Origin of the sequence: Paenibacillus sp. FSL R5-0923 (genome assembly GCF_038009145.1) — a bacterium.
Taxonomy (GTDB): domain Bacteria; phylum Bacillota; class Bacilli; order Paenibacillales; family Paenibacillaceae; genus Paenibacillus_AQ.
Genome location: NZ_JBBPAT010000001.1, coordinates 2882717 through 2940387 on the forward strand (window position 1 = coordinate 2882717; position 57671 = coordinate 2940387).

The following is a 57671-nucleotide window of genomic DNA, read 5'->3' on the forward strand; positions in this document are numbered from 1 at the left end:
AATTGTTCGCGGAATGCATCACTGGGGTGCCAGTCTTGTCATTGTTATGATGTTCCTTCATACGATGCGCGTCTTCTTTACAGGCTCTTATAAAGCTCCGCGTGAGATGAACTGGGTAGTTGGAATGCTCATCTTCTTCGTAATGTTGGGGCTTGGTTTAACGGGTTACTTATTGCCTTGGGACAATAAAGCTTACTTCGCGACTAAAGTAACACTCGAAATTGCTAACTCTGTTCCAGTGATGGGACCCGTATTGAAAGAACTTATGCAAGGCGGTACGATTGTTGGTGCAGAAACGTTGACTCGGTTCTTCGCACTTCATGTATTCTTCCTCCCAGCGGTGCTTCTTAGTCTGCTCGTAGGACACTTTATTATGATCCGCAGACAAGGGATTTCTGGACCGTTGTAAGTTAATCTAAGAGAGGAGGAATACGGATGGCACATGGAAACAATTCTAAGGAAAAGGTTGTATATGTCGGTGATACCAGAGTTCGTAAAGGCAATGGATTTATCACACCTCCAGACTATTCAGCCTATCCTGGTAAATCGGAAGCCTTTATCCCTAACTTTCTACTGAAAGAATGGATGGTTGGTGTCGTTGTACTTGTAGGAATATTAGTGCTTACTATTTCAGAGCCAGCGCCGCTAGGGTTTCCAGCGAATGCGAGTGCTACGGTTATCCCAATTCCTGACTGGTATTTCTTGTTTCTCTATCAGTATTTGAAGCTTCCTTATGCTTCAGGTGATTATATCGTTCTGGGTACATTAGGTGTAACCGGTGTAGCTTTTGGTTCACTTCTTTTAGCACCATTTCTTGACACGGGCAGAGAACGTCGCTTCTATCGTAGACCGATCGCTTCATCTTTGATGTTCTTATCGCTAGCGGCGATTGTGTACTTAACAAATACCGCTTGGACGGAATACAAACATGAAATGGCTGAAACTGGTCAAATTCCTGAAGATGTTCAACGGGAAGAGAAGGCGGCAGAGAATAGGGCGAAGGGGCTTCCAACCTCGAGTGCAGTTAAGGCAAAGGAAGTAGCGATTGTAGATAAGGATGATCCGGCTATGGGGCTGTTTAAGCAAGCTACTTGCATCTCTTGTCATGCGGCGGATTTGAAAGGGGCAGGCGGGCCTTCACTTCGCGGCGTTGGGGACACCCATGATAAAGAAGCAATCCTTACTATTATAAAAGAGGGTCAAGGACAGATGCCGAAGATGTATGATATTGCTCTGGGAGCGGGGCTTTCGGATCAAGACATTGATGCCTTGGCAGACTGGCTTGCCAAACAAAAAAGCGAACAGTAAAATAAAAATAACGCAAAACCTGATCGAAACTGCGGTCAGGTTTTTGTATGTCTAAATGTAAAGTTGCCACTACTTGGGAGGTTAATGATCTGTATGTCCGTTCTTGATAAACTGTTTAAGCACCGAGGAATCATTTGGTTGTTATTTATTGTGAATCTTCTCGGTACCATTTATGGCTACATATGGTATGGCAATCAATTGGAGTTCACGGCGGCTAACTTTCCGCTTTGGCTGCTCCCGTTTGTTCCAGATAGTCCAACCGCAAGCTTGTTCTTTACCTTGGCGCTGTTGCTAATGCTCTTTCCTCCAAAAAGCTATACGGGAAACAATGTAAGGGAGCTTATTGAGGCGTTAGCGGTTGTGACGTCTGTGAAGTATGGGATTTGGGCAGTAAGTATGATTTTTGCTGGAGGTTATCAAGGAGATATTCTAGTTTGGAAAGACTGGATGCTGGTGATCTCTCATTTGGGGATGGCGGTAGAAGCTTTGATCTATGCACGATTCTTTTCTTTCCGCAAAATGATTCCGCTAGCGCTGTTCTGGACCCTTGCTAACGATATGCTGGACTATTCCTATGGAATATACCCATGGTTACCTTCTGTACTGAATGATGATGTCACACAGGTGCAATATTTCACGATGGCGCTTACGGTGTTTAGTGTAATTGTTGCTTGGTTGTTTAGTAGTAGACAAAGACCCGTAGACTCTATCTATCAGTTTAAGAACAGGTTCTAGTAAGCGGTTCTAACCCTTGTCCGCCTGCCATACATTTAGAATTATAAGAAGTATAAGTTTTATACTATACTTTATCCTTATAATTTTACGAGAAACGAATATCGTCTAATAAAGACGACAACGTCGTTTCTTCTTAGGTAGGAGGGGGATGTCTCATGCTCCGAGGGAGATATTATGTGTTGGTTATTCTAGTGTTTTGCTGGTTACTGACCATCATGAATGTTGAAAAAGCTTCAGCAGCGCAAGGGAATGCTGGTGAAGGTTCTGGCAAGGTTTCGAAGCAAAGCGCCGACGTTAGTTCGGGCAACGGTTTGACAGTGATGAGCGGAAAGACTGGAGCACAGCAGCTAGAACAAGCCGCTGAGGCATTGTATGGGTATGTCTTGGAAGGGGATGTGATGAAGGTCCGACAAGAGACCGAAGAGATCTCTAGGATCATAGTGTCCTCTTCTTTTGAAGGAATGACCTCTGTAGAGGGCATTAATGCGTTGTCAGGGGTCATTATGGACCTGAAGGCTGCTGTGGCAAGTGCAAAAGTATCTCAGCAGCAATTGGAGGCTACAGCTACCAGGTTACGATTAGCTGCCAACAGTCTGAATCAACCCGGACAACCCATTTGGCTTCAGTATTATAAGCTAATTCGCGAGGATTTAAATGCGATGGAGCAAAGTGGTGCTACAAATGATCTGGCGGGATGGAAAACGGCTGTAGAGAGGCTACAGGGCAGGTATGAAAATATCCGGCCAGCGGTGATCGTCTCTCGGAAACCTGAAGTTGTAAATGCTTTTGATTCTTGGCTCTCTTATGCCGCAGGCATTCCTTCTTCCTCACAAAAAATCGAACGGGCCCGGTTGCTTGAAATCGTGTCTTATGGTCAGGATACTGTGCGGGTAATGTTCGGAAAAGAGAAGGATGAGCCGGCTTTGTCAGTACCCCTGGCCTCACAAGAATTTGGGATTTGGGGAGGACTAGCCGCAGGGTTTATTATCGCTGTATTAGCTTATGCGGGTTATCGTAAGTACCGTGGAGAGAATCAGAACTTCAAACCAATTTAGTGGAATGGTTATATAAATAAGTAAAAGGAGCGGGGAAGAATCCCCCGCTCCTTTTTTAACGAATCAAAACTTATATATTTGGGGCCCCGCAAAGTACCTGAGTACGTATCGAAGTAAGGCCCCACTTTGTGGGGATATTTTATGTTTCTCTGAATCCCTCGCCTTGTACGTCGTGCACATCGCTAATAATTACGAACGCGTGCGGATCAATCGATTTGACCAGTAAACTAAGACGGCGAATTTCCTGCCTTGAAACTACACAGTACACCATATGTTTGGCTTGCTTAGAATACGCACCGATTGCAGGGATGAGTGTTACACCTCGTTCTAGTTCAGCAGTTATTAGATCAGCAATTTGGGGTGCCTCATCACTAATGATTGTAAATGCTTTGGCGGCATAAGCGCCTTCCTGGATAAAATCGATGACACGCGATGCGATGAACACTGCAACGAGTGTGTATAGAATTTTTTCTTTGGGAATATAGAAGATGGAAGAGCCGATAATGAAAATGTCGATGGCCAGAATAATCTGCCCCATACTCCAGCCGAAATTCCGTCCCAGAATTCTTGCCACAATGTCTACGCCACCTGTAGTGCCACCAAAACGGAACACAATCCCAAGCCCGGTTCCAAGTGTTACCCCTGCGTATAGTGCAGCAAGAATAAAGTCATGTTCGGTACTGAAAGGAACAATCCATCCAGCAGAGATCAATCTTTCGAAGATCCACAAGAAAAGGGACAAAGATCCGATTCCTACCCCTGTGTATACAATTTGGCGGCCGCCTAGAACTTTCCAACCGAGCAGAAACAATGGGAGATTGATAAGGAGTGTTGTTAAAAAGATTGGAATGTCAAAGGCATAATTAAGCAGCAGTGTGATTCCCGTTACGCCGCCTTCCATTAGTTGACTGGGAATGATGAAATACAGTAGTCCGAATGCATATACTGCGGTTCCGAGCATGATAGGGGCAACTGTTTTGCTGATTGAAATTACCTTGTTTGAATTCATGGAATCCCTCGTTAGGCCTTGTTTAGGCAGTTTTTCTTTTCCTATAATAAGTATACCTTTTCTTGCGGGTGTTAAAATATTCAAAAAAGATTTGTCTTCAAAACGTCTTTACGATAACATAGGGGCAAACAGAAGGCAAGATATACAGAGGGGGCAAAGATACATTTTATGGACAAAAGTCTTGGTGACATTCAGCGTGAAGTAGACGCTTATATATCGCAATTTAAAGAAGGATACTTCAGTCCGCTGTCTATGTTAGCCCGCATGTCCGAGGAAGTCGGAGAGTTGGCGCGGGAAGTCAATCATGAATTCGGTGAGAAGCCGAAGAAATCTGATGAAGCAGAGAATTCTATAGAGCTTGAATTGGGAGATATTTTGTTTATTACTGTTTGTTTTGCAAATTCTCTTGGGATTGATTTGACTGAAGCACATAATAAGGTCATGCATAAGTTTAATACCCGAGACGCTGGTCGTTGGACACCAAAAGACACCGATTAGGCCTCTATAACATATGCTGTACCAAACGAACGGGATTTAGCCGTGAGGATGGTGAGGATATGGATCAAAGGGATTATGTAAGAGAAGCCTATCGCTCTATATTGCGTAGTGACTTTGCAGAAGCTATTGTTTGCTTTGAAGCCGCGATTGCAGCAAGTCCGGCTGATGCTGAAGTCAGATATCGTTGTTCCATAACGTATGCCCGCAGTGGTATGCTAGATAAAGCTTTAGTTCATGCTCAGGTGGCTATGAAGTTAGATGGCAGCAAACCTGAGTATAGTCTACATCTACAGCATCTTCAAGCTATGATGCATGTACAGGAAGCTAAGCGGTTGATAGAAGATGAAGATAACAGAACTCGTAACCCGTATCATCCGATTACGCTACTTAAAGAGGCCATCACCCTTGATCCATTATATGGGGATGCTTATGTATGGCTTGCCATCGCACATAGTCGGGTGAATGAACATATGCAGGCTATGGCCGCCTTGAAAGAAGTGATTTCTTTACATCCGGATGATTCTGGCTTGCGAGAATTGATGGTAGACCTTCAGAAATCCATACAATCGTATATGCAGTAACTATATAACTAGTGAAAGCGAGGATGAAAAGATATGAGCAACAAGATCAGAGTTATCGTATCCGGTGCAGGCGGGAGAATGGGTAAAGAGGTTGTTAAACTTGTGCTGCAGGACGAAGAGTTGGAACTAGCGGCTGCGGTAGATCGTTCAACAATGGATATAGATGCAGGCCGTCTAGTAGGTCTCGAAGACTCAGGAGTTATTGTAACTTCAGATCTTGAGGCTGCCCTCGCGGGAAGCAACGGAGATGTTGTGGTCGATTTCACTACACCACAATCAGCGTATATGAATACAGTGCTAGCCATTAAATATGGAGTGCGTCCGGTTATCGGTACAACCGGATTCACACCGGAGCAAATTGTGGAACTGGACAAGCAGTGTCAAGACCAGGGGATAGGTGGACTTATTGCTCCGAACTTCTCCATAGGGGCTATTCTGTTGATGAGATTTGCGGCTCAAGCTTCAAAATACTTTCCACATCTGGAGATTATCGAGTATCATGGTGACCAAAAACTGGATGCTCCATCCGGAACTGCAGTCAAAACAGCAGAGATGATTTCAGAAGTACGGGAAGAGCTTCGTCAAGGAAACCCTAAAGAAGAAGAAACGATTGAGGGTGCGCGTGGGGGTTACTATAATGGATTCCGGATACATAGTGTCCGTCTTCCTGGTGTGTTTGCCCAAGAAGAAGTGATTTTTGGTGGGTTCGGACAATCCTTAAAAATCCGGCATGATTCTTATGAGCGAGCAGGCTATATGCCAGGCGTTAAGATGGGTATTCAAAAGGTAATGGGATACACTGGCTTGATCTATGGATTTGAGCACTTTATAGAATAGACAGGGGAGAACACCATGTTAAAGATCGCATTTATTGCACATGATCGTAAAAAAGATGAAATCGTAAATTTTGTATTAGCCTATGAGCATGTATTTGTAGGTCATGAACTATTTTCTACGGGGACTACTGGCCAACGGATCATGGATGTGACTAGCTTGAAGATTCATCGCTATATGTCAGGACCATTGGGTGGAGATCAGCAAATTGGGGCAATGGTAGCCCAAGATGAATTGGATCTTATTATTTTCTTGCGCGACCCATTAATGGCACAGCCACATGAACCAGATATTACAGCTTTACTTCGTCTATGTGACGTATATGGTATCCCTGTAGCAACGAATATCGCAACAGCTGAGGTGCTTGTGAAGGCGATTGATCGTGGTGACTTTGCTTGGCGTGAACTCGTCCATAAATACAAACCAGGTGTTGATGAATGAAGCTGGACATTCTTGTATTTGGGGCTCATGCGGATGATGCGGAGATCGGAATGGCAGGTACGATTGCGAAGCATACCGCTGCAGGACTAAAAGTAGGTCTGTGCGATTTAACAGCTGCGGAAATGTCCTCGAACGGTACTGTTGAGCTACGCATGAAAGAGGCACAGCAAGCTGCTGATCTGCTTGGCGTGTCTGTGCGGACGAATTTGGGTTTATCTGACAGAGGGCTGTTTATAACAGAAGAGCATGTGGCCGCTGTGACAGCAGAAATTCGCCGGTTTGCTCCTGCGATTGTTTTTGCTCCTTATTGGGAAGATCGTCATCCGGATCATATTGCGTGCAGTAAGTTAGTAGAAGAGGCTGTTTTTAATGCTAAACTACGTAAATATATGCCGGACAAGCCGGCAGTTCCGGCTCCACAGCTGTTTTTTTATTTTATAAATGATCTAGGACGTACGGATCTTATTGTAGATGTTACTAAACAATATGGGCTGAAGGAGCAGGCGTTGTCCTGCTATCGCTCCCAGTTCACCAAGCCGCTCGGTGCCGATGCTGTATCCACACCGCTAACGGAAGGTTATATTGAACGTGTTCGTTCCAGAGATATGTTGCTTGGACAGCGGAGACTTATTCCCTATGCGGAAGGGTTTGCAACAAAAGTTCCCTATGCAGTAGATCTGTTTACTGCAGGGGATCAAACTATATAAGGTATAGAAGGGGACGGAATATGGATCGTTTGAAAATAGGCATCACTTGTTATCCGTCTCTTGGCGGCTCAGGCGTAGTAGCGACTGAATTAGGAAAACTCTTGGCCGAGAAGGGACATGAAGTTCATTTTATTACACACAGCATTCCGTTTCGGTTAGGGAAATTCCAGAAAAATATATTTTACCATGAGGTAGAGGTTAATGATTATTATGTATTCAAATATCCTCCTTATGATTTAGCACTTGCTACGAAGATGGCTCAGGTTGCCAAAATGCAGAATTTAGATCTGTTTCATGTTCATTACGCCGTTCCGCATGCTGTTTGTGCTTTCCTTGCTAAGCAGATGCTTGGTAATGATATAAAAGTTGTAACGACTTTGCATGGCACTGATATTACGGTACTTGGACAGGATGAATCGCTAAAAGATCTAATCCGTCTTGGAATTAATGAAAGTGATGCCGTAACAGCCGTATCGAAGGATCTCATTAGAGAAACACGAGAAGTGCTGGATATTACGCGCGAGATCGACCTCACTTATAACTTCGTTGATCATCGTGTCTATTATCCACGGGATGTATCGAATCTGCGAGAAGATTTTGCTTCTCCTGAGGAGAAGATCTTGATGCACATCAGTAACTTCCGCCCAGTTAAAAGGGTAAGCGATGTTGTCGATATCTTTGCTAAAGTGAATCGTGAAATCCCTTCACGTCTGCTGCTTGTTGGCGAAGGGCCGGATCTTCCTAAGATTCAAGCTAAGATCAGTGAAATGGGTCTGGATGATAAAGTCCGCTTCTTAGGAAGACAGGATGAGATTGCTCAAGTTATTTCGTTGGCTGATCTTCTTCTGTTACCTTCTGAGAAGGAAAGCTTTGGTCTGGTCGCCCTGGAAGCGATGGCCTGTGGTGTTCCGACTATAGGTTCGCAAACCGGAGGCATTCCGGAGCTCATAGAACATGGCAAGACAGGATTCATTGCTCCAATTGGTGATACAGAAACTATGGCGAAATATGCAATCAAACTCCTATCGGATGATCGCATGGTGGAGCAGTTCAGACAAGCTTGTCTGGAAACGGCCTGCAAAGATTTCTGTAAGGATTCGATTACAAGTCAGTATGAGGATATATATTACCGTGTGCTCGGGCGCAAGGTACCTAGACTGGATACAGTCAGGGGGTAAGGAGTTCGTAATGAAATGGAAAATGGCGCCATCTGCTATGGCTCTTGCGGCGGAAAATGTAATTTCTGAGCTAACGCAAAACGGCCATGAGGCTTTTTGGGTTGGAGGCTGCATTCGCGATGAGCTATTGGGTAGGCCAGTGCATGATATGGATATTACAACTTCAGCAGTGCCGGAGGAAGTGATAGCCATCTTCGCACGCAGTATTCCGACAGGGCTAGCACATGGGACGGTCACTGTGCTTCAGGATCGGCATGGATTTGAGGTGACGACATACCGAACTGAAAGCGGCTATGTCGATCATCGTCGTCCGGACCATGTTGAATTTGTTAGTGATGTGAAGGAAGATCTTCGTCGTCGTGATTTTACGATTAACGCGATATGCTGCGGGCTGGGTGGAGATTTGATTGATCCCTTCGGAGGCGAGAAGGATCTAGCTCTCCGTGTGATCCGCTGTGTGGGTGATGCAGAGGAACGGTTCGATGAGGATGCGCTTCGCATGCTTCGCTGCGTTCGTTTCGCATCGGTGTTAGATTTCTCCATCGCTAAGAATACGTGGAGGGGGCTCCTGCGTCAGCGAGATAAGCTGGCGCATATTGCTGTGGAGCGTGTCCGCGCGGAGCTGGACCGCATCGTAGAGGGGCCGCATCCTCGGCGCGGCCTTGCTATGCTAGCGCGCTGTGAGCTGCTCGCGCGCGGCAAAGCCCCGTTCCCCTGGACCGGAACCGATCTGGCGGCTGCTGCCGCCTTAACGGCCGGGATAGGGGAACTGGAGAGCGCCCACCTGCGGTGGGCGCTTCTCCTCCATGCCCTGAAGCAGTCGGCCCAAGAGGCCGATGAGCTGCTGCGGGCATGGACGTTCTCTGGGACGACGCGTACCAGCGTCGTCCAGGTGCTGCGGGTCCGCGAAGCTTGGACCGCTGCCCTGGAGGCTGTGCCGCCGGGGGAACCGGGCGGCACAGATCTACTGCGGCGGCGCTGGATCGCCGCCGTGCTGACCTTCGGCGTGGAAGCCGCCGAAGGGTGGCTCTCGCTGCTGGCGATCCTGCCAGCAGCTGCCCTTCCCGCTGCGAACTCGCCAGCGGACTCGGAAGTCTCACCCGCTGTCAACACCCAAGCGGTCTCAAAAGACTCGCCCGCTATCACCGCCCCAGCGGTGCCTGCAAGAGAGTGGATCGCACAAATGCCATTGAAGAGTCTCTCGGAGCTTGCTGTTACAGGCAATGAGTTGGCGGAAGCGCTTGAGAAACGTCCAGGACCTTGGCTTGGCAATATGCTGAGTGCACTTCTGCAGGCGACTGCATCGGGAGATCTTCTTAACAATAAACAAGAATTGCTGCTTGAAGCAAAAAGGATGGATGGACATGAGCTATGAAAAAGCGCTGTCGCTAACCGGGTTGAAGCAGGAAGCTTCTGATTCGAATTGGCTAGACAGAGTTCAGCTCCTGGAGTCTGTCGTATCTACTCAGGAGGAAGCCAAACGATTGGCGGAAAACGGTGTACCAGAAGGAACAACCGTAATCGCTGAAGAACAGACCGGTGCTAGAGGGCGAATGGGTAGGAAATGGTTTTCTCCTCGTGGCAAAGGCATTTGGATGAGTATTGTATTGCGTCCGAAGTTACCTTTGTTACAGACTCCTCAGTTAACACTGCTTGCTGGGGTTGCAGTCTGTAAGGCAATTCGCCGTGTAACCGGAGTAGACGCCGGGATTAAATGGCCAAATGATTTACTTGCGGGCGGTCGAAAGATATGTGGAATTTTGCTCGAGTCTTCGCTAAGAGAAGGAGAGCTTCATTATTGCATCGCCGGGATTGGAATTTCTGCGAACTTGACTGAAGACGATTATCCTGATCATCTGAAGGAAGTAGCGACTTCTCTTCGGATTCAGCGGGGCGGTGTCCCTATTGACCGTTCGGAGCTGGTAAGAGCTGTATTGAATGAGTTAGAGCTGCATTTCAATCTATACATGGAACAAGGTTTTAAACCTATCAAAGAGCTGTGGGAGTCGATGTCAGTTACTTTGGGTCGCCAAATCGCTCTGAATAGCCCTCAGGGACGCTCTGAAAGTGTTGTGGTAGGTTTGGATGAGTTAGGTGGACTAATCCTTAAAAACAGCGCAGGAGAGATTTCTAGCGTATGCTCAGGTGAAATCGAGCTTTTATAAATCTTTTTTATATGACAGGGTGTCATCCCCTGTCATATTTTTTTCGTGTATTTCCGAGTCCTTTTTGTTATACTATGGGGCAGAGGCGGTATCGTTTTGCGAACTGTACTCTTGATCTGATGAACTTATAATGGTTTTATTATTGGAATCACCTTCATAACTGCGTTAGACGGTTACGTTGGATTCTGCTCTGAGCCGTAAGGACCGAGACAGAAGGGACGATCGCGAGTGACTCTTTTTTGCCCTTCGGACCTTTTTAGCAAATCGTTGCTAAAAGGTTTTTTTGTTGCGATTTTTACGGGGATGTAATTTCAAAAAGGAGGACGAAGAGAGAAATGGCAAACAAACAAGCACTTAATATTTTGAAAATGAAAAAAATGAAAGCAGATGGTGAGCGGTTAAGCATGCTGACTGCTTATGATTACCCATCGGCTCTACTTGCTGAAGAAGCCGGTATCGATCTTATTCTGGTGGGTGACTCCCTGGGAAATGTGGTACTTGGATATGATACAACTTTACCTGTTACGATTGACGATATGGTCTACCACACTCGTTCGGTAACTCGGGGCGCACAAAAAACATTCATTGTGGCAGATATGCCATTTATGACCTACCACGGAAGTATAGATGAAACCTTGCGGGGTGTGCGCAGACTGATGCAGGAAGGGCGGGCTCATGCCGTCAAAATGGAAGGCGGTCTCGAAATTTGTGAGACAGTTACTGCGGTTGTAGCTGCGGGAGTTCCTGTGCTGGGGCATATTGGACTTACACCGCAATCGGTAAATATGATTGGCGGCTACCGCATTCAAGGTAAGGACGCCAAAGATGCAAAACGTCTGATGGATGAAGCTAAGGCCCTTGAAGCAGCAGGTGCTTTTGCAGTGGTACTGGAGCTGGTGACAGAAGAAGTGGCACAAGCAATTTCTGAGGCACTGAGCATTCCGACCATTGGGATTGGTGCAGGTCGTTATTGTGATGGACAGGTATTGGTTTTCCATGATTTGTTGCGTTATGCCTCACCCTACCGTGAGAAACGTTTTGTCAAAACCTACGCGGATGTGGGTAGCCTGATTCGTGAGGGTATCAGCCAATATGTGCAAGAAGTGAAGAATCGCTCGTACCCAGATGAAGGTCATGTTTTTAAAGCAGATGAAACCGTTCTGGAATCTTTATACGGCGGTGCCGGAAAGGATGGGGAATAAGATGAGAGTCGTCAGAAGCATTAAGCAACTGCGCGAAGCTTTGGAATATATGAGACAAGGTGGGCATACCCCGATTGGGTTTGTTCCAACCATGGGATACCTGCATGAAGGACATGCCAGTCTGCTTCGGCGGGCAGGAGAAATGAGCAACACAGTCGTTATGAGCATATTTGTGAACCCGCTGCAGTTCGGACCGAATGAGGATTATGATTCCTATCCGCGCGATGAAGAGCGTGATTTGGAGCTTGCGGAACGCGAAGGTGTCGATATTGTATTTATCCCCAGTGTGGAAGAAATGTATCCGCAGCCTACCCGGACTACTGTCTCGGTATCAGAGCTTACCACTCGACTTTGTGGGGCTTCGCGTCCAGGGCATTTTAATGGCGTAACAACAGTTGTTAATAAACTATTCAATATCGTGCAGCCAGATTATGCTTTCTTCGGGCTAAAGGATGCTCAGCAAGTAGCTGTGCTCCGCAGAATGGTATCTGATTTGAATATGAATGTTGAAATTGTGCCTTGCCCTATCGTTCGTGAAGGAGATGGACTTGCACTTAGCTCGCGTAACGTATTCTTATCTCCAGAGGAACGTTCTCAAGCACTGGTGTTATCTCGTTCCTTGCGTGAAGCACGTCAGTCCATTGAAGAAGGAAAAGTAACAACCGTTGCTGAAGTGCGGGAATTGTTGACCTCGGTTATTTCCAACTCTCCTTTGGCGGTCATTGATTATGCGGAAATACTGACTTTCCCTAATCTGGAAGGCTTAGAGAACGAAGTTTTATTAACGGATGTAAATGGGGAGATTATTATAGCGCTTGCCGTGAAGTTTGGCAGAACGCGATTAATTGACAATAATGTATTTATTCCAAAGGAGGTTGCCGCTCTTGTTTAGACATATGATGAAATCCAAAATTCACCGCGCGACGGTGACAGAAGCGAATTTGAATTATGTGGGAAGTATTACTATTGATGAGAACTTAATGGAAGCGGCAGATATTCTTGAGAATGAAAAAGTGCAGATCGTGGACAACAATAATGGTTCACGGTTAGAAACCTATGTTATTCCAGGGCCTCGCGGCAGTGGTGTGATCTGCCTAAATGGTGCAGCTGCACGTCTTGTTCAACCGGGAGATACAGTAATTATTATTTCGTATGCGATGTTGTCTTCAGAAGAACTGGAGTCGCATAAGCCAACGGTGGTATTCGTGGATGAGAACAACAGACCAGTGAAGCTGGCTGATCATGAATTGCATGCTACAATCGCTTAATTTATGGACTTACGCCATGTAATGAATGGCAGGGATGAAAGACCCCGTTCTCGCAGAAAATGAAGTCAGGCAAGCTTAACTGATTTCATCTTCAGTAAGGGGGATAGCCCATGTTTCAACATTTGTTTGCTGAAATGAACAAGGTGCTTCAGGAGATCGTTACAGATTACCCTACAGCGGAGGGTGCCCGCCGGAATGAGCTTTTATGCAATTATAATATGCTGCATCGACTTAGTGATAAAGTGATGGATGAATGGCTGGCCTTTGCAGAGAAGCTAAGTCACTTTCGTGAAAGTGTAGATTTTACGACTGTGGTTGAAGAGGAAGTGCCAGAGCAGGAAGCACCCGAGCTGTGCATGGATACTTTTGTTAGAGGTCAAGGGTATTATAAGCTGCTGATGTATGGGAAATGTATTGAACAGTTTAAGGAAGTTATTGTGCAATATCCGGATAGCTTGGCTGCTCGATTATATTTAGCCATCTCTTACCTGCAGGAAGGGGAGGGGGAAGCTGCTTGGAGTCATCTGAACCATATGCTCGGTTTGATACGGGAAACCAAGCTGAAGGCAATGGTTTATAACGCTTTAGGTTGCATCAGGGCCTCTCAAGAACGGTTCAATGAAGCGCAGGAGCTGTTTGGCCTTTCTTTGCAACTTGACCCGGCACTTCCTGAACCAACCGTTAATTTGGAGGTTTGCCGCCGCCGAGGAGGTAAGCTTCATTTCGGAAATCAGCTTGTTTCATTATTGTAAATTATTACGTTTACGGTTTATTATTCCGCATTTTCATTCAAGCGATGCATCCCCTGAACCAGTGGTGTGCATCGCCTTTTTTCGCAACTTCTGTTATGCTGATTAAGAGTCTCAATTGAAAGGGAATAGAATTATAATGAAATTTGCCGTGCTTGATTTTGAAACAACGGGAACCCAATCCGTGGGTGAAATTATCCAGGTTGGCCTTGCAATTATAGAAGAAGACCGGTCCATCTCCCGGGTATATGGTTCCTACGTCAAGCCCGGAACGCCGATACCTCCTTTTATAACTGGTCTAACGGGGATTACCGACGATGATGTAAAGGATGCACCTGAGCTGGATGAGATGATGATGGAGCTTGTCCCACTCTTGGATGATGTTGTGCTTGTAGGGCATAATGTCGCATTCGACTTCCATTTTTTGCAAAATGCTTTAGACCGATGTGGGTATTTACCATTTCAAGGGCGGATTTTAGATACGATTGATTTTCTGAAAATCTGCTTTCCTTCCCTCACATCCTATCAACTAGGATCAGTTAGTGCACATTTTGGAGTGACGCATGATCGTCCGCATCAGGCAGACAGTGATGCACTCGCAACTGCTCTTGTATTGCTGAAATGTCTGGAGGAGCTCTACGATTTGCCTCTGCTGACGATTCAGAGACTCTGTGAGTTGTTTACGGAAGAGGATAGTGATTTGGGTTGGTATTTTGATGGTCTGCTGCGTGAACGGGAAGCGGAGACGCTTCAGCCCGAAGGTGATCTGACTTTCTATCGTCAATTAGCGCTTGCTGTAGGAGACTGGAATGAATTAGCTCCACCTCGAGACGAGCATGCTGAGAATCCACTACACAATTTATCTTTTACAGATTATATGGATGAAGTAACGAAACGACTTAAAGAAACTTTGCCACAGTATGAAAGCCGAGAAGCTCAGGATATTATGATCAATGAGGTGATGACGGCACTTGCCGAAGACAAGCATCTATTGATCGAAGCAGGGACAGGAACCGGTAAATCCCTTGGTTATTTATTGCCTGCCATATACCAAAGCGTACGCACTAATGAAAAAGTCATGGTCAGCACTCATACTATTAATCTGCAGGATCAATTGCGTGAGCGTGATATTCCTTTGTTAACGCAGGTAGTTCCTTTTCCATTTAAAGCTGCAATTTTTAAGGGCAGAGGGCATTATTTGTGTCTTCGTAAGTTCGAACATAAAATTAATAAAAAAGACTTTATAAGTCCGAGGGAAGATGCGCTTACTGCGGCTCAGATGATCGTTTGGCTGACACAAAGTGAATCAGGAGATGACGAAGAGCTCAATCTAAGTGGACGTGGCGGAGATTTTTGGGAGACGGTGGCAAGCGATACCGATTCTTGTCTGGGTCGCTCGTGTCCTTGGTTCCGTAAGTGTTATTATCATCGGGCTAAGCATGAAGCTGGTATTGCAGACGTGGTCATTACGAACCACTCTAAGCTTTTCGCTGATGTTAAGGCTGGGCATCAACTACTTCCCGCTTATGAACATCTTGTAATAGATGAGGCCCATCATCTGGAGGACGTGGCTGGCAAGCATTTAGGCATGCATATGAAGCATTTCACGGTGGCACATACATTATCGCGTCTTTATAAGGATAGTCGAAATGGCCAACTTCCTACACTTCGCCAAATGCTTCAGTCATCAGGCAGTGAGGAAGCTTCTGAATGGAGCGGAGTGATCGATAGAATCTATCCGGACCTGCTTACCGTAAAAGAAACCTGGGATCTGCTTAGTGATAAACTATTCAGCCTCTTGCCGGAACGTAGCGATGCAGCGGCGGGAGAAGCCGGCCAGTTAGTCATGCGGCTACTTCCTACCCGTAAACCGAAAGATTGGGATGAATTGGTTGCTTTAGAGAATACTATGAATCTGACATTAAGCGAAATTATCCGTAAAGGTGATAAAATGCTTAATGAGATGCGAGATCAAGAAGGTCAATCTTCCTCAGATAGTCTAGTTACCGATATTAGCGGCTTATTTAAGGATTTAGCTTCGATACGTGAGCAAGTACGGTTTTTTATGGGATTAAATGATGAGAATGTAGTATATTGGCTGGAGGCGAATGGAAATTATCGCAGTAAATCGCTACAGCTGTATGCCGTTCCTGTTGATGTTAGTACTCAGCTTAAGGAGCTGTTTTTCGACAAGAAGAAAAGTATCGTGCTAACTTCGGCGACACTCTCTGTCGATAAATCTTTCCAGTTTATGATTGATAATCTCGGACTTAATGAAGCTGCGGAAGAGGGGCGTCTGATGACGTCACTCCTGCCTTCTCCCTTTAAGTATCGGGAGCAGGCGCTGTTAGTTATTCCGCGGGATTTCCCTAGTGTGAAGGGGAGTGTAGGCGATGCCCGATTTGTCGATACACTCGTACAGTCACTAGCAGAAGCAGCTATTACAACACGTGGGCGGATGCTTGTCCTGTTTACTTCTTACAAGATGCTACGCCAGGTTTACGATCCTCTGAAAGAGGCTCTAGCCTCACAAGAGATCACGGTGCTAGGTCAAGGCGTGGAGGGGGGCAGCCGTAGCAAGCTGATCCGCCGTTTTCAGGACAGTGCAGCTTCTGTACTATTAGGAACAAGCAGCTTTTGGGAGGGTGTAGATATTCCAGGTGAAGCATTAACATGCTTGGCCATCGTGAGGCTCCCATTTCAACCGCCAAACCACCCTCTAGCGGAAGCGAAGTCTGAGTTATTACAAGCCCAGAAAAAGAATCCGTTCATGAAGTTGTCTGTTCCTCAGGCGGTTATTCGCTTCAAGCAAGGATTTGGGAGGCTGGTACGGACAGCGCAAGATCGGGGTATTGTTATTGTGTATGACACAAGGGTGATCGAATCTCACTATGGGAAGTATTTCCTCTATTCGTTGCCTGGCCCGAAAATGGAGCATATGCTTACGGATCAAATGGTTCCTCGTATAGCGGAGTGGTTGGAAGACGGAGGCGTTTCTTGAAAAGAACGTCATCGATCTTATTAATCACTCTACAAGGAAGGGCGGTATAAGAATACCGCTCTTCCTTGAGACGAGGTGCAGATATTTCGATAGGATTTGAACAGAATATCACTTAAATTAGGAGGTAAATTATGAAATCGGATAAAATATCAGAAGCCGTTGTTCGCAGACTTCCTGTGTACTTGCGTTTCTTGAATGATCTCCAGAAACGTGAAATATTAACCGTTTCCTCACAAGAACTAGGACAAAAACTTGATTTAAATCCTGCTCAAATTCGTAAAGATTTAGCTTATTTTGGAGACTTTGGTAGAAAAGGTATCGGGTATGACGTAACTTATCTTATTGAAAAAATCCGTCATATTCTGAAGCTGGATCAACAATTGAATGTGGCTTTAGTAGGTGCTGGTAACCTTGGACATGCATTATCTAATTACAATGCTTATCTGAAAGATACTATGAAGATTACCGCTATATTTGACTCCTATGCACCTAAGGTGGGGCGGAAAATCAACTCTCTTACCGTTCAACCGATGGAGGAGCTTGGTCAGACGGTTCGTGAGCAAGGTATTCGAATTGGGATAATTACTGTGCCTGATTCAGAAGCGCAGAATGTAGCAGATATTCTCATTGAGTCTGGCATTGAGGCGATTTTGAATTTTGCACCAGTGATTCTAAAAACACCATCGAATATCCGTGTTCATGCTGCCGATTTTACAACGGATTTGCAAAGCCTTGCTTATTATTTGAAAGACGGAAAGGAAGAAACCGGAAATGAAGAGCAGTAAAACGATTATTAAGGGCGGGCGTTTTCTTATTTCGGGAACAGATGAGCCGGTTCTGAGCGGATACATGACTATTGAAGATGATTTGATCACTTACATAGGAAAAGAAGAGCCTTTAATGGAAGATGATGTGCAAGTTGTTGATGGCAGTCGTCTGCTGTTTATGCCAGGTCTGGTAAACACACATGGCCATGCCGCAATGTCATTGCTTCGTGGTTATGGAGATGATTTAGCACTTCAGGTGTGGCTTCAAGAGAAGATGTGGCCGATGGAAGCGAAATTCACTGGAGAAGATGTATACTGGGGAACCTCCTTGTCGGTACTGGAAATGCTAAAAGGTGGTACTACAACCTTCTTGGATATGTATGATCATATGGATCGAGTAGCAGAGGTAGTCGAATTATCAGGCATCCGTTCCGTACTGATGAGAGGCGTAATCGGATTATGCCCAGAGGAAGTACAAAATCACAAGCTTGCGGAAGCGATTTCTTTTGCACGAAATTGGCATGGTAAGGCTGATGGTAGAATTACGACGATGATCTCGCCACACGCCCCATATACTTGCCCACCGGACTTCTTTGTTAAGTTTGTACAAGCGGCACATGATTTGGATTTACCGATGCATACCCATATGTCCGAGACCAAACGCGAAGTGGAGCAGAATGTGGTGGATTACGGACTTCGGCCTGTAGCGCATTTAGAGAAGCTTGGAATGTTCACACGTCCGTCTATTGTTGCACATGGCGTTCATTTGAATGATGAAGAGATCGAGATACTGGCTCGTCATGATGTAGGCGTGTCTCATAACCCAGGAAGTAATCTGAAACTGGCTAGTGGAGTGGCTCGGGTTACGGATCTTCTAAAGGCTGGTGTGAAGGTGTCACTGGGTACAGATGGTGCGGCAAGCAATAATAACCTGGATATGTTTGAAGAGATGCGTCTTGCAGCCCTCATCCATAAAGGTGTAAGTGGTGATCCGACGGCTGTCCCAGCTCCGGAAGCGCTGCGTATAGCTACAGAGTATGGCGCAAAGTCTATCTTTTTAAATGATGTGGGTAGACTCGCTGTTGGCATGAAAGCGGACTTTATCGCGATTGATATAGACCAGCCGCATTTGCTACCACACACAGATCTGTTGTCTCATGCTGTATACTCTGCCAGCGCCAAGGACGTTGAGCATGTATGGGTGAATGGTAAACAGGTTGTAAAACATGGAGAATGTATAACGCTAGATGAGGAAGCAATCCGTCGTAAGGCGCAAGAATCATTTGATGGACTGCTTAAACGATAGTCTAAGATCATAACGAATAACTGAAAGGCTGTGACTTTCTGCGATTGCAAAGTTACAGCCTTTTGTGTTTCTGATAATTAGATCATTGAATTGGATATGAAACTTTGGATAAACACACAGGTGTGTTATATAATCAAAAAAGATATATTACTAGAAAGGGAGCTGTACCTTGAAGAAAAGGAAAAAATGGATCCTCCTGGGGTCAGTTCTGATTCTGCTCCTTCTGTTCGGACTTATCCAGTTCTATGCTTATATTATGAAAGATCAATGGAACGAGCGAGATATCGCTAAGGATGTCGCTAAAACCAGTGCTGGTCTGACAGAGGTAACCAAAGCGCAGAAATCCGTGTGGGATGATAATGCGGTGTACTGGGTCTTAACAGGGAAGAATGAAGCCGGGACCGAGTTGATGGTTTGGGTACGTTTTACTGTAGACGGGAAGTTTGCTGAAGGAACCGACGCAGTATATGCTGAAGAACTAAGTAAAGGGACCTCTGAAGCGAAAATGCGTAGCCTTATAAAAGCCGATCTTCCGGACATCAGCATTGAGCGGTTGTTGCCAGGAGTATATAACGGGGAGTATGCTTGGCAGCTTTTTTATAAACAAAGCGGTCGATATTATTATCAATTTTATCGGTTCTCAGATGGGGCTCGAATGGGTGAAGGTTACAGTTTACCTAGCCGCTAAATTAAACAAAAGCATTATAGGAGAAACAAGCGGACCATTTATGGTTCGCTTGTTTTTTAAATGACATATTATTTGATATACTATAAGTACACGAATTGTGATATACTATAAGAGTAGTTTTTATGTATTGGTATTTAAAGATTCATACGAAAAAAGGTCTGTTAGTTAAGAGTAACAGCCCTTTTTTTGTCGAATTAAATCAATAAATTTAATAAAATGGAAAGAATTAAAAAATAAAATTTTAAATATCTTCACACTTTTTTTCAATATAGTATATACACCTGTGATATACTACTGTTTGTAATTAGAACAGTGTTAGTAGAACGTCAGGCTCTGATGAGCTCTTAGCAGCTATGACTTTGGATCATTCTGTTTACATTTTTTCATCTTTGAGAGGAGGACGTTTCTTGAAATTACGTCTTGTACCTGTACTGATAACGTCTCTACTGTCGGCTATGCTATTATTCGGAGGATTCTTTTTATATCGTCAGTTTGCTTTACAGGAACCGCTCCAAAAGATTGTAACCGGATTTGAGGGAGTAAATACTTCACATATTAGTATTAACCGCGATGAGGTCACTTTGAAACTTGATTTGCAGCCGGGCACGAATTTACGTGATCTAGTATCGTATGTATCCAAAGAAGGAAAATCAGTGATTGAAGGACGTAAACTTAAACTCGATGTGGAGCAAAATTCAAGTGAACTATTGGATGATTACTGGGATAAAGCGATGTTCTCTGTAGCTGAAGCCATGGAGAGCCGTAAATATACGATTATACCTACAGAACTTGATAGATTGAAACAGCAAAATACGGAATTTAAAGATGTGATAGCATCTACTGATATCGACGACAACAATGTGTACGTAAGCTTGAGTAATGGAAAAGAAAGCAAATTTATTATTTTGCCGCGAAAACCTGCGACCTTGGGGGTATGGAATAATGCCTAAGTACCTTAAAGAAATTTTACTCGGATTTATTCCTGTGCTGTTTATTTTCATGGCTTTTTTAGGTATTAATATATTCCCGATTGTTATAGCAGCTGGAATGCTTACTGCATTACTTATAATTGCTCATTTGCGTGGCGGGCTTACGGTGAACGCTGGTGCAGGGAAGAAACGCCAGAAGGAAGGGCCTTCAAAGCTCACTTTTGAAGAAATTGGTGGGCAAGACAATGCGAAGCAAGAGCTTCGTGAGGCACTCGATTTTTTGATCCGGCACGAGGAGATTAGTAAATTTGGGATTCGTCCTTTGAAAGGGATTCTGCTCACTGGCCCTCCAGGAACAGGTAAGACCCTTATGGCCAGAGCAGCAGCGCATTATACAAACTCCGTATTCGTAGCTGCATCAGGTAGTGAATTTGTAGAAATGTATGTTGGTGTCGGGGCTGGTCGGATCCGCGATTTATTCAAGGATGCTCGTAACCGTGCTGTTAAGGAGAACAAACAAAGTGCCATTATTTTTATTGATGAAATTGACGTAATTGGCGGTAAGCGCGAAGGCGGTCAGCAACGTGAATATGATCAGACCTTAAATCAGCTATTGACCGAGATGGATGGTATTTATAATAACGAAACTCCGCGTATTTTGCTGGTAGCTGCAACAAACCGGAAAGAAATGCTTGATTCAGCATTGTTACGTCCTGGACGCTTCGACCGTCATATTCAAGTGGACATGCCTGACAAAAAGGGCCGCAAATCGATTCTCGAATTGCATGCGAAGAATAAGCCTCTTCATACAGAGGTGAGTCTCGACAAAATCGCTGAAGAAGCCTATGGCTTTTCCGGTGCTCAGCTTGAAAGTGTCATGAATGAGGCTGCGATTTATATGATGCGTGAGGACTTGACGAAAGTTGAGCAGCGGCATCTGTCGATGGCGATTGACAAGGTAATGATGGGTGAAAAAACGGATAGAGAAACAAATCATGAAGAGAAAAAGAGAGTCGCCATTCATGAATTGGGACATGCCATCATGGCAGAGCTCCTTCGTCCCGGAAGCGTTAGTCAGGTTACGCTGACTCCGCGTGGGCAAGCCCTTGGTTATGTGCGACATAATCCTCAGCAAGAGCAGTATTTGTACACCAAAGATTATCTCGAAGATCAGATTATGATTGCACTTGGTGGAGCAGCTGCTGAAGAAATGTATTATGGTGGACGAAGCACAGGTTCACGCGGTGATTTCGATCAGGCGCTGAATATTGTGGAAACGATGATGAAGTCAGGTTTAACTTCGCTGGGTATCGCTAAGCTGGAAATGGTTACCACTGAAGAGCTTATGAAGGAAAATAGTAAGATATTGGATGAGCTGATGACACGCACTCGTGAGCACCTTGAAAAGCAACGAAATGTATTTGATTACTCTCTTGACATTTTAATGAAGGAAGAAGTACTCTCTGGAGAGCAATTTCGATGTCAATTTCGTGACAGCGTCCTTTTACCAGCATAAATATTTATGCTGGTTATTTTTTTTTACTTTTCAGGCATGCTAAGATATCATTATATGTCGGGCTTTATAAATTTTTGCGACAGACAAGGTACAATACAAAAGTATAGATACCTGAAAGGATGGAGACTTTTTTATGAATTTCAAAAAAATAGGTGTCATCGGCGGTGGCACAATGGGACAAGGTATTGCTGAAATGTTAGCAGCCAAAGGCCTGGATGTATTACTAGTGGAGAAAACCGTGGAGAAACTGGACTACTCTTACGAAATGATCGAGACAAGTCTAGATAAGCAACTGGAGAAATGGGCGATCACTCAAGCTGAGAAGAAGCTGATTCTTAGCCGCATTCAAAAAGTGACACATTTCGCGGAGCTCAGCTCTTGTGACATGGTTATCGAAACCATTGTTGAGGATTTGGAAGAAAAGAAAAAGATTTTGAATCAATTGGATCAAGTATGCCCGAACCACATTATTCTTGCCAGCAATACATCAACACTTAGCTTGACTGAACTTGCAAGTTCTACGATGTATCCGGAACGCGTGATCGGAATGCATTTCATATATCCTGTAGCTAAAGTGGATCTTGTAGAAATCGTACGTGGTCTGAAAACTTCAGATGCTACTTTTGAAGATACAAAATCCTTTGTTGATGAGATTGTTGAGAAAAAAGGTGTAATGATTTATGAATCCCCAGGATTTGTAACATCACGCCTCATTTGCTTGTTTATCAATGAAGCTATGCATGTGCTGCAAGAAGGCGTTGCCTCCGCACAGGATATTGACGATGCTATGCGTATTGGTTATCAATTCCAATATGGACCGCTTGAAATGGCTGACAGATTTGGCCTGGATTCGGTACTTGCGGCACTCGAAAATATGTTCCGTGAATACGGAGAACTGAAATACCGTCCTTCTACAATTCTTAAGAAGATGGTACGTGCAGGACAACTGGGTATGAAATCAGGAGAAGGCTTCTTCAAGTACGACAAGGATGGTGACCGTGTATGAATATTTTAGTTATTAACTCAGGTAGTTCTTCTTTGAAATATCAGCTGTATAACATGACCGATGAATCGGTTTTGGCTAAGGGTTTGGTTGAACGTATCGGGATGGATTCCTCCATTCTGAATCATAAACCTACTGGCAAAGCGGAAGTGACAGAAGTAAGCGAAATTCTGGAACATAATACTGCGATCCGCAAAGTCCTTGCTTGTCTTACAGACAAAGAGCATGGTGTAATTGAATCTATTAAAGAAATTGATGCTGTAGGTCACCGCGTAGTGCATGGTGGAGAGTTCTTCAAATCTTCCGCACTTGTGGATGCTGACGCAAAAACGAAAATTCGTCAATTGTTTGACCTTGCACCACTGCATAACCCAGCAGCAATGATGGGGATTACGGCTTCTGAAGTAAATATGCCAGGTGTACCGCAGGTTGTTGTATTCGATACTGCATTCCACCAAACCATGCCTGAAAAAGCTTATATGTACGCTATTCCTAGAGTATTGTACAATAAATATAAAGTTCGTCGTTATGGCGCACACGGTACATCACACGACTTCGTAAGCAAGGCTGCTGCGGAGTACTTGGAGCGTCCGCTGGAAGATCTGAAGATCATTACTTGTCATATCGGTAACGGCGGTAGTGTAACTGCAGTTCAAGGTGGAGTGTCCGTGGATACTTCCATGGGTATGACCCCTCTGGAAGGTTTGATGATGGGTACTCGCAGTGGTGATCTGGACCCAGCAATTGTCCCTTACGTGATGAACAAGGAAGAATTGTCCGTAGGCGAAGTTAACTCCATGTTGAATAAACATAGTGGCCTCTTAGCAATTTCGGGCGTAAGCAGTGACATGCGCGATATTATTGATGGTATGGAAAAAGGTGAGCCTAATTCCACACTAGCTTTTGAAATGTATGAGTACCGCTTGCGCAAGTATATCGGTTCATATACGGCTGCTATGAACGGTGTAGATGCGATCGTATTTACTGCCGGTGTTGGTGAAAATGCTTCATTGCTTCGTGAGAAACTGCTAAATAACCTTACGTTCCTGGGTATTGAGTTGGATGCTGAAGCTAACAAAGTTCGTTCCGGCGATCCACGTCGTATCTCTACGGAAGATTCCAAGGTACAAGTGCTAGTAGTTCCGACAAACGAAGAACTTGTCATTGCACGTGATACACACCGTATTGTGCAAGGAATTAACGGCTAAATTAGAGGAGAGATTGAAGGCATGGCTAACAAGAGTGTAATTAAGAACGTGAATGAACATGTTGGAGAGAGTGTTGTTATCGGTTGTTGGGTAAACAACAAGCGCTCCAGTGGTAAAATTCAGTTCCTCCAGCTTCGCGATGGTACAGGTTATATTCAGGGAGTTGTAGTGAAATCAGAAGTGCCTGAAGAGGTATGGGATGCAGCTAAGAGCCTCACACAGGAAAGCTCTTTGTATGTGACCGGAATTATCCGCGAGGAACCTCGCAGTCAATCTGGTTTTGAAATGACTGTAACTGGAATTGAAGTCCTGCATCTTACAGAGAATTATCCAATTACTCCGAAAGAGCATGGCGTAGATTTCTTGATGGATCACCGTCACCTCTGGCTGCGTGCCTCGAAGCAGCGGGCTGTTCTGGTAATTCGTGCGGAAATTATTCGTGCAATCCAACAGTTCTTCAACGAGAGTGGATTTACAAAGGTGGATCCTCCGATTCTGACGCCAACGTCAGCAGAAGGAACTACTAACTTGTTCCACACGAAGTACTTCGATGAGGACGCCTATCTAACACAAAGCGGACAGTTGTATATGGAAGCTGCAGCAATGGCACTAGGCCGTGTATATTCCTTTGGACCAACTTTCCGTGCAGAGAAATCTAAGACTCGTCGCCACTTAATTGAGTTCTGGATGATCGAACCAGAAATGGCCTTTACAGATCACGAAGAAAGCTTGAAGGTTCAGGAAGAATTTATTAGCTTCGTAGTGCAATCTGTATTGAAGAATTGCCGTGCGGAGTTGGAAGCGGTAGGTCGCGATATTTCCAAGCTGGAGAATATCAAAGCACCATTCCCACGCATTACTTATGACGATGCGATCAAGTTCTTGAACGATAAAGGCTTTGAAGATATTGCTTGGGGTGATGATTTCGGTGCACCTCATGAAACAGCAATCGCAGAAGCATACGATAAACCTGTATTTATTACTCATTATCCTGCTTCTTTCAAAGCGTTCTATATGAAGCCAGATCCAAACCGTCCGGAAGTCGTACTGTGTGCGGATATGATCGCTCCAGAAGGCTACGGAGAGATTATTGGTGGTTCACAGCGGATCGATGATCCTGCGCTGCTTGAAGAGCGTTACAAAGAGCATAATCTTTCGATGGACTCTTACAAATGGTACATGGATCTGCGTACTTACGGATCTGTACCTCACTCTGGTTTTGGACTTGGACTTGAGCGTACTGTAGCTTGGATCTGTGGCCTTGACCATGTACGTGAGACTATTCCATTCCCACGTACACTGTACCGTCTCTACCCATAAGTTCTTATATTTGAAGGGGGACGTTCATGGACGGCAAAGGATGGAGTACCTGGGGCGAAGGCGTCTCCTTCGGTCTGGAGAACGGAATGGCCGTCATACCTTACGCATTACTGAAGTATTACCGGAAGCTGAATTTAAGCGGAAGTGAAGCTATGCTGCTGATACATCTGCTTTCTTTCAGGCAGGTGGAAGGGATTGACTTCCCTTCTCTTGAGGAGCTTCAGGTTGTAACTGGCCGTAGCATATCTGTACTAGCAGGAGAGTTGCAGAAGCTTATGAAGGAAGGTTTTATTAGCATCGATGGAGACAACGATGAGCTAAGAGACATCCATTATGAACGCTACAATTTCTCAGGGTTATACGGAAAGCTTGGTGCTTATCTAGCGACAGTTGTACAAGAGCATGAGCAAGATAAGCACGTAGGTGGCTATGCAACGTCGGCACCTCGAGCTGCTTCAGGGGGTGGATTCGGCGGAAAGCCCCCCTCATCTCCTTCTCAACTTGGGGCTGAAGAGGAAAGCCGAAATCTATTCAGTATTTTCGAAAAGGAATTCGGACGTCCGCTATCTCCAATGGAGTGTGAGACGATATCCAGTTGGGTGGATCAAGACCGGTATCCCGAGGAGCTGATTCTGTTAGCGCTGAAGGAATCTGTATTTGCAGGAAAGGTTCATTTCCGTTATATTGATCGAATATTGCTGGAATGGGCCCGCAACCGGGTCAAGAACGCTCAGGATGTAAAGAACTATACACAAAAATTCCGCAATGGCGGAAGATAGATAGATTAGGAGAGAACCGCACTGCTTTAGCCCATCGCTAAAGTCAGTGCGGTTCTTTTTAATATTTATATAAAAAAATGCAGGGGTAGTTGTTATCGGGCGCGTCTATTGCTGTGGGAAGGAGGGGAGAGTCATTGAAGAAGAGGTATTAATCCAGCGGATTTGCCAAGGTAACGAGGATGCGTTCCGTCAATTTGTAAATACATACAGTCAGCAAATTTACAAAATTACTTATTCTGTATTACGCGATGTCAAAATGGCTGAAGATGCTGCTCAGGAAGCTTTTTTACAAATGTACAAATCTCTCCCTGACTACCGTTATCAAGGCTTAAAGTCATGGATTACACGGATCGCCTTAAATAAGGCAATTGATGCGAAACGTAAACGTGATCGACTTAGGGAACTTCCTGTTGACTATGAGCTTGTACTGAGCCAGACCGCTTCCAACGAAGAGGATGTGTTGTCAGGTGTTATACGCCGTGATCGGATGGATCGGCTGCTCGGTGAAATCAATAGCCTGCCTGAAACTCATCGTGAAATTATGGTGGCTTATTATCTGGAACATAAAAAATATGATCAGATTGCTGCAGAGCAGGGAATTTCCCTGAAGACGGTAGAGTCCAGATTGTATAGGGCGAGACAATGGATCCGAAATCATTGGAAGGAGGACGAATGGCTATGATGAAGCGTGGAGACGATCTAATCCAACGGGAACAAGCGAAATCTTATATTGAAGGTCACATGGACGAGGCGACCAGAGAAGATTGGGAACAGTTGCTGCTGGAAGATACGGAAAGTTTTACTTCATACATGGAAATGTTGGATGAGCTACAGGAGGATCTGCCTTCATTGGAGAATTCGTCTATTTTTACAGAGAGGGTTATGGCAGATTGGGCTAGTATGACGGAATCGTCAGCAGCATTGGAACAAGTGACGGTTGAAGAAGGGGTACGGCGATATCGCTGGTATGAAAAGACAATCTTTCATTATGCGGTTGCCGCGTCACTTACGCTGTTGATAATGACATCTGGTATGTTTGATAAGCTGCACACAGGTCAAATGGAGCTTATGATCCCTAAAAAAGATAATTCCCCATCATTTAGCGAGCAAGTCATACAGACAACTAGCGGATGGTTGGATCAGCTAATGGGCAGCAGAAAGTGATGAGAGGAGAAATGAAATATGCAACAGCAGCGTAGTAAATTAAAAGCTTTTTTTCTTAATTTGATTCCTGGAGCAGGTCATTATTATATGGGAAAACGCCCACAGGGAATTGTTTATCTTCTGTTAAGCTTTGGCATCTTATTTATGTCATTCTTAATAGCTGTGGCTGAAGGTGCCGAGGATATTCTATTAATGGGTGTGATAGGGTTCCTACTTATTGGGACGGTTTCGATGGTGCATCTGGTGGTTAAAATGCTCCAGATGCCTGCTCCGGCAATGACTCCAGATGGATCGAATTTTGATTTTTCTTCAATGCCCGTTAAGACAGACGATAATGAGCGTGTACATGTAATTTTATTATCGTTCATTCCAGGATTGGGTCATTTTCATATGGGGTTGATGCAGCGAGGATTGTCTTTCCTCATTTCTTTCTTCGGTTTTATGACCGTGATGTTATTCCTGGCAGGGATTACGTCAAGTGATGTTTTCCTTCTCCTGTTTGGCGTATTACCAGTGATTTGGTTATATTGTATGTTTGATGCGGTTCAGTTAATCCATCGTAAGCAAGCTGGAGAAGAAATGGTAGATCGTACTTTATTCGAAGAGATGGAGGCTGGTCGTGAGGAGGGGCGCCGTAGCAAAGTTTTGGCTACATTGCTTTCTGCTTTTCCGGGTGCCGGACAAATGTATCTAGGGCTGCAAAAAAGAGGATTACAGCTCATGCTGCTATTTCTAGGGAGTATTTATGTCATGGACCTACTGCGTTTAACGCTGCTATTCTTCCTCATTCCAGTCATTTGGTTTTACAGTTTGTTCGATGGCTTACAGCTTGTCAGCCGACATGGACGTGAACCTTTACAGGATAAGCCAGTCATAGAAGGATTTTTAAATCATCAAGGATGGCTTGGAGCTGCTCTGATATGTCTAGGACTGTATTACATTGTAGTTAATGTCGCAGTTCCTGCGCTTGATATCAGATTTCCTGGATGGCGTTTAGAGTATATAGTCAATGAATATTTCAGGACCTTTATCGTATCTGTGCTGTTGATTGGCGGTGGTTTGAAGCTGATGGCGGGAAGCAAGAACAATAAAGGGAGAAAAGGGACAGGTGGTCATTCTTGAATAATCCGACAGAATTACAGCAAGGAGTTAATGTTTCAAGTGAGCGTCCGGTTGCTGAAGATAAATCAAGACGCTGGCGTGTAGGAACGTTGTCGATGGGATTGAGCCTTTTATTTCTGGGAGCTCTAATTATGGTCTCGCAGTGGAGGGGCGCGGAGGTGTTCGAGACGACGTTAGCTTGGTGGCCGATCATTTTTATATTATTAGGCTTAGAAATTGTAATATACACTTTATGGTTTCGTGGAAAAGGAAAAATGTATTATGATGTGCTAAGCGTTCTGTTTGTTGGGTTTATAGCTGTATGTTGTCTAGTTTTTGCGGGATTTAGTTCTTTAGGATTAACACAGGAATTTCGCCGTACCGTTTCAGCTGTGCAAGAAAGTTACGCATTGCCAGATTGGAAGGGAGCCGTTCCAGAGGGCGTTAGTACCATCATTATCCAAGCTGCAGAACCTTATGGGATTAAAGTAGATCAAACGGGTGGAAACGAGCTGAATGTATTCGGGAGATATTCTTCAAATAAAGGGAAGCTACAAGAAGCACAAGAGCAACAGCTGCTTCAAACTAAGCATGTTGGGAATACGCTATACATCATTTTAGGGGAAACTCCTAGAGATCTGCTATTCGATAATTCTAGGAACACGCTGGACGTGACTGTTGGGGCTCCGGCTAATGTTAAAGTGATTGTTCGAGATACTTATGGAAATGTTGTAACGGGCTAATCATGGCCTTAAATTGAAAAAAAAGATCGCTTCCTGACCAATGTGGTATGGGAAGCGATCTTTTTATTTTACGAATGCAGCTCTTTCTCAAGCGCAGCGCCCATTTCACGGGAACGTTCGGCACAGCGATTTACTGCCGCGATGACAGTTTCAAAAAATTCTCCCTGCTCGAGTACTTCTATCGCTGCTTGTGTAGAGCCATTCGGGGATGTGACCTTCTTACGAAGTGCAGCTGGATCCTCGCCCGTCTGTTGTACCATTCTAGCAGCGCCTAGCACTGTTTGAACAGTTAGCTGTGTGCTTTGTTCAAGCGGCAATCCACCACGGATACCTGCGGCGATCATAGCTTCCATCATATAATAAATATAGGCAGGCCCACTGCCGGAGATACCCGTTAAGGTCTCCATGCGTTCTTCATCAATGACTGTTGTTAGTCCGACAGCTTCAAAGATGTTGAGTGCTAGGCGTCGTCCTTTCTCATCTACTTCTTTGGAAAAGGCTATGCCAGTGGCACCAAGACCTATGGAACTAGAAGTATTCGGCATAGTACGGACGATGGGTTGCTCTTTGCCAAGCAGACCTTGCATCGTTCGAATGGACAGCCCAGCAATTACAGAGACTATGATCTGATCAGGTGAGAGAAGTGGGCTGAGTCCCCGAAGTGCTTTTGCAGCGTCTTTTGGTTTCATAGCCAACACGATTACTGGTGAGTTCCGTAGGTAATCTGTTTTTTGTTCAGGATCATTTGTACCGATTACACCGTAACGACTTCTTAGTTCTGCCAGACGTTCACTACTGCTACGGTTAAGCATAATAACATTATCGGATTTTACGATACTACGGCTAATCATCCCGCGAACGATGGCTTCTGCCATAGAGCCTGCGCCATAAAATACAATATTATGATTCATAAGTGGAATGGAAGGTTGCTGACACATGGCTCAAAATCCTCCTAAAAGTGGTGTAATTAAAAACGGATGCATGGACACTAACCCCGAATTTGACCTGTTCCGTAAATCTTATATTTGGTTGAAGTAAGAGCAGGCAGACCCATCGGTCCACGGGCATGGAGTTTCTGTGTACTAATGCCGATCTCTGCACCAAATCCAAATTCAAAGCCGTCTGTGAAGCGGGTTGAAGCATTGTGGTAAACAGCTGCAGCATCAACCTCCTGTAAGAAGCGTGACGCGTTATCCGGATCTTCAGTTACGATACATTCCGAGTGCTTCGTGCCATACTGGGCGATATGCTGCATAGCTTCGTCTAAATCGCTGACGATTTTGATATTCAAGATATAATCATTATATTCAGTAGCATAGTCCTCTAATGTTGCAGGTAATGCCCATGGGACAAAGGATAATGTTTCCTGGCAGCCACGTAATTCAACGTTAACATCACGGAAAACTTCGGCCAAAGAAAGCAGATACTCGTTTGCGTAATCCTTATGAACGAGTAGCGTCTCCATGGAATTGCAAACTGAAGGGCGCTGTGCTTTGGCATTCAGACTAATGTTCTGAGCCATTTCTGGCAAAGCGCTTGCGTCGAGATAAGTATGGCAGATGCCTGCACCCGTTTCAATGACGGGCACGGTTGCGTTAAGCACAACATTTTGAATCAGAGAACTTCCTCCGCGAGGGATAATCACGTCAAGTAGTCCGTTGAGCTTAAGCATTTCATCAACGGAGGAACGGTTGGGATCTTCGATCAACTGTAGCGCATTTTTCGGCATTGAAGTATTTGCTAGAGCGTTGTGAAGAACCTCGACAATTTGTCGGTTGGAGGACAGGGCGGAGGAGCCACCACGCAACACAACAGCGTTACCAGTCTTTAGACACAGACCAGCGGCATCAACAGTTACGTTTGGACGTGCTTCATAGATGATGCCGATGACACCGAGTGGAACACGGAGTTTCTGGATGTTGAGACCATTTGGACGTTCAATAGTTTCTAGCGTGTCACCAATTGGATCAGGTAATACAGCGATTTGTTGAAGTCCTTCTGCGATACTGTTAATTCGGCCTACATCTAACGCTAGTCGATCAAGCATGGACTCGGGAGTACCACTTAAGCGTCCGCGTTCCAGATCTTCCCGGTTGGCAGCAATGATAGCTGGAGCTTCACGACGCAGCGCATCAGCCATAACTAAGAGTGCTTCATTTTTTTGGCCGGTAGTTAGACTCGCTAATACTCCGGTGGTTTCCTTGGCTAATTTTGCTTTATTGACAACTTCACTCATGACGATTCCTCCTTAATTTTGTATGGGGCAAAATTTTTACCTCAATGTAATCCATTCGTCACGGTGAATGACCTCCAGCCGGTGTACTTCTCCCAGCTTCGGTACAATCTGACGGCTGGGTAAACCTTGAATACTGCGCAGCTGAGTGTCATCGTAATTCACAATCCCGCGTCCCAGCAACTTGGAGTCTGGTCCAAGGACTTCTACAACATCCCCAGCGTGAAAGTTACCTTCGATCTGCTTGACGCCGACAGGCAGCAGACTATGACCGCCATGAAGCAGCGCTTCAACGGCGCCTTCGTCAACGTACAGGGAGCCGAGTGGGGTGGACATAAAGCCAAGCCATTGCTTTTTAACAGGTAAAGAAGATAACTTGGTTGCAAAATAAGTACCTCGGCCCGAGCCTGTCGCTGCGAGTTGTAAATCCCCTGGTTCGGTAGCTCTCCCAACAAAGACGGGCACACCGCCTCGTGTAGCGATCTTGGCAGCATCGATTTTTGAACGCATGCCACCTGTCCCCACACTAGAGCCAGCTCCACCAGCAATAGCATAAATCTCCGGCGTAATATCATCAACGAACTGATAGCGAACAGCGTCGGGATGTTTCCGAGGATCTCCACTATATAAGCCATCCATGTCAGTTAAGACGAGCAATCTGGTGGCTTTCAGCAGGTTAGCTACCAGCGCGGACAAAGTATCGTTATCACCGAATTTTAACTCATCAACGGAGACGGTGTCATTCTCGTTAAATACGGGTACCGCTCCTAGGCGAAGCAGCTCTTCTACCGTCATCATCGCGTTGTTCATAGCTCTGCGACTACAAAAGTCGGTACGGGTTAGTAGGATCTGTGCTGTGGTTATTCCATGCTCGGCAAAAGCTTCCTGATATGCCTGCATGAGCAGTACTTGGCCTACAGCAGCAGCTGCTTGCTTCTCATGCAGCAGCTTCGGACGTGTAGGATAACCGATACTGCGAAAGCCTGCGGCTACAGCACCGGAGGTTACTAATAACACCTCGCAGCCGTTTCTCTTCAATTCGGCAATCTCTGAAGCGAAGAAGGACACGGCTTCGCGATTCAATCCGCCTTCTGTTCCAGTCAGTGAGCTGCTGCCTATTTTGACTACGATTCGTGTCGTCATATCTGTTCACTTCCTCAGTATTTTTATAGATGCTGAAAACGACAAAAAGCCCCCATCCTTAGACTTAGCAAAGGACGAAAGCTTGTAAACTTCCGCGGTACCACCTTCATTGATGAGGGATCATCCGACTTCATTCTCGTAACGGGAGGATCCGTCCTGCTTAGCACAGGCCGCTCGGGGGTAGGATTCGGAACGAAAACCGCGGTAAATTCTTTCAGCCTGTCGGAATTTACTCTCTAGGCGCGGTTAGACTCATTCTTACTGGTCCCGTCTGCACGTTTCACTTATTTTCAATAGAATACCATGGAGATGGTTGCTTTGCAAAGGAAAAACGAAGGAACTATTTCTCGCATTAGAAAGCTTTGATTATTCTGTTTAACCTCTAAGTAAGGGTATAATCTGTTACCAAGAGGTGGATTGAATTGACTAAAGACAACAATCCTGAGCAGGCGCAGAATCAAGATCTAAACGAAAAAGCAGAGTTCCAGAATAGTGTAACTCGTGAATTTGTGGAAGATCATACAGGGACACCTAACGATAATGGGCCAGTTAATGAAAGTGTGGCTCGGTGTCAGATGATCAGAGCGGCCTTCCAAGGGTCTATTCTTCGGTTAATTCAGATACCGTAGATTTAAATGTTTCTACAAAAGCCTTAGCGGCTTTAGATAAATAACGTCCGCGTCGATAGGCTACGACAAGTGTTCGGCTAGGGGCAGGATCAGTGAGCGGTAAGTAGACAGGGACGAATTCACTCCGCGGTGCACGGGCAATAAAATGAGGCACAAGAGTTACACCCATTCCAGTGGCGACCAGTGACTGAACTGTTTCCATGTTATTGCTCTCAAAAACAATTTTTGGTTCGAAGCCAGCGTTTCGGCACAGATCCATAGTCATTTTACGGAAGCCTTGGCCTTCTTTAAGTACGATAAATGGCTCGTCCTTTAGTTCTTCCAAAGAGGTCTTAGTTCCATCTAAGCTACGTTTAGCTAGCGGGTGTTCGGGTGGGACTGCAAGATCGATCCTTTCCTCACCCAGTTCTTCGTAAGCAAGTGCCGGAATTTCGAGCGGCAATGAGAGCAGGCTTAAATCAGTCTGACCACTCGCAGTGAGCTTCTCTAGGTTCATGGAGGAGTCTTCGAGCAGAGTGATTTCTACTTCCGGGTAATTTTGTTTAAAAACCGGAAGCACATGCGGCAGTAAATGTGCACCAGTGATCGGCATACTGCCTACAACGACGCGCCCGGTACGCAGTTCAGAAATATCAGACATTTCTTGTCGCAGAAGTTCTACGCCATCAATGATGATTTGAGCTTGCTCTACGAATTTAGATCCAGCATAGGTCAGTTCAACAGAGCTGGTATTTCGCTGGAACAGCATTACACCGAGCTCTTTTTCCAGCTTGGAAAGCTGCTGACTGAGTGATGGTTGGGCAATGTGCAGCTTGTCCGCTGCACGGGAGAAGTTTTTTTCGGCTGCGATTTGCAGTACATATTGTAGTTGTCTCAGTTCCATGTATAAACTCCTTTGGGAGATTGTTTTTACTTATAAGTATAAACTATGAAACTGAAGTTTTATATAGGTTCACATGTAAGTTCGTGCACGAACGCACTGACCGGCAAATAGGAAGGGGTGGATTACCAGTATTCGCTGGAGTCCTTTATGTTTGCCGGTCTAATTTCGATGCTACGCTATTACGTCTTACTATACTTTGCGGGCTGGAGAGATGCTTTGAGGGTTGTTAAATATATTTCCCGGGTCATATTTAGCTTTGACTCTCCGTAATCTAGGATAGTTCGCTCCATAATATACTGGTCCGGAATTTTTAATTCCCTGGTCTGGAACGTTGATGTAGCTCCCCACGATAAATGGCTGCAGCTTCCGGCGTGTATTTCGTACTACGAATATATTTCTGGCAGCTTCCGATTTCTTGATCCATGAGCTATTCCACTCAACATAGAATTTCGTTTTACGCCAGTAAAAGGCTGTAGATTTGGGTGACTTACGGCTCACAGCTCCACCCCAGTTGAGGAAAAAGAAACCTGCGAATTCTCCCTCCACTTTCTCTAAGAATTCACGCATGGACTTAATTGCCTTGTCCGGGAAGGGTTTTCTTACGAAACCGCTGGAGAACTGGTTGCTGACTCTTTGAGTTAGCACTGGATCAGGCGCTAACATAAAACTCACTACTTTTGTATAGGGCAAAGAGCGGATGATTTGATTCGTAGGCGTTCCAACGCTCGTAACGGGCTTTAAGAGGCGGGAAGCCTCTGCCTTTGATCCGAGGAACAGCCCCGTCATAGTGACATTACCGCCTTTTTTCGGACCAATGGATAATTCACTGCCCAGTTTGGTATTAACGCAAGGAGCCCAGAGTTGCCAAGCTTTGAATACCTTCTCGAACTGATCCCAAGGCCAGGTGATACGAAAAACGGTAGCCGAAGCTGGAGCAGGACGTACTTTGAATTTGTAACTGGTGTAAACTCCGAAATTCCCCCCGCCACCTCCGCGGGAAGCCCAGAGGAGATCAGAGTTACTATTCTTATTGGCACGAATAATTTTCCCTTTGGCATCAACCATTTCGAGTTCGATTAGATTATCACTAACAAGGCCCACGGTTCGCTGGAGCGGTCCGATACCCCCGCCTAGGGTGATGCCTCCGATTCCAACCGTAGGGCTATCACCGAATGGAGCCATATATCCTTGCCCAGCAAGCGTGTGTGCAATTCTCCCCACTGTATTTCCGGTACCCACAACAACAGTTCCTGATTTTTTATTTAGTTTGATTTTCTTCATTTCACTTACATCGATGACAATTCCTCCGGTGACCTGTGAAAGATTAACCTCCAGAGAATGTCTACCGCTTCTTGCGCGGATGGGGACTTTATTCTCGTTAGCCCATTTTATGGCGTTCGCAACATCTTGTGTTTTTTGTGCGAAAACAAACACTTTCGGGAATTTGTCAGTATGCGGATCCCAATTCTTACGTGCCGTTTCATACCCTTGATCACCTTTGAAAATAACTCGCCCGGTAAGTCTCGTTCCTGACCTCAATTGTTCCAACTCCTTCTGCGCTAACAAATGCACTGCATTTCAACAACCAGGACCCGATATAGTATGAAGGGCATTCGTCTAAGGAGTGGGCTGACTAGGGTCTCAGCAAAAAAATCATCTTCGATTTATAGGTTAAACCTATCACTTCTATAGATATCATATCTTGGAATTATAAAGATGGTGATGTTATATTTAGATCATTCAAGAGAGACTCCACGCTCTCTTCCAATGAACGATTCTATTAATGAGGTGAAATTATGAGCAACAAGACAATGTTTGAAAAGATTTGGGATAATCATGTTATTCATCAAGAGGAAGGTAAACCTAGCATTATTTATATCGATCTGCATTTGGTTCATGAAGTAACTTCTCCACAAGCTTTCGAAGGACTTCGCCTCAGTAACCGCAAGGTTCGCCGTCCTGAGCTGACTTTCGCTACAATGGATCACAACGTTCCTACCAAGGATCGTTTTAACATTAAAGATCCAATTTCCAAGCAGCAAATTGATACACTTTCTAAAAACTGTGCTGATTTTGGTGTTAGATTGTTCGACCTGAATGATATCGATCAAGGCGTTGTACACGTAATGGGACCTGAGATCGGCTTGACGCACCCTGGTAAAACTATCGTTTGCGGTGACAGCCATACCTCCACACATGGAGCATTTGGTGCGCTGGCTTTTGGTATCGGTACTAGTGAAGTTGAACATGTAATGGCTACCCAATGTTTGCAGCAATCCAAAGCTAAGACTATGGAAGTTCGTTTCACAGGTAAACGCAATCCTGGTGTAACAGCAAAGGATATGATCCTTGGTGTTATTGCTAAGTATGGTACTGATTTTGCAACAGGTTATGTAATTGAATACACAGGTGAAGCTATTCGTGAGCTGTCGATGGAAGAACGTATGACCGTCTGCAACATGTCGATCGAAGGTGGAGCAAGAGCAGGTTTGATCGCTCCTGACGAAACTACTTTTAACTATCTGCGTGGACGTCAATATGTGCCGCAAGGCGAAGCATATGACGCTGCTGTTGAAGGATGGAAGAGTCTTGTTAGTGACGAAGGTGCTCAGTATGATACGGTGGTTGAATTCGATGTGGAGACATTGATTCCACAAGTGACTTGGGGTACTAGCCCGGGCATGGGTACAGATATCAACTCTAGCGTGCCAAATCCAGCTGACTTTACCACTGAAAATGAACGCAAAGCTGCTGAAAAAGCGCTTGAATATATGGATTTGACTCCTGGAACTCCTATTTCTGAAATTCCAATTGATTATGTATTTATCGGTTCTTGTACTAACGGACGGATCGAAGATTTGAGAGCCGCAGCCGTGGTAGCAAAAGGCCATAAAGTCTCTGACAAGGTTACTGCCATTGTTGTTCCTGGATCTGGTCGTGTTAAAATGCAGGCTGAGAAGGAAGGGCTTGATAAAGTCTTTACTGACGCGGGCTTTGAATGGCGCGAAGCGGGATGCAGCATGTGTCTTGCGATGAACCCTGATGTACTGCAACCTGGGCAACGCTGTGCATCTACCTCGAACCGTAACTTTGAAGGACGTCAAGGTCGCGGTGGACGCACGCATCTGGTATCCCCAGCTATGGCTGCTGCAGCTGCGATAAAAGGCCGTTTCACTGATGTACGTGATTGGAACTATAAGACGGAAGCTGTCAGCTCATAGAACTAGAGAGAACACGGGAGGATAAAACTATGGATGCTTTTAAAAAATTAACAGGAATTGTTGCACCAGTAGATCGGGTGAATGTAGATACGGATGCTATTATCCCAAAGCAGTTCCTGAAACGGATTGAACGGACGGGATTTGGACAATTTTTGTTCTACGAATGGCGTTTTGATGAAGCTGGTAACGATAACGCTGCCTTTGAAATGAATAAGCCACGCTATAAAGGTGCTTCTGTCTTGATCTCACGTGCTAACTTTGGCTGTGGTTCCTCACGGGAACATGCACCTTGGGCGATTATGGATTATGGGTTCAGAGTTGTCATTGCACCTTCTTATGCAGATATCTTCTACAACAACTGCTTTAAGAATGGCATTTTGCCGATCAAGCTTTCGGAAGAGCAAGTGGATGAGCTATTTAATCGGACAGCCGAGCATGATGGCTACCAGTTGACCGTGGATCTTGAGAGCAATACACTTCACGATGAATTTGGACTGAGCATCAGCTTTGATCTGGATGAGCACCGTCGTCAGTTCTTGCTGCAAGGTCTGGATGATATCGGATTAACCCTTCAGCATGCAGATGAAATTGCTGCGTATGAAGAGCGTCATGCGGCTAAGTTATTCTCTTAATAATAGGATATAACTGGTTTCATTCTTAACTTTTACAAAAATTACGCAAAACTTCTATTTCCGGGTGTCGGAAATAGAAGTTTTTTTGCTATAATCGAAATATTGATTGGTGATAAAGGAAACATTTGGTGATTTCTGTCGTCTTAATACTTATCTAGATCTATTACTTGCAGAAGGAGCGGGAAAATGAGAAGAGTTGGGTATCGAACGTTGCTACTATTGTTGCTGCCATTATTATTACTATCATTCACTGGACGTGAAGCTGCCGCAGCTGGTAGCAGCTCAGGCAGAATTATTATGGACAATCAAGAGCTTGCTTTGCCAAAAGGAATTAAACTTGAGAACGTCAATGGTAGCGTTATGATTCCCGTCAGAGTGGTAGTGGAGAATCTTGGATTTGAGGTATTGTGGGAGCAGCAGGCCCGCAAAGTAACGGTTCACCAAGATGGAAAAAGCATTGAGCTGGCTGTAGGAAAAAAAACAGCTGATGCGGATGGAGTAACGTTTGATTTAAATGCAGCACCCAAGCAAAGCGGTGGTACAGTTCTCGTTCCGATTCGCTTCGTAAGTGAGCAGTTCGGTCTAAAGGTTGGCTGGGATAATAGCGATAAAACGGTCTATTTGACGGGTGGACAAGCTTCGGTGGCTACACCTGAGGGAACCGTTACTAGTCCAACAGCAACAAGTACTCCTTCTCCAACTCAGATGACTACACCCGGCGTGGATAATGGCACAAGCGCTGGAAGTGTTTTGCCCTCACCGACACCACAATCATCCTCAGTACCAGGAAGCACTGGTGTGAATGCAGCAGGTCCGCTTGTAAATGGGGCAGCCTTCACTGAGAATCGATTAATCATCGCTGTTTCTGGGGCTCCTAAACCTAGCATCACAAAAATGAGCAGTCCAGATCGAATCGTCGTAGATTTTCCCGGTACAGCTTTTGCTCCAGATTTCGTAGGAGGTCTACCGAGTATTACCACAAACGGAAGTCTGCAAGGGAAGCTGGATGTTACTGGTTACCCTCTAGTTTCTGAGATCCGGTATGCGTTGTTCAGTGTAAGTCCTTCTACTGTTAGGTTCGTGATTCAAACGGTCGGGAGCCAGCCTTATCAATTAAGTACGGATGAAAGTACTGGACTGGTGACACTAGATTTGAATGTTACAGGGAGTGAAGGGAATACCTCAGGTGGTAGTGGAATGACAGGAAAGCCAGTTGTAGTTCTCGACGCGGGCCATGGAGGGACACAATCAGGAGCAGTCAGTCTCACGGGTAAGCTGGAAAAAGACTTCAATCTGTCAGTTATCCGTAAAGTGCAAACACTACTTATGCAGGAAGCTTTGGTTGACGTCGTATTTACTAGGACTGAAGATATTACGTTGGGTCTTCAGGATCGAGTAAATATCGCAGAAGCAGCAAAGGCTAATCTATTTATTTCAGTGCATGGGAATTCACTAGAGCTGGGTTATCCGAATAGAGACAAAATAAATGGCAGTGAAACGTACTATTCGCGTAGTGGGAGTCTGCCGCTTGCTCAGGTCATGCACAAACATCTGATAGCAGGTACTGGATTCAAGGACAACGGAGTAAGAACGAAAAGTCTGCATGTTACAAGAGAAACCAGTATGCCGGCAGTACTTCTAGAAGTGGGGTATCTTACTAATTCAGGAAATGAATCAGGGATGTATAGTGAGCAGCTTCAAGACAAATTAGCGAGAGAAATTGTAGCCGGTATTAAGGAATATCTAGGACTTTAATGCTTAATGTTGGTGAGATTTCTCAATTTTTATGGAATATATTCGCAACCTTTATAGATTATTAGCGTCTAATAGAGGTCTGAGGTTGACGTAGACAGGCCATCACGATCGCCATTCACAGGCGAATACTAGATTTAGAGGTGAAGAATGAAGAAATTCAGTTTGATGTTGTTTTTGTTGCTCTTAGTATTTGTTTTGCCTGAGAACGGACATGCTGCTGCCGGGAATAGCAAGATTTTTCTGGACGGCAAGGAGCTGACCGCAGGGCAAAATGTCCCGGTTGAGAATGTGAATGATACAATCATGGTGCCGTTAAGGTTGATCTCTGAAAGCCTTGGATATAACGTGGGTTGGGATCAGAAGAGCAAGACGGTAACGATTGAACAGCAAGGAAAGGTCATCAAATTGGTTGTGAATCAAAAGATAGCCTCAGTTGATGACAAGACAGTAACACTTACCACAGCACCTATCCTTCGTAGTAATACGACACTTGTACCGATTCGGTTCATTAGTGAACAGTTTGGATTAAATGTCTCGTGGGACAACGTGAAGAAGAGTGTGTATCTTATTACCCCAGGATCCTCAAATGATAACGGCAGTTCAGGTGGAAATACTGAAAATGGTGGATCTGAGGTTGTACCGCCGGTAGATCCTTCTAAGAATTTAACGATGGTAAATGGTGTGAGCTTTAGCGAAAATCGTTTGAGCATTGCCATGGAGGGTAATTCAGTACCGAAAGTGACAGTGATGACTGGGCCGGATCGGTTAGTTGTTGATTTACCTAATGCCACCTTCTCAGACCTATTTGGCACAGGACAGATCCTTGATCCTGACCTAAACGGTAGCTTGGAAGTGAAAGATTATCCCGATGTATCAGGAGTACGTTACTCCCTTTATAGCACGAATCCTTATACAGTACGTTTTGTAATCGATTTGAACTATGCTAAGAATTACAACGTTAGCGTAACTGGAGACGATTCTAAGCTGGTTGTAATCGATCTAAATGCGGAAAGCACTGATGATACTACTACACAACCAGGAAATAATGGCAGAAAGCTAGTAGTATTAGATGCAGGGCATGGGGCTAAAGATTCTGGAGCAGTGGGTGTTACAGGTAAATACGAGAAGAATTTTAATTTGGCCATCGTACTTAAGACAGCTGAATTGCTGAAAAAAGAAAGTAATATTGACGTCGTGTTAACACGAAGTAATGATACTTTCTTGGAGCTTAAAGAAAGAGCAGCTATGGCGAATAATTTAAAAGCTGATATCTTCATATCTGTACACGCCAATAGCTCAGGTTCCTCATCAGCTAGTGGAACAGAAACGTATTATCAACGGGAAGCCAGTAAAGCATTGGCGAACGTGATGCATAAATATCTTGTTCAAGCTACAGGGCTTAGCGATCGCGGTGTACGTTATGGGAATTTCCATGTTATCCGTGAAACGAAAATGCCTGCAGTATTACTTGAAGTGGGATACCTTAGCAACAAAAAAGATGAAGCATTGCTCTTTACAGATGCACTTCAAAACAAAGTTGCGGCTTCAATAGTGAGTGGGATTAAGGAATATTTGGGTATAAAATAACAGACCAGTGGCAGACGAGCGCCGCAAAGTCAGCTTTCTGCTTTTATTTTAAAAGGCAAGAAGTGGTTTTGCGGTACCTGTCTGCCCGTATTCATCTAGAGGAGGCGTTTATTAATGATGAAACAAAAATGGAGTACAATTGGGATCGCTACACTGCTTCTGCTAGTGATTGCTGGCTGTGGAGACAAGCCTACTGCGGCTCCAGCAAATGGTGTGGAGCAAGATACTTCAAATGTTGTAAGTGGTGCGGGGGAAAGTACACCGGCTCCAAGCGATGAACCAGGAAATGAAGTGACTAGCACTCCGCAACCGACAGCAGATAATAGCAACACAGAAACTCAGGCAACTGCAAAGCCAGTAGCAGATGAGAAGCAAAAACAGAGCCAGAGTATCGATGCATATTATACGGATTCACAAGTTATGGATCTGATTCCTGCTAAGACTAGCATTAGCTTCTCTGACGATGCCCAGAAATATACAGAGACGTTCAAAGCATTGCAAAGCAACGAGAATACTGACCTTGTATCATTATGGGGCAAAATTGAACTGAAATCGTTAAAGTTTGTTGATGGTCAAATTGTGATGGATCTTCATAAACCTGATGAAGCACAGCTGGGTGCTGGTGGGGAGTCCTTAGCGATTTCATCACTTGCCAAAACCTATTTTCAATTTGAAGAAGTAAAAAGCATCGAAGTTTTGGTGGATGGTGAAAAGGTTGAAAGCTTGATGGGTCATGTTGACCTAATGCATCCTATGACTAGAGATAATATCTAATTGTTATTACAACAAAGGATAAAAGCATCTAACTGACGAACTTTAAACTATACTATTTATTTGAGTCATAGAGAGGGGAATAATCTATTGTCCGCGCAAAAAAGGTCAAAACGTCCATTGAAGGCTTATTCTACGAAAGCAGTATCGGCTGTTATGGCTGGAACCATGATTTTTAGTGGCGCAAGCGCAGTGTTTGCAGATACAGCCGCTACAGCAGCAACAACTACTACACAATCTGTAGGCATTTTTAGCGATGTGAAGGCAGGCTTTTGGGCTGAAAAGCATATTTATAAATTAGCATCACAAGGAATTGTGGTTGGAAATAATGGTTTATTCCGCCCGGGAGATTCTGTAACTCAGCAGGAAGCCGTGCTTATGGCATTACGGTTTATGAAGTTGCAGGATAAAGTGGATACTTCTTCAACGGTTGCCTTACCTAATGATTTTAAGGTTACGAATTATTACAAGGATTATGTAGTGTTGGCCTTTCAACAAGGTCTACTTGATAAGGCTACTGAAATGGCTCCAGATAATCTGAAGACTTCTTGGGGAGAGCGTAAAGCCTCCCGCGAATGGATTGCTGAACTCTTAATTCGTGCACTAGGAAAAAGTGCAGATGCAGCCGTAGCAGCTAGTGCGCCGACAGGCTTTGCGGATGATGCTAAAGTGTCTGCAAACAAAAGAGGGTACATCAACGTTGCTGTTGATCTGAAACTAGCCAATGGTCTTGACGGTAATCGCTTTGATCCACAAGGGGCTGTGACCCGTGCTCAATTGGCGACCTTTTTCAGCCGCGCAGAAGCTCACAATACGGTTGAATATGACAACACGGTATCAGGAACAATCAGTCAATTAGCAGGTGGGAAACTCTCCGTCTATAACAACGGAAAGACTTCTACATATACCCTGGGAGCAAGCACCGCTTATTACACAAGCGCTTCTGAAAGTAGAATAAATCTAAGTGATGTCCAACCTTACACAAAGGTTACTGTAATTGGAGCGACATATAATGCAGCCTATGTTGAAGTGACTGACCCTACACAACAAGTGGAGAGCCTTTCCGGAAGCTTCGCAATGGTAGCACCTGGTAATAAGCTATGGCTGAAATCAGCTACTGGGTTCACTGAATATTACTACGATGAAGCGACTACCTTTGAAGATGCGAATGGGACTTCAATTGAACCTGCTTCGCTGGTAGCAGACAGCATAGTTACGTTACAGCGTGAAACTTATAGTGGTTCACATAAAGTGGTCAAGGTTCAAGTGACTTCAGGCGTTGTTAACAAAACGACAACAGGTAATGTTCAAAGTATAGATCTTCCTGGGAAAAGCATTACGTTTAAAAATGCTGCTGGTACGGTGGAAACCTTTAAATGGGAAGATGGAACTTCATTATTCAGCTCGCAATCATCAGTGCTGCAGCCAGCAGATTTAAAGACAGGTGCTGCTGTTAAATATACGATTAAGGAAAATGTGATACGTACTGTAGAAGTGACAGAAGGTGTTGAACGGACAGTTCAAGGTGTACTTACCGAACTGAGTAATTCAACAGTTGTGTATAAAAAAACGGACGGAACACGTGAAGTTAAACTGTTAGGCACGAAGCCGGTGATTGTTATTCCGAATATGAATAGCGCTGTGGCTGATGATCTTATAGCTGATACAGTAGGTGGGGACAAAATTCAGCTTACGCTGAACAGCAGTGATCAAGTCATAAAGATTGAAGTGTTAAGCCGTCAAATTGAGCAGTATAGTGGAGCGACGGTTATTGACTATAATACTAAAACACAGCTGTTGACAGTTATGGATACTGAAAAAAAGGCACATGTCGTTCAGTTGGATGAAAAAACAAAATTGTTGATTGAAGGCGTACTTCCTAACTTAAGTAATGTCGGTACGAAACTTGTTGAGAACCGTAAAGTGAATTTAACGGCAATAGGTCAACGGGCTCTGTCTTTGGAAATTGTCACAAAGTACGAAGGAACCCTGTCTGCTGTTAATTCTTCTTTTAAAACAATTGTATTGAAGCTTAAGGACAGTGGGCAAACTATAACAATGCCTTATCCACAATTGGTTGATATTTTTGGGAAGACTAATCCAACCTTAAGTGATGTTCCTGTTGGTAGTAATGTGACAGCCTCACTGACAACTAGTCAGGATCTAATTGCAGTATTGAAAGTAAAGACCGTTCTTCAGGTTGAAGCAGCAACCGTTAATTCTGGAACCAACCGTATAAGTATTAAATGGAATGGGGGGACCAGTGAGATTAATACTGCAGCGCTCCCAATAACAAATGAAGCCGGTGAGAGCATTAAGCTAACCGCTTTGAAATCGGGAGATTATCTGAATGTGACTTTTGATGGAAGCACACCGCTCGCTATTCAGGCAGTTAAGCTTACTACGGGTCAGATTAGTTCAGTAGGAGCTGCAACGAATAGCTTAATTGTGAAGGAGTATGCTGGAGCAGCACAAAACTTTACTGTAAGCGGTGGGGTTAGAATCATACGTGATGGCGCCACAACAACTGCTCTTAGTAACTTAACAACAGCGGACAGAGTGGAGATTCGTAAAGACACGGATGGAGCGACAGTCATTCGTGTGTTACCACAGTTAACTCGTTCATTCTCTCGCTATGACAGTACGACGAACTCATTGGTGACTAAGAGAGCTAATCTGAACGATAAGTATCAGTTCACTCTTGCTTCAAATGTATATATTCATCAAGGAGATACGACATTGTCCGTGCAATCTCTGAAAGAAAATGATAATATTATAATGTATTTCAATAATGATATCGTGGTTGAAATTGTGAAACAATAGTAGCAATGGTGGATTTCTGAGTGAATCACCGTCTTGACACAGGAGCTTTGCCTGCGTCAAGACGTTTTTTTTGAAATATAAGAAAGTATAAGAGTTGTATTTTCTTGAAATGTATGAAACCATACGTTATAATACAGACTTTGCTTATATTTCTTTACATTAGAGAGGACACGCTCATGTGAGTTTTAATGAGCGTAATCGCTCCGTGGAGGGGACACTATGAAAGTTGCAGAGGTCCGCCACATTTTGGATACGATTGGAGACTTGTTCCCTGATGCTCATTGCGAGCTAAATCATAGTAACGCTTTTGAATTAACGATAGCGGTACTGTTATCAGCCCAATGTACGGATGCAACGGTGAACAAAGTGACCGTGGACCTGTTCCAAAAGTACAAAGCCCCCATCGATTATATTTCTGTACCGCTGGAGGAATTGGAGGGGGATATCCGGCGCATCGGCCTATATCGTAACAAAGCTAAGCATATCCAAAGCCTATGCTCTATACTCATAGAACAGTATGGTGGCGAGGTGCCTGAGGCTCATGACTTGCTTGTAACTTTACCCGGTGTAGGTCGTAAAACTGCAAATGTAGTAGTATCCAATGCTTTTGGAGTTCCTGCCATTGCAGTGGACACGCATGTGGAGAGGGTTGCTAAACGACTTGCATTAGCAGGCTGGAAAGATTCTGTGCTGGAAGTGGAAAAGAAGCTGATGAAGGCTGTGCCACGTGACGAATGGACGATCACTCATCACCGGCTTATCTTTTTCGGACGATATCACTGCAAGGCACAGAACCCAAAATGTCAAGTTTGCCCGCTCCTTGATGTATGTCGAGAGGGCAAAAAACGTATGAAAACAGCTGTTGTCAGGAAAGCTAAAGATCATACGCCAAAAAGTTAGAGTTGAAGAAGAGGATGGGATAGAGATGAAATGCATTTCTGTATACACAGATAATTTTGAAGTGTTCTCGGATATTTTTGATCGCGTAGTGGAAAGCCCACTCGAAGAGAACGAAGAGCAAGAAGTAGAAGGTATCACGATCAGTCATTCCGGTGACGTTCCTGAACACTATTTTGAGCGTATGTCAGTGAAACCTGAGGTTGTTGTAATGAGAGATAAATCTCGTGGTTTGACTATTCTGCAACACGGAAAAGTATTCGAAATTCTGTTGCCTGTTTCGGAAACTGCATAAATTTAGAAGTGATAAAAGGAGTCGGCCCTAGGGTTGGCTCCTTTTTTGCTTCTTACTTTTCTAGCGAAAAAGCAGAAAGATGTTTGAATAACCTCATTTCGTAAGAGATGATAGGTTATTTTGTAAGTAGTGTGTATTTAATTTGTGTCAAACTGGTGATAAACTGTAATTATTATTTATAAAAAAGGTTCTGCGTGACATCACAGAAATTACACCTGTATAAACATTGAATAAGCATAAACGTCTTCGGCGTCCTTATAAGGACGGTAAGCGTTTAAGCGAGAAATATAAGGATAATGTGAAACTTTTACTTTCTTATATTTTAAAAATGAGTCTGATTTCGTATTATTGAATGGGTTATATTCAAAGCATGATTAGATGGTAACAGTGGAGGTGGAGAGTCAGTGAGAGCGGAACAGGTTAGAATCGAGAAAGAGACATTAAGTGAAACGGCATCGCTGCTTTTCCAGTTGCGTGGATTAATGCATCGCTGGGGTGATGAAGGCTCTGAACGTATATATGAAGATTTACAACATAAAGAGGGTGGGAATGAGCTGACCCTTGCTTTTTGCGGACATTTTTCGGCAGGGAAATCCAGTATGATCAATCTTCTTTGCGGCAGTTCAGTGCTGCCTTCTGGACCTGTGCCGACTAGTGCGAATATTGTCTCTATTCGCAGTGGAGTTCCACGAGTGCTTATTTATCCTAGAGTTGAAGGAAGTAAACATGATCCTGCTCCTATAGAGACAACTCCAGAAAAATTACAAGAATACTGTCGAAATGGTGGTGAATATTCCGCAATTGAAGTGTGGAATGAGATACCACTGCTAGGCAAGGATGGCGTACTATTGGATACACCTGGTGTAGATTCGACGGATGATGGTCATCAGGCGGCCACCCGCTCTGCGCTGCATTTAGCTGATGTCGTATTTTATGTAATGGATTATAACCATGTACAGTCAGAGAATAATTTGGCCTTTGCTAAAAATCTTAGTGACTGGGGTAAACCTTTGTATCTGATTGTTAATCAGATCGACAAGCACAGGGAACAAGAGATTTCCATTGAGGAATATAAACGTCAACTTGAAAATGCTTTTGAACAATGGGGGATTCATTGTGCGGGAATTCTATTCACCTCTCTCAAAAAGAAAGAGCATCCTCTTAATCATTGGGATCATCTACTCAGCCTTATAACCGAACTGTTGGAACAAAAGGAACAGCTCCTTCAATATAGCTTGTCTCGTTCTATTCATCATACAGCGGATTCTTCTCTAACTGCATTCCGTGAAGATCAGCAGGAGGAAAGAGCAGCTCTCCTTGAAGAACTAGAAGGTACGAATGCAGAGACAGTGACGAATGAACTGAAGTCACTCGAAGAAGAGAAGGAACGACTTGAGGCGTTGCCTCAGCAGTCACGAGCGAGTTTGCGAACTGGCCTAGACACCTTACTTAATAATGCTAATCTAATGCCTGCAGATGTAAGAGAGGCGTCGGGAAGTTATATGGAAAGTGCTAGCCCTACGTTTCGATTAGGGTTATTCTCTACGGCTGCACGGCGGGAGAAGGAACAAAGTAAACGATTGGCAGTCTGGCAAGGACTGTTGACCCGAGAGGTTTCTGCTCAGCTGGAATGGCATTTGATTCAGCTGGTACGTGATTGGGCGGAGAATCTCGGGCTGTGGGAGGAGGAGGCGGAGACGACTCTGAAGCAAGGGTTCCCGGCGGTGAGCCAGGAGTGGCTGGCGGCTGCAGTTAAGCCGGGAACGGGGTATAGCGGCGAGGCGCTGCTCAATTTCTGCCGCACACTTGCGGCAGATATTAAGAGCCAGTTCCGCCGTGCCGCGTTAGCGGTGAGCGATGAGCTGTTAGCGAAGCTGCCGCCGCTCATGGAGGAGCAGCGTGCCGTACTCCAGCGCCGCGAACTGGCTCTTGCGCGGCAGGCGTGCGCCGTTGACGCGCTAGCCGCGCTGGACCGCGCGGCAGCTGCCCGCGCGCACGAGCTCGCGGCGCTGCTGCCGCCGCGCCGGCCCTCACCCCCGGCATCCTGCCGGAGGTGAGGGTAACCCCGCGAGCGGCTGCGCAAAGCGCCGCACCGCGGGAGGTCCAGCCGCCGCAAAACGTCGCGGCTGGAAGTGCCGCCGCCGCAAATTGGGCGGCGGGAACGGCTTCACCGGCGGGCGGACGCCGCCGGCTATCGGCAGCCGCTGACGCGCTGGCGGCTGCGGCAGAGCTGCTGCGCCGCGAGCCAGCGATGGCATCGGCGGCGCGGAGTCTGGCCGCACGGGCGGAGGATCTCGCCGGCGGCCGCTTTACCCTCGCGCTGTTTGGTGCATTCAGCGCGGGTAAGTCCTCCTTCGCCAACGCTTTGCTCGGCGAAGAAGTGCTGCCCGTGTCTCCACATCCCGCCACGGCTGCGGTCAACCGCATATTGGCGCCGGAAGGTGACTTCCGCCATGCCAGCGCGGTTGTCACAATGAAGACCATGGCAGATTTCTGGGATGACATCTGCCATTCTTTCAGTGTGCTGCAACTAGGAGAACCACAGCAAAACTCATGGACAACAGTTCTAGCAAGCTTGCCTGCTAGGGGAGTTCATCCCTCTGCGTTGCCACATGCTGGATTTCTAAGGGCAGCAGCGGCTGGCTGGGCAGAAGCTGAGCCCTTGCTGGGAACGGTGCGAACGGTTGATTTAGAAGAATACCGAGGCCTTGTAGCGGAGGAGACCCGAGCCTGTTTTGTGCAGGGGATTGATTTGTATTATGCCTGTCCATTGACCGAAAGCGGAATTGTACTCGTGGATACACCAGGAGCCGACTCATTGCATGCTCGTCATACAGGCGTAACCTTTAATTACATGAAAAACGCAGACGCGATTTGTTTTGTTACCTATTACAACCACGCCTTTTCAAAAGCAGATCGAGGTCTGCTTGCGCAGCTAGGCCGAATTAAAGATAGCTTTGCACTTGATAAAATGTTCTTTATTATCAACGCTTCTGATCTTGCTTCAGGCGAAGATGAATTGGAAGAGGTACGAGAACATGTTGCTCAAAATTTACGTGCAGGCGGCCTACGCTCGCCGAGAATTTATGCACTCTCTAGCTTGCTTGCTCTGGAAGGTAAAACTCAGCATGATTATGAACGCTATGAGGCTTCCCGTTTCCATCATTTTGAGCAAGCCTTATCAAGCTTTGCGGGAGATGAACTTCCTCAGCTTTCACTTAACGCAGCTGCAGAGAGCATCGCATCTGTTCGCCGCAGGGCGGAAGAGTGGCAGAATCTCGCTTCCATGGCGGCAAACGAGCGTGAAGCAGGATTAAAAGAAATGCAAGAACGTCGTCAGCTAGCTATGAAGAGACTTTCCCTATTGGAGACCGAAGAACGTCCTAGCAGAGATCTTGTTCATGAAGGTGAGGAACTGATCTATCATGTCTGTCAACGAATTAGCTTCTCCTTCACCAGAAATTTTCAGGAATCTTTCCACCCCTCATTATTACGTGAGGACGCAGGAAATTTAAAAGCTATCTTCGCTGCGTGTGGTGCAGAGCTGATGCGTACCACTAAGCGTGAATTGGAGCAAGAGCTATGGGCGACCACGCTGCGACTAGAAAGTACCGGGCGTAGACTTGTTCATGAAGCGGCTGAAGCGGCTGCTACTGAGCTATTTTTCTCTACTCAAGAGTTTCATCTGATGGAGAATGAAGAAGCAGCATGGCCTTCTCCTAGTGAGCTGGAATGCCAGCTTCAGTCCGTGGAATGGCCAACCTTATGGGGACATTTCAAATCCCCTCGCTATTTCTTTGAAGGCGCTGGCCGGGAGCAAGTCAAAGGTGCGGCTGAGCCTCTTGTGAAAGAAGCTGTTAATGTTGCGGCGGCAGAGCAGAAGAAAAAATTGCTTGCGCATTATGTCGATTGCATAACCAGAGAATTAAAGGTTGCTGCAGAACGCCTACAAGAAGGGTTAGCGGAGCAAGAGAAAGCGATGTTAGATCTCCTTAAAGGGGGTGAATCCGCAGATCATTGGGGTCAATTAGGTCACCAATTATCTCTCTTGGAACAATCTTTTGTTGATAGATTAGACAAAAATCTTTGAAATTTGTAGGAAATTGTCGAAGAACACTTGCAATCTGGCGTATGATGGATGAAAATAAAGAAGCCTGAAAATATACAATGAAACTGTTTTGTTTTCAGAAATTTATGGAAACGAGATAGTCAATTTGCCGAAAGAGGTTGAAATCGACAATGTGGGGAGCTCCTTTTTCAGCTCAAAGCCGCAAGCTGCTGCTACTGGGCAGCGGGGAACTGGGTAAGGAAGTCATAATCGAAGCTCAACGTCTTGGCGTAGAGACCGTAGCTGTAGACCGTTATAGCGATGCACCAGCGATGGGTGTAGCTCATCGTTCACATGTTATTGATATGCTGGATGCAGAGGCGCTTAAAACGCTTATTCGCTCAGAAAAACCGGATATTATTGTTCCGGAGATTGAAGCAATCGCTACTCATGCTCTTCAAGAGCTTGAAGAGGAAGGTTTCTTCGTTGTTCCGACCGCACGAGCGGCTCGTCTGACCATGGACAGAGAAGGCATTCGCCGACTTGCTGCTGAAGAACTTGGATTGCCAACAGCGGATTATCGTTTTGCAGATAGTCTGGAAGAACTGCATCAAGCCGTTGCAGAACTAGGCACTCCTTGTGTCATCAAGCCGATTATGAGTTCTTCCGGCAAAGGTCAGAGTGTTTGCAAAAGGCCTGAAGATGCAGAAGAATGCTGGAACACTGCTTTGGATGGAGCGAGAGCTAAAGGGACTCGTGTTATCGTAGAGGCATTCGTTACCTTTGAAAGCGAGATTACACTTTTAACGGTGCGGTCCGTGTCTGGCACGATATTTTGTCCACCTATTGGGCATATTCAGAAGGACGGGGATTATGTCGAATCATGGCAGCCTCACTTTATGAAGGCGGAACTTCTGGATGAAGCTCAGTCTATTGCCAAGGCAGTTACCGATCAGCTCGGAGGTTTTGGTATTTTTGGAGTGGAGCTTTTCTTGACGGATCGAGGCGTATTGTTTAGTGAAGTGTCCCCTAGACCTCATGATACGGGGATGGTAACGATGGCAACGCAGGATTTATCTCAATTTGCAGTGCATGTCAGAGCTATTCTTGGTTTTCCAGTCCAGTCAGTACAATTACTGACACCAGGTGCCTCAGCTACGCTGAAGGCTGAAGGAGAAGGACGAGCTTTTGTTGTGACCGGAATTGGTGAAGCTTTGGAACTACCTAGGACTCAGGTTCGGGTGTTTGGTAAACCAGAAGTCCGTCCAGGGCGGCGGATGGCTGTAGCGTTAAGTGCGGCGGAAAATGTGGAAATCGCGCGGACGGTAGCCAAGCAGGCAGCGTCTATGCTAAAAGTGGAGGTAAATGAGGATGAACAGTAGTACCATGGCACCTGTACTGGAAATTCGCAAATGCGGCTTGAATGATCTGGAGAGAGTGACAGCGCTTCTGCGTGAATTCGGCTATCCAACAACGCTTAGCGTGATGAAAGAGAGACTGGAAAGCATGGAGAATAACCATCTCCAATGCACGCTTGTTGCAGAACTAAACAATGAAGTTGTGGGAATGGTCGGTCTTAGACAGGTAATCTCGTATTACAAACAGACAGATTGTATCACTGAGATTACTGCACTTATCGTATCAGAAGAACTCAGAGGAAACGGACTCGGTAAAAGACTTGTGGCCGCAGCTGAAGAATGGGCACGTGAGCAAGGTTGCTGTCAGCTCTTCTTGAGAAGTGGTAACCGCGTAGAACGCGCACCGGCACATGCTTTTTATCGTCATCTAGGTTTCGAAAAGACAGCAGGCTATCGCTTTAACAAAGCGTTGCTATAATACTTATAGGTTCCGATCATCCCCATCCCAGCTACGGCGGGATGGTTTTTTTTGCTCAAAATCTATTTAAATAACTTAACCATAGATGGAATAGTTTGAATCATATAGAATGAATTTTACGACAGTTAAATAAATCTTTTCCAAAGAGGGATGAGAAATGTACAAGTTAATTCTTGCTGAAGATGAAGAAGATGTTAGAGAAGGGGTCATCGGGCAGATTGATTGGGAGCACTATGGTTTCGAAATTGTAGAACAGGCGGAGAATGGACGAGAGGCAGCGGATGCGATAGATCGTTTGCTCCCGGATGTAGTTGTGACTGATATTCAAATGCCTTTTATGAACGGGCTGCAGCTGGCGGAATGGATTCGCGATCGGCATCCTAATACCAAGATCATTATTCTGACGGGGTATGATGAATTTGAATATGCACAGAAGGCGATTAAACTACAAATTGATGAGTATATTTTGAAACCGTTTTCTTCTCAGGAATTGATTGATGTTCTTGTTAAGGTTAGAGCCACCATAGAGGCTGAAATCGCAGAGAAAGAAAATGTTTTTGTACTCAGCGAGCATTATCGAAAAAGTCTGCCTGTACTGCGTGAACAGTTCTTATCTTCACTAGTTTCACGCAAGCTACGAATGAATGAAATAGACGAGAAAAGCTCGGAATACGGAATAGATCTACATGGAAAATGGTTCCAAGCCTCGGTAATTAGTGTGGATTATATTCGTCCAGAGCGGGAAACGGTTGGACATATCTCAGGTAAGCAAATTTCTTTACGTGATACAGGAGAGAGGAATTTACAGCTATTCGCTGTGCTGAATATTGCAGAAGAACTATGTACTAAGCATAGTTTTGGCAGGGTGTTTATCCATCGTGATGAGGTAGTGCTCCTTTCCATTTGTGATGCAGGTGAAGAAGCTGAAATTACGGGGAAGACCTTTGAGATTCTAGAAGAAATCCGCCACAATGTGCAGCGGTTTCTAAAGCTAACGGTAACCGCTGGTTCTGGAACGGTGTGTCACTCGCCGGCTATGCTATTTAACTCCTTTGGAGATGCCATGCAAGCGTTAGATTATCGGCTCATTCTCGGCAATAACCGAGTCATTTGGATCGAGGATGTGGAGTCACGTTCGAATACATTCTTGACCTATGATGAACTGACCCAGCAGTCCTTAATCCGAACCATTAAGATGGGAACCGTACAGGAGCTTAAGGAAGTCGTTGAGGAGTTATTTGGCGGATTAGATGCTGAGCAGGTATCTACTCAGGATTATCAGATTTTTTTGCTGGAGATTATTACATCCATCCTGCGTGTAGCCAAAGAATCCGGTAGTGATGCTGCTAAATTCGTAGGATCTGGCATTTCCTCATTAACCGATATGAATAAATTCAATAGTATGAGTGAAGCCAAGCAGTGGATTATTACGATCTGCAGCCGACTAATGGACTCCATTGCTTTAGAACGCCAATCCAGCTATAAACTGCTTATTGATGAAGCTAAAGATTATATCCGTAGCCACTATGAGGAATCAGATATTTCTATCGGAAAGGTTTGCCAGCATTTACATATTAGTACGGGTTATTTTAGCAGTATTTTTAAGAAGGAAATGAAGATGACATTCGTTAGTTATCTCTTGCAAATCCGATTAGAGGCAGCAAAGGAGCTTTTACGGTCCACGGAACTGAAGGCTTTTGAAATCGCTGAGAAAATTGGCTTTGCTGATCCTAACTATTTTAGCTTTTGCTTCCGTAAAAAATATGGTCAGTCTCCCAAAGAGTATAAAAATAGCTCCAGAGGAGGGTAGTCATGCGGCAAGAAAAGTCCTATTCTTTTCGACTTCGGCCGCAGCATCCCAAAGGGGGGAAACGTCGATTGTCCTCCAAGCTGCGGAGCATTCAAGTGACAATTACGCTCACTTTTACATCCGTTGCCGTTCTAGTAGCCGTCGTTGTTAGTCTTATGCTGTATAACAAGTTTGCGAAGACAGCAGAAGAAAATGCCAATATGAATATGCAGCAGATTATTGAGCAAGTGAACTATAATTTGGAGCTTTATGTAAAAGGTATGCGAAATATTTTTGAAACCGCAGAAGATCAAATTACGAATAGTCCCTCCGTGGACTCCGCTTTACTGATGGAAAGAATGGCGATGTTAATGGGAAGTAGAGAGGATCTGGTTTCTGCAGCGGTTTTTACTCCTCAGGGGAAATACGTCGTGGGTACAGCAGGACAGAAGCTGCGCAGCAACACACAGTTAGAAACTCAGAGTTGGTTTACTACGGCCAAAAGAACATCGGAGATCTCCTATTCAGCGCCCCATATTCAGAACTTGTTTAAAGGTCAATACATTTGGGTCGTGTCGATCAGTAAACTCATTCAATATCAGGAAAATGGAGTCCTAAAAACGGGTATCCTCCTGATGGATTTTAACTTTCGCACCATAGATGAGCTGAGTAAGCAGGTTAAGCTTGGTAAAAGAGGATACGCTTACATCCTCGATCAGTTAGGCAACATCGTGTATCATCCGCAGCAGCAGCTTATTTATGCTGGTTTAAAGTATGAGAATGTGGAGCCGGTATTGGAATATGCTTATCGTAGCTATTTGGATGAGTCTACAGGTGAAAAACGATTTATTACAGTACGTACGTTAGAACAGACCGGGTGGAAAATAGTAGGTGTTGCTTATTATGACGAGATCGTGACCACCAAGCGTGATCTGAACACCTTTTTATCCTGGTTCTTAGCGGTAGTTATTTTATGTGTAATTATCGTATCTGTCGTTTTGTCTGCGCGAATTGCCCGCCCGATCCGTAAGCTGGAACGGACACTTCAGCAGGTAGGAGAAGGGGATCTTAATACTCGAATCGATGTGAGTGGCGCCTATGAGGTAGAACAGTTGTCTAAACGCTTTAACCTCATGCTACAGCGTATTCGTCAATTGATGGATCAAATTATTTATGAACAAGAGACGAAACGTAAGGGTGAGCTTGAAGTTCTGCAATCCCAGATTAATCCACACTTTTTGTACAATACTTTGAACTCTGTGATCCGGCTTGCTGAGCGTGGTAAGACGGAGGAGGTCGTTACAATGATTCAATCTTTATCTAAGTTTTTCCGAATTAGTCTAAGCAAAGGGAATAATATGATTACCGTGCAGGAAGAGCTTGATCATATTCGTCATTATCTCGTCATTCAGAGCTTTCGTTTTAAAAATAAATTCCGCTACGAGATCATTGCACAAGATGAAGTACTGCAGTGTCAGACGATTAAGCTGATTTTGCAGCCGATTGTAGAGAATGCCTTGTATCACGGAATAGAAATGATGCCTGATGAAGGCTTTATCTCTATCCAAGCAGAACTGAAGGACAATCTTGTCATTATAAGGATTAGTGATAATGGATTAGGAATGTCCAAGGAGACTATGAAGGTTATTTTGACAGGCGGCAGTAAGAGTATGAGTGGTTCCGGGGTAGGCGTAAGAAATGTGAACGAGCGTATTGAGTTGTACTATGGCCGTGAATATGGACTTTCTTTTGAAAGTGAAATTGAAGAAGGCACTACGGTTACCCTTATCTTCCCGGCATTAGCAAAAGGCGAAGGCAATGAAGGGCTTAAGGAGGATGAGACATCGTCATGAAAACCTTTCGTTTTTGGCTAACCTTGTTAATGTGTGCGGTGTTATGGACTACAGTTACCTCTTGTTTTAATTCAGCGCCCAATTACATCAACACAAATAAGACCCGTAATATCCATCTTATTGTGAAAATGAACAGGGGCGATTACTGGAATACGGTTAAATTGGGAGCAGAAGCTGCAGCGCAGGAATTCAACGTCAAACTAACCTTCAAAGCTCCGGACTCCGAGAGTGACATCACAGAACAGGTGAAAATGGTGCAGGACTCCATAAAAGAAAAAGCAGACGTGATTATTTTAGCTGCAAGTAGTTACATGGGGCTTGCTCAGGTTGTAGATCAGGCGGCTTATTCCAAAATCCCTGTCATATCCGTAGATGCGGAAGTAGGTTCAGCAAGAGTAAGGACATATATTGGCTCGAACGGCTATGAAGCGGGTCAAAAATCTGCAGAAAGATTGATCAAGCTGTTAAAAGGATACGGCGAGGTTGGCATTATTAACTTCACCAATTCAACGCAGAGTGAGAAGCTGGAGTCTTCTAACGGCATTGAGTATGGTGCAAGAGATGCGGAGGAGCGGGAGAAGGGATTTTTAAATTACACTGCACGTTATCCGAATATACAAGTGGTTGAGATTTCATACACGACCTCCAGTATTAAGGATGCAGAAGATCTTACGCAACTGATGCTGCTGAAGCATCCGAATCTTCGGGGAATCGCGAGCCTGAATGAGACTGCTTCACAGGGGGCGGCAATGGCTATCCAAAGTCGGGGGCTGCAAAATATAAAAATGGTAGCCTTTGATAGCTCTCCTTCCATGATGGAATTGCTGCAGGACGGTACTGTTCAAGCAACAGTGATCCAAAATCCTTTTAGCAACGGGTATTTGGCTGTAAAACATGCCGTTGAAGTGATCGAAGGAATCGATGTACCAGAACGCGTCGATACAGGAACAAAGTTAATTGATTTGGACAATATGCTGTGGCCAGAGAATCAAAAGCTGTTATTTCCGTTTGTTAGATAGAAGCTGATTTAAAATAGGCGCCGAAGGCGTTTATGCTTATACGTTTCGTGTAACGGATACCATCCTTGAATGGGGCGGTATTCGTTTTTTATTTTAGAATATAAGAAAGTATAAATTTTTAATGAAAATCATCCTTATATTTCTTCTTGGGTTCATTAGAATTTTTATAGTAATGAGTAGGATTTTATATTCGCAAGCGTTTTCAGGTGAGGCATAATATGGATGTACCCGAGACGATCAGGGGCAAACAAAAAAAGAAGTATAAATAGGAGGTCAATGAATAATGAAAAAAATCACTTCCGTTCTATTAGCTAGTGCTTTGCTGGGTGCTGCTCTGACAGGCTGTGGTGGCAACAACAAAACTACAGATAGTGCTACAGACAAGGCAACTAACGCTCCAAAGACTGAGAACTCGGGCACTACAACAGAAACGCCTAAAGTTGGGGTCGCCATTTACAAATTTGACGATACTTTTATGACAGGTGTTCGTAACGCTATCGATAGTGCTGCTAAAGGCATCGCTACAGTAGATATCGTAGATAGCCAAAATTCACAACCCACACAAAATGACAAGGTTGACTTATTCATCACTAAAAAATATAACGGGATGCTGATTAACCCAGTTGACCGTACAGCTGCTGGCGTCATTATCGAAAAAGCAAAAACAGCAAACATTCCAGTGGTATTCCTTAACCGCGAACCGCTTCCTGAAGATATGAAGAAATGGGATAAAGTTTATTATGTAGGTGCGAAAGCAGAAGAGTCCGGTACAATGTCCGGCCAACTGATTGTTGACTACTGGAAAGCACATCCTGAAGCGGACAAGAACGGCGACGGAGTTCTCCAATATGTAATGCTGAAAGGTGAACCAGGACACCAAGATGCTGAGCTTCGTACTACTTACTCTATTCAAGCTATCGAAGATGCAGGAATCAAGGTAGAGAAACTGGCTGAAGATACAGCAATGTGGGATCGCGTAAAAGGACAAGAAAAAATGGCGGC

At 44.8% G+C, this 57671-nt stretch carries 53 protein-coding genes (2 of these 53 running past the window's edge); 47 read left to right on the forward strand and 6 right to left on the reverse strand.

The genetic code is table 11. The features are described from left to right. The 4 genes from qcrB to MKX35_RS12825 form a co-directional block, all read left to right on the forward strand. Window positions 1-409, forward strand: partial view of a menaquinol-cytochrome c reductase cytochrome b subunit gene (qcrB, locus tag MKX35_RS12810; protein WP_042129529.1) — the 3' portion only. It extends 263 nt beyond the left edge of the window; only the last 409 of its 672 coding nucleotides appear in the window; its start codon lies off the left edge, out of view; it ends in the stop codon at window positions 407-409. Window positions 410-435: 26 nt separating this feature from the next. Continuing rightward, complete coding sequence (locus MKX35_RS12815; protein WP_042190142.1) at window positions 436-1308, forward strand: menaquinol-cytochrome c reductase cytochrome b/c subunit; 873 nt, start codon at window positions 436-438, stop codon at window positions 1306-1308. A gap of 93 nt (window positions 1309-1401) precedes the next feature. After that, the gene (locus MKX35_RS12820) at window positions 1402-2043 is read left to right on the forward strand and encodes a DUF1405 domain-containing protein (RefSeq protein WP_256716306.1); all 642 of its coding nucleotides are present in this window, start codon (window positions 1402-1404) and stop codon (window positions 2041-2043) included. Window positions 2044-2198: 155 nt separating this feature from the next. Next, window positions 2199-3098 carry a sporulation protein YpjB gene (locus MKX35_RS12825; protein WP_076299581.1) on the forward strand — a complete coding sequence of 300 codons (900 nt, stop codon included), beginning with the start codon at window positions 2199-2201 and terminating at the stop codon, window positions 3096-3098. 139 nt (window positions 3099-3237) lie between these two features. On the opposite strand, the gene MKX35_RS12830 is transcribed toward MKX35_RS12825, so the two are convergent. Then, a complete protein-coding gene (locus tag MKX35_RS12830; protein ID WP_042190138.1) occupies window positions 3238-4107 on the reverse strand; it encodes a YitT family protein in 870 nt (289 codons plus the stop codon). Window positions 4108-4275: 168 nt separating this feature from the next. Between MKX35_RS12830 and MKX35_RS12835 the strand changes: the two genes are divergently transcribed. The 26 genes from MKX35_RS12835 to MKX35_RS12960 all read left to right on the forward strand — a co-directional run bounded on the left by MKX35_RS12835 (window position 4276) and on the right by MKX35_RS12960 (window position 29255). Continuing rightward, window positions 4276-4605 carry a nucleotide pyrophosphohydrolase gene (locus tag MKX35_RS12835; protein WP_036676271.1) on the forward strand — a complete coding sequence of 110 codons (330 nt, stop codon included), beginning with the start codon at window positions 4276-4278 and terminating at the stop codon, window positions 4603-4605. Between the two features lie 59 nt (window positions 4606-4664). Next, window positions 4665-5186: a tetratricopeptide repeat protein gene (locus tag MKX35_RS12840; protein ID WP_076299582.1), complete on the forward strand. Its 522-nt coding sequence runs from the start codon at window positions 4665-4667 to the stop codon at window positions 5184-5186. A gap of 33 nt (window positions 5187-5219) precedes the next feature. Further along, window positions 5220-6023 carry a 4-hydroxy-tetrahydrodipicolinate reductase gene (gene dapB / locus MKX35_RS12845; RefSeq protein WP_042190132.1) on the forward strand — a complete coding sequence of 268 codons (804 nt, stop codon included), beginning with the start codon at window positions 5220-5222 and terminating at the stop codon, window positions 6021-6023. A 15-nt stretch (window positions 6024-6038) separates the two neighbouring features. Continuing rightward, complete coding sequence (locus MKX35_RS12850; protein ID WP_042129517.1) at window positions 6039-6461, forward strand: methylglyoxal synthase; 423 nt, start codon at window positions 6039-6041, stop codon at window positions 6459-6461. Beyond that, window positions 6458-7168, forward strand: a complete 711-nt coding sequence (bshB1, locus tag MKX35_RS12855) for a bacillithiol biosynthesis deacetylase BshB1 (protein ID WP_076299583.1) — start codon at window positions 6458-6460, stop codon at window positions 7166-7168. The genes MKX35_RS12850 and bshB1 overlap by 4 nt, the downstream gene beginning before the upstream one ends. Window positions 7169-7188: 20 nt before the next feature. Then, the gene (gene bshA / locus MKX35_RS12860) at window positions 7189-8346 is read left to right on the forward strand and encodes an N-acetyl-alpha-D-glucosaminyl L-malate synthase BshA (RefSeq protein ID WP_076299584.1); all 1158 of its coding nucleotides are present in this window, start codon (window positions 7189-7191) and stop codon (window positions 8344-8346) included. Between the two features lie 22 nt (window positions 8347-8368). Next, window positions 8369-9721 (forward strand): CCA tRNA nucleotidyltransferase, encoded by a 1353-nt coding sequence (locus MKX35_RS12865; RefSeq protein ID WP_256716307.1) that lies wholly within the window; start codon window positions 8369-8371, stop codon window positions 9719-9721. Beyond that, window positions 9711-10511 carry a biotin--[acetyl-CoA-carboxylase] ligase gene (locus tag MKX35_RS12870; protein WP_076299586.1) on the forward strand — a complete coding sequence of 267 codons (801 nt, stop codon included), beginning with the start codon at window positions 9711-9713 and terminating at the stop codon, window positions 10509-10511. The genes MKX35_RS12865 and MKX35_RS12870 overlap by 11 nt, the downstream gene beginning before the upstream one ends. 335 nt (window positions 10512-10846) lie before the next feature. Then, a complete protein-coding gene (panB, locus tag MKX35_RS12875) occupies window positions 10847-11713 on the forward strand; it encodes a 3-methyl-2-oxobutanoate hydroxymethyltransferase (protein ID WP_076299587.1) in 867 nt (288 codons plus the stop codon). A 1-nt stretch (window position 11714) separates the two neighbouring features. After that, complete coding sequence (gene panC / locus MKX35_RS12880; RefSeq protein ID WP_076299588.1) at window positions 11715-12605, forward strand: pantoate--beta-alanine ligase; 891 nt, start codon at window positions 11715-11717, stop codon at window positions 12603-12605. Next, complete coding sequence (panD, locus tag MKX35_RS12885) at window positions 12598-12981, forward strand: aspartate 1-decarboxylase (RefSeq protein WP_042129504.1); 384 nt, start codon at window positions 12598-12600, stop codon at window positions 12979-12981. Before panC ends, panD begins: the two co-directional genes overlap by 8 nt. Window positions 12982-13091: 110 nt before the next feature. After that, window positions 13092-13733: a tetratricopeptide repeat protein gene (locus MKX35_RS12890; protein WP_042190119.1), complete on the forward strand. Its 642-nt coding sequence runs from the start codon at window positions 13092-13094 to the stop codon at window positions 13731-13733. A gap of 136 nt (window positions 13734-13869) precedes the next feature. Continuing rightward, the gene (gene dinG / locus MKX35_RS12895; RefSeq protein WP_042190117.1) at window positions 13870-16731 is read left to right on the forward strand and encodes an ATP-dependent DNA helicase DinG; all 2862 of its coding nucleotides are present in this window, start codon (window positions 13870-13872) and stop codon (window positions 16729-16731) included. 131 nt (window positions 16732-16862) lie between these two features. Continuing rightward, on the forward strand, window positions 16863-17516 hold the full coding sequence (locus tag MKX35_RS12900) for a redox-sensing transcriptional repressor Rex (protein WP_076299589.1): 654 nt from the start codon (window positions 16863-16865) through the stop codon (window positions 17514-17516). After that, window positions 17503-18804, forward strand: coding sequence for an amidohydrolase (locus tag MKX35_RS12905; protein WP_076299590.1), 1302 nt, complete (start codon window positions 17503-17505; stop codon window positions 18802-18804). Before MKX35_RS12900 ends, MKX35_RS12905 begins: the two co-directional genes overlap by 14 nt. Before the next feature lie 169 nt (window positions 18805-18973). Beyond that, the gene (locus tag MKX35_RS12910) at window positions 18974-19492 is read left to right on the forward strand and encodes a cell wall elongation regulator TseB-like domain-containing protein (protein ID WP_076284583.1); all 519 of its coding nucleotides are present in this window, start codon (window positions 18974-18976) and stop codon (window positions 19490-19492) included. A gap of 407 nt (window positions 19493-19899) precedes the next feature. Then, window positions 19900-20442, forward strand: a complete 543-nt coding sequence (locus MKX35_RS12915; protein WP_042190109.1) for a hypothetical protein — start codon at window positions 19900-19902, stop codon at window positions 20440-20442. Then, complete coding sequence (locus MKX35_RS12920; RefSeq protein ID WP_076284584.1) at window positions 20435-21937, forward strand: AAA family ATPase; 1503 nt, start codon at window positions 20435-20437, stop codon at window positions 21935-21937. Before MKX35_RS12915 ends, MKX35_RS12920 begins: the two co-directional genes overlap by 8 nt. Window positions 21938-22070: 133 nt before the next feature. Next, a complete protein-coding gene (locus MKX35_RS12925; protein WP_076299591.1) occupies window positions 22071-22943 on the forward strand; it encodes a 3-hydroxyacyl-CoA dehydrogenase family protein in 873 nt (290 codons plus the stop codon). Next, window positions 22940-24148, forward strand: coding sequence for an acetate/propionate family kinase (locus MKX35_RS12930; protein WP_042190106.1), 1209 nt, complete (start codon window positions 22940-22942; stop codon window positions 24146-24148). Before MKX35_RS12925 ends, MKX35_RS12930 begins: the two co-directional genes overlap by 4 nt. Before the next feature lie 21 nt (window positions 24149-24169). Continuing rightward, entirely contained in the window at window positions 24170-25468 is a 1299-nt protein-coding gene (gene asnS / locus MKX35_RS12935; protein ID WP_036676308.1) for an asparagine--tRNA ligase, read from the forward strand. A 26-nt stretch (window positions 25469-25494) separates the two neighbouring features. Beyond that, a complete protein-coding gene (locus tag MKX35_RS12940) occupies window positions 25495-26247 on the forward strand; it encodes a DnaD domain-containing protein (RefSeq protein WP_060622747.1) in 753 nt (250 codons plus the stop codon). 226 nt (window positions 26248-26473) lie between these two features. After that, window positions 26474-26929 (forward strand): RNA polymerase sigma factor, encoded by a 456-nt coding sequence (locus MKX35_RS12945; RefSeq protein WP_256716311.1) that lies wholly within the window; start codon window positions 26474-26476, stop codon window positions 26927-26929. After that, complete coding sequence (locus tag MKX35_RS12950; RefSeq protein WP_076284585.1) at window positions 26926-27411, forward strand: hypothetical protein; 486 nt, start codon at window positions 26926-26928, stop codon at window positions 27409-27411. The genes MKX35_RS12945 and MKX35_RS12950 overlap by 4 nt, the downstream gene beginning before the upstream one ends. 18 nt (window positions 27412-27429) lie before the next feature. Beyond that, window positions 27430-28533: a hypothetical protein gene (locus MKX35_RS12955; protein WP_076284586.1), complete on the forward strand. Its 1104-nt coding sequence runs from the start codon at window positions 27430-27432 to the stop codon at window positions 28531-28533. Further along, a complete protein-coding gene (locus tag MKX35_RS12960; RefSeq protein ID WP_081382891.1) occupies window positions 28530-29255 on the forward strand; it encodes a hypothetical protein in 726 nt (241 codons plus the stop codon). Before MKX35_RS12955 ends, MKX35_RS12960 begins: the two co-directional genes overlap by 4 nt. Before the next feature lie 68 nt (window positions 29256-29323). Here MKX35_RS12960 and proC read toward each other — a convergent pair whose 3' ends face one another. From proC to proB, 3 genes are read right to left on the reverse strand one after another with little or no spacing between them, the layout of a single operon-like run. Beyond that, window positions 29324-30193: a pyrroline-5-carboxylate reductase gene (gene proC / locus MKX35_RS12965; RefSeq protein WP_076284587.1), complete on the reverse strand. Its 870-nt coding sequence runs from the start codon at window positions 30191-30193 to the stop codon at window positions 29324-29326. Between the two features lie 50 nt (window positions 30194-30243). Further along, window positions 30244-31491, reverse strand: coding sequence for a glutamate-5-semialdehyde dehydrogenase (locus tag MKX35_RS12970; RefSeq protein ID WP_076299592.1), 1248 nt, complete (start codon window positions 31489-31491; stop codon window positions 30244-30246). Window positions 31492-31527: 36 nt separating this feature from the next. Then, entirely contained in the window at window positions 31528-32631 is a 1104-nt protein-coding gene (proB, locus tag MKX35_RS12975) for a glutamate 5-kinase (protein WP_042190091.1), read from the reverse strand. A 422-nt stretch (window positions 32632-33053) separates the two neighbouring features. Between proB and MKX35_RS12980 the strand changes: the two genes are divergently transcribed. Beyond that, entirely contained in the window at window positions 33054-33260 is a 207-nt protein-coding gene (locus MKX35_RS12980) for a hypothetical protein (RefSeq protein WP_076284589.1), read from the forward strand. On the opposite strand, the gene MKX35_RS12985 is transcribed toward MKX35_RS12980, so the two are convergent. After that, complete coding sequence (locus MKX35_RS12985) at window positions 33232-34143, reverse strand: LysR family transcriptional regulator (protein WP_076284590.1); 912 nt, start codon at window positions 34141-34143, stop codon at window positions 33232-33234. The two genes, MKX35_RS12980 and MKX35_RS12985, sit on opposite strands and share 29 nt — an antisense overlap. A 189-nt stretch (window positions 34144-34332) precedes the next feature. Next, on the reverse strand, window positions 34333-35682 hold the full coding sequence (locus MKX35_RS12990; protein ID WP_076299593.1) for an FAD-binding oxidoreductase: 1350 nt from the start codon (window positions 35680-35682) through the stop codon (window positions 34333-34335). A gap of 257 nt (window positions 35683-35939) precedes the next feature. On the opposite strand from MKX35_RS12990, the gene leuC reads away from it, so the two are divergent. The 16 genes from leuC to MKX35_RS13070 form a co-directional block, all read left to right on the forward strand. After that, window positions 35940-37364, forward strand: coding sequence for a 3-isopropylmalate dehydratase large subunit (gene leuC, locus MKX35_RS12995; RefSeq protein ID WP_042190084.1), 1425 nt, complete (start codon window positions 35940-35942; stop codon window positions 37362-37364). A 29-nt stretch (window positions 37365-37393) separates the two neighbouring features. Continuing rightward, on the forward strand, window positions 37394-37996 hold the full coding sequence (leuD, locus tag MKX35_RS13000; protein WP_042190082.1) for a 3-isopropylmalate dehydratase small subunit: 603 nt from the start codon (window positions 37394-37396) through the stop codon (window positions 37994-37996). Window positions 37997-38182: 186 nt separating this feature from the next. After that, window positions 38183-39751 (forward strand): N-acetylmuramoyl-L-alanine amidase family protein, encoded by a 1569-nt coding sequence (locus MKX35_RS13005; protein ID WP_076299594.1) that lies wholly within the window; start codon window positions 38183-38185, stop codon window positions 39749-39751. 147 nt (window positions 39752-39898) lie between these two features. Next, window positions 39899-41338 (forward strand): N-acetylmuramoyl-L-alanine amidase family protein, encoded by a 1440-nt coding sequence (locus MKX35_RS13010; protein ID WP_076284593.1) that lies wholly within the window; start codon window positions 39899-39901, stop codon window positions 41336-41338. Between the two features lie 114 nt (window positions 41339-41452). Beyond that, window positions 41453-42112: a GerMN domain-containing protein gene (locus tag MKX35_RS13015; RefSeq protein WP_076299595.1), complete on the forward strand. Its 660-nt coding sequence runs from the start codon at window positions 41453-41455 to the stop codon at window positions 42110-42112. Between the two features lie 87 nt (window positions 42113-42199). Then, the gene (locus MKX35_RS13020; RefSeq protein ID WP_081382892.1) at window positions 42200-44932 is read left to right on the forward strand and encodes an S-layer homology domain-containing protein; all 2733 of its coding nucleotides are present in this window, start codon (window positions 42200-42202) and stop codon (window positions 44930-44932) included. Between the two features lie 219 nt (window positions 44933-45151). Further along, window positions 45152-45832 (forward strand): endonuclease III, encoded by a 681-nt coding sequence (gene nth / locus MKX35_RS13025; protein WP_042190074.1) that lies wholly within the window; start codon window positions 45152-45154, stop codon window positions 45830-45832. 25 nt (window positions 45833-45857) lie between these two features. Continuing rightward, window positions 45858-46124, forward strand: a complete 267-nt coding sequence (locus MKX35_RS13030; RefSeq protein WP_042129455.1) for a hypothetical protein — start codon at window positions 45858-45860, stop codon at window positions 46122-46124. A 404-nt stretch (window positions 46125-46528) separates the two neighbouring features. Further along, window positions 46529-48181, forward strand: coding sequence for a dynamin family protein (locus MKX35_RS13035; RefSeq protein ID WP_341044240.1), 1653 nt, complete (start codon window positions 46529-46531; stop codon window positions 48179-48181). Beyond that, window positions 48178-50214, forward strand: coding sequence for a dynamin family protein (locus MKX35_RS13040; protein ID WP_341044242.1), 2037 nt, complete (start codon window positions 48178-48180; stop codon window positions 50212-50214). The genes MKX35_RS13035 and MKX35_RS13040 overlap by 4 nt, the downstream gene beginning before the upstream one ends. Window positions 50215-50363: 149 nt before the next feature. Continuing rightward, a complete protein-coding gene (gene purT / locus MKX35_RS13045; protein ID WP_076299596.1) occupies window positions 50364-51554 on the forward strand; it encodes a formate-dependent phosphoribosylglycinamide formyltransferase in 1191 nt (396 codons plus the stop codon). Next, entirely contained in the window at window positions 51544-52008 is a 465-nt protein-coding gene (locus MKX35_RS13050) for a GNAT family N-acetyltransferase (RefSeq protein ID WP_231573317.1), read from the forward strand. Before purT ends, MKX35_RS13050 begins: the two co-directional genes overlap by 11 nt. A gap of 157 nt (window positions 52009-52165) precedes the next feature. Beyond that, a complete protein-coding gene (locus MKX35_RS13055; protein WP_076299597.1) occupies window positions 52166-53818 on the forward strand; it encodes a response regulator in 1653 nt (550 codons plus the stop codon). A 2-nt stretch (window positions 53819-53820) separates the two neighbouring features. Next, complete coding sequence (locus tag MKX35_RS13060; protein WP_081382893.1) at window positions 53821-55650, forward strand: sensor histidine kinase; 1830 nt, start codon at window positions 53821-53823, stop codon at window positions 55648-55650. Further along, entirely contained in the window at window positions 55647-56669 is a 1023-nt protein-coding gene (locus tag MKX35_RS13065; protein WP_076284597.1) for a substrate-binding domain-containing protein, read from the forward strand. Before MKX35_RS13060 ends, MKX35_RS13065 begins: the two co-directional genes overlap by 4 nt. 283 nt (window positions 56670-56952) lie before the next feature. Next, window positions 56953-57671, forward strand: partial view of a galactose ABC transporter substrate-binding protein gene (locus MKX35_RS13070; RefSeq protein WP_143759461.1) — the 5' portion only. 358 nt of this gene lie beyond the right edge of the window; the window shows 719 of its 1077 coding nt (coding positions 1-719); the start codon lies at window positions 56953-56955; its stop codon lies beyond the right edge, outside the window.

What these genes read in the sequence shown, in the direction of transcription:
- panC (WP_076299588.1), top strand. Translation starts at nt 11,715, where the DNA reads ATGAGAGTCGTCAGAAGCATTAAGCAACTGCGCGAAGCTTTGGAATAT.
- dinG (WP_042190117.1), top strand. Translation starts at nt 13,870, where the DNA reads ATGAAATTTGCCGTGCTTGATTTTGAAACAACGGGAACCCAATCCGTG.
- proB (WP_042190091.1), bottom strand. Translation starts at nt 32,631, where the DNA reads ATGACGACACGAATCGTAGTCAAAATAGGCAGCAGCTCACTGACTGGA.
- MKX35_RS12830 (WP_042190138.1), bottom strand. Translation starts at nt 4,107, where the DNA reads ATGAATTCAAACAAGGTAATTTCAATCAGCAAAACAGTTGCCCCTATC.
- asnS (WP_036676308.1), top strand. Translation starts at nt 24,170, where the DNA reads ATGGCTAACAAGAGTGTAATTAAGAACGTGAATGAACATGTTGGAGAG.
- MKX35_RS12905 (WP_076299590.1), top strand. Translation starts at nt 17,503, where the DNA reads ATGAAGAGCAGTAAAACGATTATTAAGGGCGGGCGTTTTCTTATTTCG.
- purT (WP_076299596.1), top strand. Translation starts at nt 50,364, where the DNA reads ATGTGGGGAGCTCCTTTTTCAGCTCAAAGCCGCAAGCTGCTGCTACTG.
- MKX35_RS12850 (WP_042129517.1), top strand. Translation starts at nt 6,039, where the DNA reads ATGTTAAAGATCGCATTTATTGCACATGATCGTAAAAAAGATGAAATC.
- MKX35_RS12865 (WP_256716307.1), top strand. Translation starts at nt 8,369, where the DNA reads ATGGCGCCATCTGCTATGGCTCTTGCGGCGGAAAATGTAATTTCTGAG.
- MKX35_RS12970 (WP_076299592.1), bottom strand. Translation starts at nt 31,491, where the DNA reads ATGAGTGAAGTTGTCAATAAAGCAAAATTAGCCAAGGAAACCACCGGA.
- MKX35_RS13060 (WP_081382893.1), top strand. Translation starts at nt 53,821, where the DNA reads ATGCGGCAAGAAAAGTCCTATTCTTTTCGACTTCGGCCGCAGCATCCC.
- MKX35_RS12985 (WP_076284590.1), bottom strand. Translation starts at nt 34,143, where the DNA reads ATGGAACTGAGACAACTACAATATGTACTGCAAATCGCAGCCGAAAAA.
- leuC (WP_042190084.1), top strand. Translation starts at nt 35,940, where the DNA reads ATGAGCAACAAGACAATGTTTGAAAAGATTTGGGATAATCATGTTATT.
- MKX35_RS12890 (WP_042190119.1), top strand. Translation starts at nt 13,092, where the DNA reads ATGTTTCAACATTTGTTTGCTGAAATGAACAAGGTGCTTCAGGAGATC.
- MKX35_RS13010 (WP_076284593.1), top strand. Translation starts at nt 39,899, where the DNA reads ATGAAGAAATTCAGTTTGATGTTGTTTTTGTTGCTCTTAGTATTTGTT.
- panB (WP_076299587.1), top strand. Translation starts at nt 10,847, where the DNA reads ATGGCAAACAAACAAGCACTTAATATTTTGAAAATGAAAAAAATGAAA.
- MKX35_RS12840 (WP_076299582.1), top strand. Translation starts at nt 4,665, where the DNA reads ATGGATCAAAGGGATTATGTAAGAGAAGCCTATCGCTCTATATTGCGT.
- MKX35_RS13055 (WP_076299597.1), top strand. Translation starts at nt 52,166, where the DNA reads ATGTACAAGTTAATTCTTGCTGAAGATGAAGAAGATGTTAGAGAAGGG.
- MKX35_RS12835 (WP_036676271.1), top strand. Translation starts at nt 4,276, where the DNA reads ATGGACAAAAGTCTTGGTGACATTCAGCGTGAAGTAGACGCTTATATA.
- MKX35_RS12925 (WP_076299591.1), top strand. Translation starts at nt 22,071, where the DNA reads ATGAATTTCAAAAAAATAGGTGTCATCGGCGGTGGCACAATGGGACAA.
- MKX35_RS12820 (WP_256716306.1), top strand. Translation starts at nt 1,402, where the DNA reads ATGTCCGTTCTTGATAAACTGTTTAAGCACCGAGGAATCATTTGGTTG.
- MKX35_RS12825 (WP_076299581.1), top strand. Translation starts at nt 2,199, where the DNA reads ATGCTCCGAGGGAGATATTATGTGTTGGTTATTCTAGTGTTTTGCTGG.
- proC (WP_076284587.1), bottom strand. Translation starts at nt 30,193, where the DNA reads ATGTGTCAGCAACCTTCCATTCCACTTATGAATCATAATATTGTATTT.
- MKX35_RS12940 (WP_060622747.1), top strand. Translation starts at nt 25,495, where the DNA reads ATGGACGGCAAAGGATGGAGTACCTGGGGCGAAGGCGTCTCCTTCGGT.
- MKX35_RS12920 (WP_076284584.1), top strand. Translation starts at nt 20,435, where the DNA reads ATGCCTAAGTACCTTAAAGAAATTTTACTCGGATTTATTCCTGTGCTG.
- MKX35_RS12900 (WP_076299589.1), top strand. Translation starts at nt 16,863, where the DNA reads ATGAAATCGGATAAAATATCAGAAGCCGTTGTTCGCAGACTTCCTGTG.
- MKX35_RS12930 (WP_042190106.1), top strand. Translation starts at nt 22,940, where the DNA reads ATGAATATTTTAGTTATTAACTCAGGTAGTTCTTCTTTGAAATATCAG.
- MKX35_RS13050 (WP_231573317.1), top strand. Translation starts at nt 51,544, where the DNA reads ATGAACAGTAGTACCATGGCACCTGTACTGGAAATTCGCAAATGCGGC.
- MKX35_RS13005 (WP_076299594.1), top strand. Translation starts at nt 38,183, where the DNA reads ATGAGAAGAGTTGGGTATCGAACGTTGCTACTATTGTTGCTGCCATTA.
- nth (WP_042190074.1), top strand. Translation starts at nt 45,152, where the DNA reads ATGAAAGTTGCAGAGGTCCGCCACATTTTGGATACGATTGGAGACTTG.
- bshB1 (WP_076299583.1), top strand. Translation starts at nt 6,458, where the DNA reads ATGAAGCTGGACATTCTTGTATTTGGGGCTCATGCGGATGATGCGGAG.
- leuD (WP_042190082.1), top strand. Translation starts at nt 37,394, where the DNA reads ATGGATGCTTTTAAAAAATTAACAGGAATTGTTGCACCAGTAGATCGG.
- dapB (WP_042190132.1), top strand. Translation starts at nt 5,220, where the DNA reads ATGAGCAACAAGATCAGAGTTATCGTATCCGGTGCAGGCGGGAGAATG.
- MKX35_RS13030 (WP_042129455.1), top strand. Translation starts at nt 45,858, where the DNA reads ATGAAATGCATTTCTGTATACACAGATAATTTTGAAGTGTTCTCGGAT.
- MKX35_RS12815 (WP_042190142.1), top strand. Translation starts at nt 436, where the DNA reads ATGGCACATGGAAACAATTCTAAGGAAAAGGTTGTATATGTCGGTGAT.
- MKX35_RS13065 (WP_076284597.1), top strand. Translation starts at nt 55,647, where the DNA reads ATGAAAACCTTTCGTTTTTGGCTAACCTTGTTAATGTGTGCGGTGTTA.
- bshA (WP_076299584.1), top strand. Translation starts at nt 7,189, where the DNA reads ATGGATCGTTTGAAAATAGGCATCACTTGTTATCCGTCTCTTGGCGGC.
- MKX35_RS13015 (WP_076299595.1), top strand. Translation starts at nt 41,453, where the DNA reads ATGATGAAACAAAAATGGAGTACAATTGGGATCGCTACACTGCTTCTG.
- MKX35_RS12955 (WP_076284586.1), top strand. Translation starts at nt 27,430, where the DNA reads ATGCAACAGCAGCGTAGTAAATTAAAAGCTTTTTTTCTTAATTTGATT.
- MKX35_RS12950 (WP_076284585.1), top strand. Translation starts at nt 26,926, where the DNA reads ATGATGAAGCGTGGAGACGATCTAATCCAACGGGAACAAGCGAAATCT.
- MKX35_RS12870 (WP_076299586.1), top strand. Translation starts at nt 9,711, where the DNA reads ATGAGCTATGAAAAAGCGCTGTCGCTAACCGGGTTGAAGCAGGAAGCT.